At 63.1% G+C, this 57,671-nt stretch carries 48 protein-coding genes and 1 tRNA gene (1 of these 49 running past the window's edge); 26 read left to right on the top strand and 23 right to left on the bottom strand.

Features of this window, described 5'->3' with window-relative positions:
• The 3 genes in view from A3AU_RS0114620 to A3AU_RS0114630 are tightly spaced (each overlapping or abutting the next) and all read right to left on the bottom strand, a layout consistent with a single transcriptional unit that may run on beyond the window.
• Positions 1–332: the start of a carbohydrate kinase family protein gene (locus tag A3AU_RS0114620; protein ID WP_027053503.1), read on the bottom strand. The gene continues 592 nt to the left of window position 1, outside the view; 332 of the gene's 924 nt are visible here — the first part of the coding sequence; it begins with the start codon at positions 330–332; the stop codon falls past the left edge of the window.
• On the bottom strand, positions 329–775 hold the full coding sequence (locus A3AU_RS0114625; protein WP_027053504.1) for an RbsD/FucU family protein: 447 nt from the start codon (positions 773–775) through the stop codon (positions 329–331). The genes A3AU_RS0114620 and A3AU_RS0114625 overlap by 4 nt, the downstream gene beginning before the upstream one ends.
• Positions 776–2,002, bottom strand: a complete 1,227-nt coding sequence (locus A3AU_RS0114630) for an ROK family transcriptional regulator (RefSeq protein ID WP_027053505.1) — start codon at positions 2,000–2,002, stop codon at positions 776–778.
• A 229-nt stretch (positions 2,003–2,231) separates the two neighbouring features.
• Here A3AU_RS0114630 and A3AU_RS0114635 point away from each other — a divergent pair, with 229 nt between their 5' ends.
• From A3AU_RS0114635 to bglA, 10 genes are all read left to right on the top strand, one after another.
• Positions 2,232–3,248, top strand: a complete 1,017-nt coding sequence (locus tag A3AU_RS0114635) for a sugar ABC transporter substrate-binding protein (RefSeq protein ID WP_027053506.1) — start codon at positions 2,232–2,234, stop codon at positions 3,246–3,248.
• A gap of 161 nt (positions 3,249–3,409) precedes the next feature.
• Positions 3,410–4,471: an ABC transporter permease gene (locus A3AU_RS0114640; RefSeq protein WP_027053507.1), complete on the top strand. Its 1,062-nt coding sequence runs from the start codon at positions 3,410–3,412 to the stop codon at positions 4,469–4,471.
• Positions 4,468–5,250 carry an ATP-binding cassette domain-containing protein gene (locus tag A3AU_RS0114645; protein ID WP_027053508.1) on the top strand — a complete coding sequence of 261 codons (783 nt, stop codon included), beginning with the start codon at positions 4,468–4,470 and terminating at the stop codon, positions 5,248–5,250. Before A3AU_RS0114640 ends, A3AU_RS0114645 begins: the two co-directional genes overlap by 4 nt.
• Before the next feature lie 131 nt (positions 5,251–5,381).
• A complete protein-coding gene (locus A3AU_RS0114650; RefSeq protein ID WP_027053509.1) occupies positions 5,382–7,850 on the top strand; it encodes a glycogen/starch/alpha-glucan phosphorylase in 2,469 nt (822 codons plus the stop codon).
• 105 nt (positions 7,851–7,955) lie between these two features.
• Complete coding sequence (glgB, locus tag A3AU_RS0114655; protein ID WP_027053510.1) at positions 7,956–10,169, top strand: 1,4-alpha-glucan branching protein GlgB; 2,214 nt, start codon at positions 7,956–7,958, stop codon at positions 10,167–10,169.
• Positions 10,170–10,221: 52 nt separating this feature from the next.
• Positions 10,222–11,487 carry a glucose-1-phosphate adenylyltransferase gene (gene glgC, locus A3AU_RS0114660; protein ID WP_027053511.1) on the top strand — a complete coding sequence of 422 codons (1,266 nt, stop codon included), beginning with the start codon at positions 10,222–10,224 and terminating at the stop codon, positions 11,485–11,487.
• 70 nt (positions 11,488–11,557) lie between these two features.
• The gene (glgA, locus tag A3AU_RS0114665; protein WP_027053512.1) at positions 11,558–13,003 is read left to right on the top strand and encodes a glycogen synthase GlgA; all 1,446 of its coding nucleotides are present in this window, start codon (positions 11,558–11,560) and stop codon (positions 13,001–13,003) included.
• A gap of 3 nt (positions 13,004–13,006) precedes the next feature.
• The gene (locus A3AU_RS0114670; RefSeq protein ID WP_027053513.1) at positions 13,007–14,635 is read left to right on the top strand and encodes an alpha-D-glucose phosphate-specific phosphoglucomutase; all 1,629 of its coding nucleotides are present in this window, start codon (positions 13,007–13,009) and stop codon (positions 14,633–14,635) included.
• 259 nt (positions 14,636–14,894) lie between these two features.
• Entirely contained in the window at positions 14,895–16,892 is a 1,998-nt protein-coding gene (gene glgX / locus A3AU_RS0114675; protein ID WP_027053514.1) for a glycogen debranching protein GlgX, read from the top strand.
• The gene (gene bglA / locus A3AU_RS0114680) at positions 16,892–18,523 is read left to right on the top strand and encodes a beta-galactosidase BglA (protein WP_027053515.1); all 1,632 of its coding nucleotides are present in this window, start codon (positions 16,892–16,894) and stop codon (positions 18,521–18,523) included. Before glgX ends, bglA begins: the two co-directional genes overlap by 1 nt.
• Before the next feature lie 9 nt (positions 18,524–18,532).
• On the opposite strand, the gene A3AU_RS0114685 is transcribed toward bglA, so the two are convergent.
• Entirely contained in the window at positions 18,533–20,290 is a 1,758-nt protein-coding gene (locus tag A3AU_RS0114685) for a TadG family pilus assembly protein (RefSeq protein WP_027053516.1), read from the bottom strand.
• The gene (locus tag A3AU_RS01000000135450) at positions 20,291–20,737 is read right to left on the bottom strand and encodes a TadE/TadG family type IV pilus assembly protein (RefSeq protein WP_027053517.1); all 447 of its coding nucleotides are present in this window, start codon (positions 20,735–20,737) and stop codon (positions 20,291–20,293) included.
• A 282-nt stretch (positions 20,738–21,019) separates the two neighbouring features.
• On the opposite strand from A3AU_RS01000000135450, the gene A3AU_RS0114695 reads away from it, so the two are divergent.
• From A3AU_RS0114695 to A3AU_RS0114710, 4 genes are all read left to right on the top strand, one after another.
• Positions 21,020–22,612, top strand: coding sequence for a peptide ABC transporter substrate-binding protein (locus A3AU_RS0114695; RefSeq protein WP_027053518.1), 1,593 nt, complete (start codon positions 21,020–21,022; stop codon positions 22,610–22,612).
• Positions 22,613–22,774: 162 nt separating this feature from the next.
• Complete coding sequence (locus tag A3AU_RS0114700) at positions 22,775–23,698, top strand: ABC transporter permease subunit (RefSeq protein ID WP_027053519.1); 924 nt, start codon at positions 22,775–22,777, stop codon at positions 23,696–23,698.
• A 9-nt stretch (positions 23,699–23,707) separates the two neighbouring features.
• Positions 23,708–24,832 carry an ABC transporter permease gene (locus A3AU_RS0114705; RefSeq protein WP_027053520.1) on the top strand — a complete coding sequence of 375 codons (1,125 nt, stop codon included), beginning with the start codon at positions 23,708–23,710 and terminating at the stop codon, positions 24,830–24,832.
• A gap of 33 nt (positions 24,833–24,865) precedes the next feature.
• The gene (locus A3AU_RS0114710; RefSeq protein ID WP_027053521.1) at positions 24,866–26,485 is read left to right on the top strand and encodes an ABC transporter ATP-binding protein; all 1,620 of its coding nucleotides are present in this window, start codon (positions 24,866–24,868) and stop codon (positions 26,483–26,485) included.
• 87 nt (positions 26,486–26,572) lie between these two features.
• Here the strand turns inward: A3AU_RS0114710 and A3AU_RS0114715 are convergent, their stop codons facing one another.
• The 5 genes from A3AU_RS0114715 to A3AU_RS0114740 all read right to left on the bottom strand — a co-directional run bounded on the left by A3AU_RS0114715 (position 26,573) and on the right by A3AU_RS0114740 (position 29,218).
• Positions 26,573–26,992 carry a hypothetical protein gene (locus A3AU_RS0114715; RefSeq protein ID WP_027053522.1) on the bottom strand — a complete coding sequence of 140 codons (420 nt, stop codon included), beginning with the start codon at positions 26,990–26,992 and terminating at the stop codon, positions 26,573–26,575.
• A 2-nt stretch (positions 26,993–26,994) separates the two neighbouring features.
• Positions 26,995–27,144 (bottom strand): hypothetical protein, encoded by a 150-nt coding sequence (locus A3AU_RS0114720; RefSeq protein WP_335335508.1) that lies wholly within the window; start codon positions 27,142–27,144, stop codon positions 26,995–26,997.
• A gap of 749 nt (positions 27,145–27,893) precedes the next feature.
• Positions 27,894–28,178 carry a hypothetical protein gene (locus A3AU_RS0114730; RefSeq protein ID WP_027053524.1) on the bottom strand — a complete coding sequence of 95 codons (285 nt, stop codon included), beginning with the start codon at positions 28,176–28,178 and terminating at the stop codon, positions 27,894–27,896.
• A gap of 430 nt (positions 28,179–28,608) precedes the next feature.
• The gene (locus tag A3AU_RS0114735) at positions 28,609–28,953 is read right to left on the bottom strand and encodes a hypothetical protein (RefSeq protein WP_027053525.1); all 345 of its coding nucleotides are present in this window, start codon (positions 28,951–28,953) and stop codon (positions 28,609–28,611) included.
• 188 nt (positions 28,954–29,141) lie between these two features.
• A tRNA-Pro gene (locus tag A3AU_RS0114740) sits at positions 29,142–29,218 on the bottom strand.
• A 189-nt stretch (positions 29,219–29,407) separates the two neighbouring features.
• On the opposite strand from A3AU_RS0114740, the gene A3AU_RS0114745 reads away from it, so the two are divergent.
• On the top strand, positions 29,408–31,645 hold the full coding sequence (locus tag A3AU_RS0114745) for a mannose-1-phosphate guanylyltransferase/mannose-6-phosphate isomerase (RefSeq protein ID WP_027053526.1): 2,238 nt from the start codon (positions 29,408–29,410) through the stop codon (positions 31,643–31,645).
• 25 nt (positions 31,646–31,670) lie between these two features.
• Here the strand turns inward: A3AU_RS0114745 and A3AU_RS0114750 are convergent, their stop codons facing one another.
• The 6 genes from A3AU_RS0114750 to betI form a co-directional block, all read right to left on the bottom strand.
• Positions 31,671–32,198 (bottom strand): dihydrofolate reductase family protein, encoded by a 528-nt coding sequence (locus A3AU_RS0114750; protein ID WP_209444650.1) that lies wholly within the window; start codon positions 32,196–32,198, stop codon positions 31,671–31,673.
• A gap of 130 nt (positions 32,199–32,328) precedes the next feature.
• Positions 32,329–33,792 carry a betaine-aldehyde dehydrogenase gene (gene betB, locus A3AU_RS0114755; protein WP_027053528.1) on the bottom strand — a complete coding sequence of 488 codons (1,464 nt, stop codon included), beginning with the start codon at positions 33,790–33,792 and terminating at the stop codon, positions 32,329–32,331.
• Between the two features lie 64 nt (positions 33,793–33,856).
• Complete coding sequence (gene betA / locus A3AU_RS0114760) at positions 33,857–35,509, bottom strand: choline dehydrogenase (protein ID WP_027053529.1); 1,653 nt, start codon at positions 35,507–35,509, stop codon at positions 33,857–33,859.
• Complete coding sequence (locus A3AU_RS0114765) at positions 35,502–36,506, bottom strand: threonine/serine dehydratase (RefSeq protein WP_032917389.1); 1,005 nt, start codon at positions 36,504–36,506, stop codon at positions 35,502–35,504. Before A3AU_RS0114765 ends, betA begins: the two co-directional genes overlap by 8 nt.
• Positions 36,503–38,032 carry a choline-sulfatase gene (gene betC / locus A3AU_RS0114770; RefSeq protein WP_027053531.1) on the bottom strand — a complete coding sequence of 510 codons (1,530 nt, stop codon included), beginning with the start codon at positions 38,030–38,032 and terminating at the stop codon, positions 36,503–36,505. The genes A3AU_RS0114765 and betC overlap by 4 nt, the downstream gene beginning before the upstream one ends.
• Positions 38,029–38,619, bottom strand: coding sequence for a choline-binding transcriptional repressor BetI (betI, locus tag A3AU_RS0114775; RefSeq protein WP_027053532.1), 591 nt, complete (start codon positions 38,617–38,619; stop codon positions 38,029–38,031). The genes betC and betI overlap by 4 nt, the downstream gene beginning before the upstream one ends.
• Before the next feature lie 197 nt (positions 38,620–38,816).
• On the opposite strand from betI, the gene A3AU_RS0114780 reads away from it, so the two are divergent.
• Together A3AU_RS0114780 and A3AU_RS0114785 are read left to right on the top strand one after the other, a co-directional pair.
• Entirely contained in the window at positions 38,817–39,983 is a 1,167-nt protein-coding gene (locus A3AU_RS0114780; RefSeq protein WP_027053533.1) for an acetyl-CoA acetyltransferase, read from the top strand.
• Positions 39,984–40,108: 125 nt separating this feature from the next.
• Positions 40,109–41,113: an asparaginase gene (locus A3AU_RS0114785; RefSeq protein WP_027053534.1), complete on the top strand. Its 1,005-nt coding sequence runs from the start codon at positions 40,109–40,111 to the stop codon at positions 41,111–41,113.
• 9 nt (positions 41,114–41,122) lie between these two features.
• Here A3AU_RS0114785 and A3AU_RS0114790 read toward each other — a convergent pair whose 3' ends face one another.
• On the bottom strand, positions 41,123–42,499 hold the full coding sequence (locus tag A3AU_RS0114790; protein WP_027053535.1) for a TIGR03808 family TAT-translocated repetitive protein: 1,377 nt from the start codon (positions 42,497–42,499) through the stop codon (positions 41,123–41,125).
• A 113-nt stretch (positions 42,500–42,612) separates the two neighbouring features.
• Between A3AU_RS0114790 and greA the strand changes: the two genes are divergently transcribed.
• Positions 42,613–43,086, top strand: a complete 474-nt coding sequence (gene greA / locus A3AU_RS0114795) for a transcription elongation factor GreA (protein ID WP_027053536.1) — start codon at positions 42,613–42,615, stop codon at positions 43,084–43,086.
• Here greA and A3AU_RS0114800 read toward each other — a convergent pair.
• The 4 genes from A3AU_RS0114800 to A3AU_RS0114815 form a co-directional block, all read right to left on the bottom strand.
• Complete coding sequence (locus A3AU_RS0114800) at positions 43,083–43,466, bottom strand: type II toxin-antitoxin system death-on-curing family toxin (protein WP_027053537.1); 384 nt, start codon at positions 43,464–43,466, stop codon at positions 43,083–43,085. The genes greA and A3AU_RS0114800 overlap by 4 nt on opposite strands.
• Complete coding sequence (locus A3AU_RS0114805; protein ID WP_027053538.1) at positions 43,463–43,684, bottom strand: AbrB/MazE/SpoVT family DNA-binding domain-containing protein; 222 nt, start codon at positions 43,682–43,684, stop codon at positions 43,463–43,465. The genes A3AU_RS0114800 and A3AU_RS0114805 overlap by 4 nt, the downstream gene beginning before the upstream one ends.
• Positions 43,685–43,766: 82 nt before the next feature.
• Positions 43,767–45,890: a methylmalonyl-CoA mutase gene (scpA, locus tag A3AU_RS0114810; RefSeq protein WP_027053539.1), complete on the bottom strand. Its 2,124-nt coding sequence runs from the start codon at positions 45,888–45,890 to the stop codon at positions 43,767–43,769.
• Entirely contained in the window at positions 45,887–47,329 is a 1,443-nt protein-coding gene (locus A3AU_RS0114815; RefSeq protein WP_027053540.1) for a methylmalonyl-CoA mutase subunit beta, read from the bottom strand. The genes scpA and A3AU_RS0114815 overlap by 4 nt, the downstream gene beginning before the upstream one ends.
• Positions 47,330–47,635: 306 nt before the next feature.
• On the opposite strand from A3AU_RS0114815, the gene A3AU_RS0114820 reads away from it, so the two are divergent.
• Entirely contained in the window at positions 47,636–49,183 is a 1,548-nt protein-coding gene (locus A3AU_RS0114820; RefSeq protein WP_027053541.1) for a helicase HerA-like C-terminal domain-containing protein, read from the top strand.
• A 22-nt stretch (positions 49,184–49,205) separates the two neighbouring features.
• On the opposite strand, the gene A3AU_RS0114825 is transcribed toward A3AU_RS0114820, so the two are convergent.
• A complete protein-coding gene (locus A3AU_RS0114825) occupies positions 49,206–50,243 on the bottom strand; it encodes a LacI family DNA-binding transcriptional regulator (protein ID WP_027053542.1) in 1,038 nt (345 codons plus the stop codon).
• A 286-nt stretch (positions 50,244–50,529) separates the two neighbouring features.
• On the opposite strand from A3AU_RS0114825, the gene A3AU_RS0114830 reads away from it, so the two are divergent.
• From A3AU_RS0114830 to A3AU_RS0114860, 7 genes are all read left to right on the top strand, one after another.
• The gene (locus A3AU_RS0114830) at positions 50,530–51,549 is read left to right on the top strand and encodes a sterol desaturase family protein (RefSeq protein ID WP_027053543.1); all 1,020 of its coding nucleotides are present in this window, start codon (positions 50,530–50,532) and stop codon (positions 51,547–51,549) included.
• Positions 51,550–51,643: 94 nt separating this feature from the next.
• Positions 51,644–52,624 carry a sugar ABC transporter substrate-binding protein gene (locus A3AU_RS0114835; protein WP_027053544.1) on the top strand — a complete coding sequence of 327 codons (981 nt, stop codon included), beginning with the start codon at positions 51,644–51,646 and terminating at the stop codon, positions 52,622–52,624.
• A gap of 176 nt (positions 52,625–52,800) precedes the next feature.
• Positions 52,801–53,802 carry an ABC transporter permease gene (locus A3AU_RS0114840; RefSeq protein WP_032917408.1) on the top strand — a complete coding sequence of 334 codons (1,002 nt, stop codon included), beginning with the start codon at positions 52,801–52,803 and terminating at the stop codon, positions 53,800–53,802.
• Positions 53,802–54,626: an ATP-binding cassette domain-containing protein gene (locus A3AU_RS0114845; protein ID WP_027053546.1), complete on the top strand. Its 825-nt coding sequence runs from the start codon at positions 53,802–53,804 to the stop codon at positions 54,624–54,626. The genes A3AU_RS0114840 and A3AU_RS0114845 overlap by 1 nt, the downstream gene beginning before the upstream one ends.
• Before the next feature lie 105 nt (positions 54,627–54,731).
• Positions 54,732–55,043 (top strand): MocE family 2Fe-2S type ferredoxin, encoded by a 312-nt coding sequence (locus A3AU_RS0114850; protein WP_027053547.1) that lies wholly within the window; start codon positions 54,732–54,734, stop codon positions 55,041–55,043.
• 1 nt (position 55,044) lies between these two features.
• Entirely contained in the window at positions 55,045–55,827 is a 783-nt protein-coding gene (locus A3AU_RS0114855; RefSeq protein ID WP_027053548.1) for a hydroxypyruvate isomerase family protein, read from the top strand.
• A gap of 10 nt (positions 55,828–55,837) precedes the next feature.
• On the top strand, positions 55,838–56,650 hold the full coding sequence (locus A3AU_RS0114860) for a 3-methyl-2-oxobutanoate hydroxymethyltransferase (RefSeq protein WP_027053549.1): 813 nt from the start codon (positions 55,838–55,840) through the stop codon (positions 56,648–56,650).
• 86 nt (positions 56,651–56,736) lie between these two features.
• On the opposite strand, the gene A3AU_RS0114865 is transcribed toward A3AU_RS0114860, so the two are convergent.
• A complete protein-coding gene (locus A3AU_RS0114865) occupies positions 56,737–57,567 on the bottom strand; it encodes a L,D-transpeptidase (RefSeq protein WP_027053550.1) in 831 nt (276 codons plus the stop codon).
• Positions 57,568–57,671 lie beyond the last annotated feature (104 nt).

Consider the following 57,671-nt stretch of genomic DNA (forward strand, 5'->3'; position numbering starts at 1 on the left):
TCGATTGTCAGCATGCGCCCGGCGGTGTTCTCGTCATAGAAGGTGTAGGTCGCCTGGCCGTTGGTGAGCCTCACGAAGGCCAGCGTGGTCGGCCTGGGCGAGGTGTGCGCGTAGGTGGAACTGACCTTGCTCGCGCCCAGCGCATCCCGGAACTGGCCACCGAAAAGATCCGACGACAGGCCCGAAAAGAAACCGGCCGGCGCACCCAGCCGGCCAAGTGCGATCGCTGAGTTGAACACCGCGCCACCGACATAGGGCGCGAAGGCAGGCTCACCTTGCGTCGTCGTGCGCGGCAACATGTCGATCAGGGCTTCGCCGCAGCAGAGGATCATGGCTTCCTGGTTTCCGGCGGATAGATCACGCCCTTGCGGATGATGATGTTGGCGAAGAGCCGCGGTTCGCTTGTCGCGACGATGGCATGCGCCGATTTGACCCGTGCATAGAAGTCGGCGCCGGCCAGTGCAACCACCTTGCGGCCGGGCGCGCGTTTGGCGCAGATCGCCTCGATCTCGTGATGGACCGGATCGGCGAGCGAGGGGTCGCCTTTCACGGACGCACGAAACAGCGCCTCCGGCACAGCGTCATCGACCGGCAGGACGCTCAGTATCGCGTCGAGCATTGGAATGAGCGGATGACCGTCGGCACGGATGAGGCGCTTTGCCTGTTCCTCGGCCGGATAATTTCCGTCGACCAGCGCGATCTCGTCGCCATGGCCCATGGCGCGCAATGTCGCCAGCAAGTCCGGACCGAGCAGTGCCGGGATTCCGATCAGCATTCAGGCGCTCCTGGAAATCGTCGTCGAACTGATCAGGAAGCGTTCGGACAGCGGCAGGCTGGCGCCGCCGAGCGCGCGCGCGTGGATGCCGACTGTCCCCTCACGGACGGAGGGAAGTTTCAGGCCCTCGCCGTCGATTGTCGCGATCGCCGCGATGATGGCATCGACCAACCGGCGGCGCACCGCCAGCGGCATCCAGCCGTCGATCACCGCTGCCTCGAAATCGATGACCGAGGAGGCCGCGACGATGGCATAGGCAAGCGCCTGTGAGGCGCTGGCGATCCAGTCGTCGAGTTCGGAACCGATCTCGCCCCAATCCTCGGGCGAGGTCCACAGATGCGAGGCCTCGACGCCACGCGCATTGAGCGCTTTCTCCAGCATGGCGATGGAGGCGACGTCGATCAACTGGGTCGGCTTGCCGTCCGGCCCGGGCACCGGCATGGAGCCGAGCGCGCCGGCATTGCCGGTTGGGCCGCCGAACAGCCGGCCGTTGAGCACGATGCCGCCGCCGGCGAAGGCGCCGATATAGAAATAGACGAAGTCACGCGCGCCGCCCGCCTGACCGAAGACGAGCTCGGCGCCGCAGGCAGAGGTCGCGTCGTTCTGCAGATAAACCGGAAAATCGCATTGCCCCTGGATATCGGCGCGGATGTCGCGGTGTCGCCATTCGTCCATGACATCGCGTGGCGCACCCGCGGTGTCGGCCCAGTTCCACAGTTCGAACGGCATGGCGATGCCGAGGCCGGCGATGCGCTTGTCCTGCGCCAGCGTCAGCTCGCCGCGCATCTTTTTCATGCCTTCGGTGACGAATTCCACCGTCTCGCGCGGTGCCGGATAACGGTAAGAGTGCTGCAGCATCGCGCGCACATGCCCGAGAAAATCGATCAGCACCAGTTCGGCGCTGCGTCTGCCGATCTTGAGGCCGATGAAGAAAGCGCCTTCGGGATTGAGCGCCATCGGGATGGAAGGCTGGCCGATCTTGCCGCGCAGCGGCGCCTGGCGCAGCAGCAGGCCTTCTTCTTCGAGTTCGCGCATGATGACCGAAACGGTCTGCGCCGAAAGTCCGGTCATGCGGGCGATGTCGGATTTCGCCAGACTGCCATGCTGGCGCACCAGCGAGAGCACCAGCCGCTCGTTGTGGTCGCGCATGCCGCTCTGGTTGGTGCCGCGGTGAATCAGGCTCTCATTCGCTTCGGGCGAACCGTGCCTCGCAGTGGCGGTCTCCACCCTGTTCCTCCCGTCGTTTCCCCTCAATGCTTTTGGGCCAGAATGAGTGAAGGACGCAAGGCTGTCAATAATAAATAAGAGTGATTTAATTATTGACAGAGCCCTCGGTCTGGTGTCTGTTGAACGGGCGTCCATGCTGGGAGAAATTCGTTGGATGCGCCGTAGATGCCGGTTGGCCGGCATCCGGAATGGTTCCACTGGGAGGAAGCTCGTGACCAATACAAAATTGTTGAAATCGACCGTGTTTGCCGCCGCTGCATTGGGCCTGGTGGCGTTTGCCTCGTCCGCATCCGCCGCCGGTGTCGGCGCTTGCCTGATCACCAAGACCGACACCAATCCCTTCTTCGTCAAGATGAAAGAGGGCGCGACCGCCAAGGCCAAGGAACTCGGCGTCGACCTCAAGACCTATGCCGGCAAGATCGACGGTGACAGCGAGAGCCAGGTGGCCGCGATCGAAAGCTGCATCGCCGACGGCGCCAAGGGCATCCTGATCACCGCGTCCGACACCAAGGGCATCGTGCCGACCGTGAAGAAGGCGCGCGACGCCGGCCTGCTGGTGATCGCGCTCGACACGCCGCTCGACCCGATCGACGCCGCCGATGCAACCTTCGCCACCGACAATCTCGAAGCCGGCAAGCTGATTGGCGCCTGGGCCGCCGCGACGCTCGGCGACAAGGCCAAGGACGCCAAGATCGGCTTTCTCGACCTGACCCCCTCGCAGCCGACCGTGGACGTGCTGCGCGACCAGGGCTTCATGATGGGCTACGGCATCGACGTGAAGGATCCCAACAAGATCGGCGACGAGACCGATCCGCGCATCGTCGGCCACGACGTCACCAACGGCAACGAAGAAGGCGGCCGCAAGGCGATGGAGAACCTTCTGCAGAAGGACAACACCATCAATGTCATCCACACCATCAACGAGCCGGCCGCTGTTGGCGCCTACCAGGCGCTCAAGGCCGTCGGCCTTGAAAAGCAGGTGCTGATCGTCTCCGTCGACGGCGGCTGCCCCGGCGTGAAGTCGGTGACAGAGGGTGTCATCGGCGCGACGTCGCAGCAGTACCCGCTGCAGATGGCGGCGCTCGGCATCCAGGCGATCGCCGCCTTTGCCAAGGACGGCACCAAGCCCAAGCCGACCGAAGGCAAGAATTTCTTCGACACCGGCGTCAACCTTGTGACCGACAAGCCGGCCAAAGGCGTGAAGTCCATCGACACCAAGGAAGGCCTCGCCAAGTGCTGGGGCTGATGCCGGTCTGACCGGCAATTTACTGAACTCGAGCGGTCGGGGCTTGATCCCCGGCCGCTTCGGGTGGACGATGGGTCGCGTGACCGCGAACAATCCCGGCAACAGACCGGAAAGGCGTGGACGGGCGTCGGCGCTAGGCTGACACCTCACGGGGAGGAAACATGGCTCAAGCTCAGGAATTCGAGAAGGTTCTCTCGGGCAGCGACACCAACGTTGCAGCATTCGACGAACACAAATCGGCCGTCAGGCGCATCCAGCATTTCCTGCATTCGACGCCGGCGGCGGTGCCGCTGATCGTGCTGGTCCTGTCGATCATCATCTTCGGCATCACCATTGGCGGACGCTTCTTCTCGTCCTACACGCTGACGCTGATCCTGCAGCAGATTGCCATCGTCGGCATTCTAGGTGCTGCGCAGACACTGGTCATCCTGACCGCCGGCATCGACCTGTCGATTGGCGTCATCATGGTGATCTCGGCCGTGATCATGGGCAATTGCGCCGTCAGCTACGGTCTGCCGAGCGTGATCGCCGTGGCGCTCGGGCTTGCCGCCGGTGCTGCCTGCGGGCTGCTCAACGGGGTGTTGGTCGCCTACATGAAGCTGCCGCCCTTTATCGTGACGCTGGGTACCTGGAACATCGTCATGGCCACGAACTTCATCTATTCGGCCAATGAGACGATCCGTGACACCGACGTCGACACTCAGGCGCCGCTGCTGCATCTGTTCGCTCTGAGCTTCAAGGTCGGCACCGCTGTGCTGACGGCTGGTGTCATCGCCATGGTCGCGCTGGTGCTGCTGCTCTGGTACGTTCTCAATCACACCGCATGGGGCCGCCATGTCTACGCCGTCGGCGATGATCAGGAGGCGGCAAAGCTATCGGGCATCCAGACCAAGAAGGTGCTGATGACGGTCTACACCCTTGCCGGGCTGATCGCCGCTTTCGCTGCCTGGGTCTCCATTGGCCGCAACGGTTCGATCTCGCCGTCGGCTGCCGTCACCGACTACAACCTGCAGGCCATCACCGCGACGGTGATCGGCGGTATTTCCCTCTTCGGGGGGCGCGGCTCGATCCTGGGCACGCTGTTCGGCGCGATGATCGTCGGCGTCGTCTCCATGGGCCTCAACATGCTGGGCGCCGATCCGCAATGGAAAGTGCTGCTGACCGGTGTGTTGATCATCGGCGCCGTGGCTGTCGACCAATGGATCAGAAAGGTTTCGGCATGACCCAGGAGCCCATCCTCACCGCGCGTGGTCTGGTCAAGCGCTATGGCCGCGTCACCGCTCTCGACAATGCCGACTTCGACCTCTACCCCGGTGAAATCCTCGCCGTCATCGGCGACAACGGCGCCGGCAAGTCGTCGCTCATCAAGGCGATTTCAGGCGCTGTCGTGCCCGACGAAGGCGAAATCCGGCTTGAAGGCAAAACCGTCTCCTTCAAGTCGCCGATGGAAGCCCGCGAGGCCGGCATAGAGACCGTCTACCAGAACCTCGCGCTCTCGCCGGCACTGTCGATCGCCGACAACATGTTCCTCGGCCGCGAAATCCGCAAACCCGGCTTCCTCGGCCAATGGCTGCGCATGCTCGACCGTCCCGCGATGGAAAAGCGCGCCCGCGACAAGCTCACCGAACTCGGCCTGATGACCATCCAGAACATCGGCCAGGCGGTGGAGACGCTCTCCGGCGGCCAGCGCCAGGGCGTCGCGGTGGCGCGCGCCGCTGCCTTCGGCAGCCGCGTAGTGATCATGGACGAACCGACGGCCGCCCTTGGCGTCAAGGAAAGCCGCCGCGTGCTCGAACTGATCCTCGACGTCAAGAAGCGCGGCCTGCCGATCGTGCTGATCTCGCACAACATGCCGCATGTCTTCGAAGTGGCCGACCGCATCCACATCCATCGCCTCGGCCGTCGTCTCGCCGTCATCGACCCCAAGCAATATACCATGTCCGATGCGGTCGCCTTCATGACCGGCGCGAAGGCGCCTCCGGAGGCGGCGCTCGCCGCCTGACTGTCAAATTGCCGCAGGGTAAGCTGGAGGCCGTACATCTAAATCGATTGAACATATGTTGCGATGCGGTAACATGGGCTGGGCTGAATGGTGAAAGCCGGTATGATCGTGGCAACGGCACGAGAGGCAGCATGACGCGCGCGATGACATCCGAACCCCTTCCGCCACAACTCGAAAATCCAGATCCGAAGACGCTCGCAAGGGAAGTCTTGATGGCCCTCAAATACAGGGTCGGCAAGGACACCACCGTCGCGACGCAATATGATTGGCTGACCGCCTCCATCAAGGTCGTGCGCGACCGCATCGTCGATCACTGGATGCAGGCAACCAAGGAAGCCTACGACCAGCAGGAAAAGCGCGTTTATTACCTTTCGCTGGAATTCCTCATCGGCCGCCTGATGCGCGATGCCTTTTCCAATCTCGGCCTGATGGACAATATGCGCGCGGCGCTGTCGTCGCTCGGCGTCGACCTCGATCTCATCGCGGCGCTCGAACCGGATGCGGCACTCGGCAATGGCGGCCTTGGCCGGCTCGCCGCCTGCTTCATGGAAAGCATGGCGACCGTCGACATTCCCGCGCATGGTTACGGCATCCGCTACGCCAACGGCATGTTCCGCCAGGAGATTCAAGGAGGCTGGCAGGTCGAACTGCCGGAGACCTGGCTCGATCACGGCAACCCCTGGGAATTCGAACGGCGCGAACGCTCCTTCGAGGTCGGCTTCGGTGGCTCGGTGGAATCCATCACCTCGAAGGACGGCCGGCTCGAGCGCCATGTCTGGAAGCCGACCGAACATGTCCTGGCTGTCGCCTACGACACGCCTGTCGTCGGCTGGCGGGCAAACCGCGTCAACACGCTGCGGCTGTGGTCGGGCATGCCGATCGATCCGATCCTGCTCGACAAGTTCAATGCCGGCGACCACATCGGCGCGCTCGCCGAAAGCAACAAGGCCGACGCGCTGTCGCGCGTGCTTTACCCCGCCGATTCCCATATGGCCGGGCAGGAGCTCAGGCTGCGGCAGGAGTATTTCTTCTCCACCGCCTCGCTGCAGGACATCGTGCAGCGGCATCTCAGCCAATATGGCGACCTGAGATCGCTGCCCGACAAGGCGGCGATCCATCTCAACGACACCCATCCGGCGATCGCGGTACCCGAGCTGATGCGGCTGTTGATGGATGTCCACGGCATGGACTTCGATCTCGCCTGGGATGTCACCAAGCGCACCTTTGGTTATACCAACCACACGCTTCTTCCCGAGGCGCTGGAAAGCTGGCCGGTGCCGTTGTTCGAACGGCTTTTGCCGCGCCATATGCAGATCGTCTACGCCATCAACGCACAGGTGCTGCTCGAGGCCCGTGCCACCAACCAGTTCTCGGGCGAGCAGATCAGCCGCATCTCGCTGATCCAGGAAAATGGCGACCGCCGCGTGCGCATGGGCAATCTTGCCTTTGTCGGCTCGCACTCGATCAATGGCGTGTCGGCGCTGCATACCGAGCTTATGAAGGAAACGGTATTCGCCGACCTGCACAAGCTCTATCCCGACCGCATCAACAACAAGACCAACGGCATCACGCCGCGGCGCTGGCTGATCCAGTGCAACCCCGGACTGACCTCGCTTGCCCGCGAGGCGATCGGCGACCGCTTTCTCGACGACATCGACGCCATCAAAGGGCTCGACGGTTTTGCCGATGACAGCGCGTTCCGGGAGAAGTTCGCGGGCGTCAAGCGGCAGAACAAGGCGCGACTGGCCAATCTCGTCGCCGACCGGCTCGGCATCAAGGTCGACCCGTCGGCGCTGTTCGACATCCAGGTCAAGCGCATCCACGAATACAAGCGCCAGCTTCTCAACATCCTCGAGGCGATCGCGCTTTACGACCAGATCCGCTCGCACCCCGAACGCGACTGGATGCCGCGCGTGAAATTCTTCGGCGGCAAGGCGGCGCCCAGCTACCACAACGCCAAGCTGATCATCAAACTCGCCAACGATGTCGCCAAGGTGATCAACGGCGATCCGGCGGTTCGCGGTTTGCTGAAGGTGGTGTTCGTGCCGAATTACAATGTCAGCCTGGCCGAAATCATGATGCCGGCCGCCGACCTGTCCGAGCAGATCTCGACCGCGGGCATGGAGGCGTCGGGCACCGGCAATATGAAGTTCGCGCTCAACGGCGCGTTGACCATCGGCACGCTCGACGGCGCCAATGTCGAGATCAAGGAATGCGTCGGCGACGACAACATCTTCATCTTCGGGCTGACCACGGCCGAGGTCGCCGAGCGGCGTAACAGTGGCTACAATCCGCGCGCCGTAATCGAGGGCTCCCCCGAACTGGCGCAGGCGGTGGCGGCTGTTTCCTCGGGAGTCTTCTCACCCGATGATCCCAATCGCTACCGCGAGTTGATCGACGGCCTCTATAACAGTGACTGGTTCATGGTCGCCGCCGATTTCGACGCCTATGCGGCCGCCCAGCGGGATGTCGACGCTGTCTGGCGCAACAGCCCGGACTGGTATGCCAGGGCAATCCGCAATGTCGCGCGCGTCGGCTGGTTCTCCTCCGATCGCACGATCCGCCAATACGCGAAAGAAATCTGGAACGTGCCTGCCTGATGTGATTGCATGAGGCCACGAACAACGTGGTCCCGGTGATGCGGGTCGAATACCGGCTCACATCACCAGAACAAACACCTGGTGCCCTGGGAGGGACACTGCCTGATGAGGAAGCCGCGCGCGACCGCTGCGACAAGCGGGCCGGACGGACTGGCGCCAGCCAGCGATGTTGCGGCGATTGTCGCCGGCACGCACGGAGATTCGTTTGCTGTCCTCGGGGTCCATGAGGTCGGCAAAAGCCTGTTTGCCCGTTGCTTCGTTCCGCATGCCGAAACTGTCACCGCCTATACGCTGACGGGCATCGAGGCCGGTGCATTGTCGAGGCGCGACGATGCCGGCTTCTTCGAAGGCAAATTGTCGATCAAGAAACGGCAGCCGCTGCGCTACCACGCGCGCAATGCTGGTGGCGACTGGTGGCTGACCGATCCCTATTCGTTCGGCCCTGTGCTCGGGCCGATGGACGATTACTATATCGCCGAGGGGTCGCACCTCAGGCTGTTCGACAAGCTCGGCGCGCATGTCATCGATCACGAGGGCGCCACCGGCGTGCATTTCGCCGTCTGGGCCCCCAATGCAAAACGCGTCTCGGTGGTCGGCGATTTCAACGACTGGGATGGCCGCCGCCACACGATGCGCGATCGCCGCGACACCGGCATATGGGAACTGTTCGTTCCCGACATCGGCGCCGGCCGGCCCTACAAATACGAAATCATCGGGCCCGATGGCGTCAGGCTGCCGCTGAAGGCCGATCCGTTCGCGTTCAAGTCCGAGCTGCGTCCGGCCACGGCCTCGGTCGTCGCCGTGCCGCCGGCCCATCAGTGGGGAGACGAGGCGCATCGTAATTTCTGGCGCAACGCCGATCACCGCCGCGAAGCCATCTCGATCTATGAAGTCCACGCCGGGTCCTGGCAGCTCAGCGACGACGGCTCCTTCCTGTCATGGGACGAACTGGCCGACCGGCTGATCCCCTATGTCGTCGAGACGGGCTTCACCCACATCGAATTCATGCCGATCTCCGAACATCCCTATGACCCGTCCTGGGGTTATCAGACAACCGGCCTTTATGCGCCGTCGGCCCGGTTCGGCGACCCGGACGGTTTTGCGCGTTTCGTCGACGGGGCGCACCGCGCCGGCGTTGGTGTCATTCTCGACTGGGTGCCGGCGCATTTTCCGGTGGACGCGCATGGCCTGGCCCATTTCGACGGCACCGCGCTCTACGAACATGCCGATCCGCGCAAGGGCTTCCATCCCGACTGGAACACCGCGATCTACAATTTCGGCCGCCGCGAGGTGGTGTCGTTCCTTGTCAACAATGCGCTGTTCTGGGCCGAGAAATATCATGTCGACGGTTTGCGCGTCGATGCGGTCGCCTCGATGCTCTACCTCGATTATTCGCGCAAGGCCGGCGAATGGATCCCCAACGAGAAGGGCGGCCGCGAGAACCTCGAGGCCGTCTCCTTCCTGCAGAAGATGAACAAGGAGGTCTATGGTCATCATCCGGGCGTCATGACCATCGCCGAGGAATCGACCTCATGGCCGAAGGTCTCGGCGCCGGTGCATGAAGGCGGGCTGGGCTTCGGCTTCAAGTGGAACATGGGCTTCATGCATGACACGCTGGAGTATTTTGCCAAGGAGCCGATTTTCCGCAAGCACCACCACAACGACCTGACGTTCGGGCTGACCTACGCCTTCTCGGAGAATTTCGTGCTGCCGCTCTCGCATGACGAGGTTGTGCACGGCAAAGGCACGCTGCTGGGCAAGATGGCCGGCGACGATTGGCAGAAATTCGCGACCTTGCGCGCCTATTACGGCTTCATGTGGGGCTATCCCGGCAAGAAGCTCTTGTTCATGGGACAGGAATTCGCCCAGCGTCGCGAATGGAGCGAGGCGCGCGCGCTCGATTGGAACCTGCTCGATTTCCGGCCGCATCGCGGCGTCTGGCAGACGGTGCGCGATCTCAACTATCTCTATCGGTCGCGCCCGGCGCTGCACGGCCGTGACTGCGAGCCGGAAGGGTTTTCCTGGCTGATCGTCGATGACAGCCAGAATTCGGTTTTTGCCTGGGTGCGCAACGCGCCGGGCGGCAGTCCGGTGGCCGTCATCTCCAACTTCACGCCGGTGCCGCGCGACAATTATCGCGTGCCGCTGCCGAAGGCCGGCAAGTGGCGCGAGATCATCAATACCGACGCATCCGAATATGGCGGCTCCGGCATGGGCAATGGCGGCATGGTCGAGGCAAGGGCGGAGGGCAAGAGCATCTCGGCAACTATGCTTTTGCCGCCGCTATCGACGATCATGCTTGAACTCGTTGCCGACTAAGCCCGGCAGGGCCTGGCAACATGACGAGACTGAGTAACTTGGGAGGGTAGAAATGGCAGACTTGAAACGGACCCAGCCGCTGGCGCGCGATGCCATGGCCTACGTACTGGCAGGCGGCCGTGGCAGCCGCCTCAAGGAACTCACCGACCGTCGCGCCAAGCCGGCGGTCTATTTCGGCGGCAAGACGCGCATCATCGACTTCGCGCTCTCCAACGCCCTAAACTCCGGCATCCGCCGTCTCGGTGTCGCCACCCAGTACAAGGCGCACTCGCTGATCCGCCACCTCCAACGCGGCTGGAACTTCCTGCGGCCCGAACGAAACGAGAGTTTCGACATCCTGCCGGCCAGCCAGCGCGTCTCGGAAACGCAATGGTATGAAGGCACCGCCGACGCCGTCTACCAGAACATCGACATCATCGAGGCCTATGGCCCGGAATACATGGTCATCCTCGCCGGCGACCACATCTACAAGATGGACTACGAGCTGATGCTGCGCCAGCATGTCGACGCCAGCGCCGATGTCACCGTCGGCTGTCTCGAAGTGCCGCGAATGGAGGCGACAGGCTTCGGCGTCATGCATGTCGATGCCAAGGACAATATCATCGCCTTCGTCGAAAAGCCGGCCGATCCGCCCGGTATTCCGGGCAACCCTGACTTCGCCTTGGCCTCGATGGGCATTTACGTCTTCAAGACCAAGTTCCTGATGGAGCAATTGCGCCGCGACGCCGCCGAGCCGGGCTCGAGCCGCGATTTCGGCAAGGACATCATCCCCTATATCGTCCAGCATGGTAAGGCGATCGCGCACCGCTTCACCAAGTCCTGCGTGCGCTCGACGATGGAAAATGAAGCCTACTGGCGCGACGTCGGTACGGTCGACGCCTATTGGGAGGCCAATATCGACCTGACCGACGTGACGCCGGAACTCGACCTCTACGACCGCGACTGGCCGATCTGGACCTATGCCGAGTTGAAGCCGCCGGCAAAATTCGTCCATGACGAGGATGGTCGCCGCGGTTCGGCCGTTTCCTCGCTCGTCTCGGGGGATTGCATCGTCTCGGGCGCTTCGCTCAAGAGGAGCCTGATCTTCACCGGCGCGCGCATCAATTCCTATTCGACGCTGGAAGAGGTCGTCATGCTGCCCGACGTTCATGTCGGCCGGAATGCAAAGTTGAAGCGCGTCGTCATCGACCACGGTGTAAGGATACCGGAGGGGCTGGTGGTCGGCGAGGATCCCGAGCTAGACGCCAAGCGCTTCCGCGTTTCGGAAAAAGGCATCTGTCTGGTCACACAGGACATGATCAACAAACTCGGGCTCTAGAGCAATTCCAGGAAAAGTGTGAGAACGGTTTTCTCACGGGAATTGCTCAGAACAGGATCGGGATAGACGCATGCAGGTTCTGTCGGTCACGCCCGAGATCTTTCCGCTGATCAAGACCGGCGGGCTTGCCGACGTGACCGGCGCTCTGCCAATCGCGCTCGCTGCCAAGGGCGTGACCATGCGCACGCTCATTCCAGGCTTTCCCGTTGTGATGGATGCTTTCAAGAAAAAGAAGGCCGTCTACCAATATCCGCTGCTGCAGGGCGGCAAGGCTTCGGTCCACGCCGTGCGGATTGCCGGGCTCGACCTGTTCGTGCTCGACGCGCCGCATTTGTTCGACCGCCCGGGTGGCCCCTACGGTAATGCTTCGGGAGCGGACTGGCCGGACAATTGGCGGCGCTTCGCGGCGCTGAGCCAGGTCGGCGCCGATATCGCCGGCGGTGCCATCTCAGGCTACCAGCCTGACATCGTCCACGCCCATGACTGGCAGTCGGCGATGACGCTTGCCTATATGCGCTATGGCAAGGCGGTCGGCGTCCCGTCGATGATGACCGTCCACAATCTCGCCTTCCAGGGCCAGTTCGGCGCCGGCATCTTCGGCGAACTCGGCCTGCCGGCGGTGGCGATGGCGCTTGACGGCGTTGAATATTATGGCGGCGTCGGCTTCCTCAAGGCCGGCCTGCAGGCCGCCTGGGCGATTACCACGGTCAGCCCGACCTATGCGCAGGAGATACGCTCGCCGGAATTCGGCATGGGCCTCGACGGCCTGATCAACATGCGCTCCAGCGATCTCCATGGCATCGTCAACGGCATCGACACCGCTATCTGGGATCCGGAAACGGACAACCATCTGGTATCGAACTATACGGCCGCGACGCTCAAGGCACGGGCGCCCAACAGGGCCGCCGTGGAGGAGCGCTTCGGCCTCGATCGCGACGACAGCCCGATCGTCTGCGTCATCAGCCGGCTGACCTGGCAGAAGGGCATGGATATTTTGGCGACGGTGATCGACGGTGTCGTCGCGACCGGCGCGCGGCTCGCCATACTGGGCTCGGGCGACGCCGGCCTCGAAGGCGCGCTGCTCGCCGCCGCCGCGCGCCACCGTGGCCGCATCGGCGTGGTCGTCGGCTACGACGAGGGGCTGTCGCACACCATGCAGGGCGGTTGCGACGCCATCATCATCCCGTCGCGCTTCGAACCCTGCGGACTGACGCAGCTTTACGGCCTGCGCTACGGCTGCGTGCCGGTGGTCGCCCGTACCGGCGGCCTCGCCGACACCATCATCGACGCCAACGAAGCGGCGATGGCGGCCGGCGTGGCGACAGGGTTCCAGTTCGCTCCCAACAATGGCGGCGCGATGCTGCACGCCATTGCCCGCCTGGTCGACGCTCACGCCAATCCCTCGGCTTTCGAAACCATCCAGCGCCAGGGCATGAAGACGGATGTGTCGTGGGATCGAAGCGCCGAAAAGTATGTTGAACTCTATCGCCTGCTGCTTTCGAAAAGGGTTGCCTGAAGCATGATACGCACCGTCCCCACCAAACCCTATTCTGACCAGAAGCCCGGCACGTCGGGCCTGCGCAAGAAGGTGCCCGTGTTCCAGCAGGAGCACTATGCCGAGAACTTCATCCAGTCGATCTTCGACGCGCTCGACGGCTTCAAGGGCAAGACGCTGGTGATCGGCGGCGACGGCCGCTTCTACAACCGCGAGGTCATCCAGAAGGCCATCGCCATGGCCGCGGCCAACGGCTTCGGCAAGGTGATGGTCGGGCAGGGCGGCATCCTGTCGACGCCGGCCGCCTCGCATGTCATCCGCAAATACAAGACCTTCGGCGGCATCATCCTGTCGGCCAGCCATAATCCGGGCGGCCCGCACGAGGATTTCGGCATCAAGTACAATGCCGGCAATGGCGGCCCGGCGCCGGAAAAGCTGACCGACGCGATCTTCGCCAAGACCAAGGCGATTTCGAGCTTCAAGACATCAGACATCGATCCGATCGACATCGACACGATCGGCACAGTCAAGGCCGCCGGCATGACCGTCGAGATCATCGATCCGGTCACCGATTATGCCGAGCTGATGGAGAGCCTGTTCGATTTCGACGCGCTGCGCAAACTGTTCAAATCGGGCTTCCGCATGCGCTTCGATGCCATGCACGCGGTGACCGGCCCCTACGCCAAGGAAATCCTCGAAAACCGGCTTGGCGCGCCGAACGGCACCTGCCGCAACTTCAAGCCGCTGCCGGATTTCGGCGGCCATCATCCGGATCCGAACCTCGTCCATGCCAAGCATCTCTACGACGAGATGATGGGGCCCAATGCGCCGGATTTCGGCGCCGCTTCCGACGGCGACGGCGACCGCAATCTGATCATCGGCAAGGGCATTTTCGTCACCCCGTCGGATTCGGTTGCGATGCTTGCCGCCAACGCCAAACTGGCGCCGGGCTACAAGGATGGGCTGAAAGGCATCGCGCGCTCTATGCCGACCAGCGGCGCGGCCAACCGCGTCGCCGAAAAGCTCGGCATCGGCATCTATGAGACGCCGACCGGCTGGAAGTTCTTCGGCAATCTGCTCGATGCCGGCATGGCGACGATTTGCGGCGAGGAGAGCGCCGGCACCGGGTCCAACCACGTGCGCGAGAAGGACGGCTTGTGGGCCGTGCTGTTGTGGCTGAACATCCTCGCCGCGCGCGGCGAAAGCTGCAAGCAGGTCGTCACCGAGCACTGGGCGACTTACGGGCGCAACTACTATTCGCGCCACGATTATGAGGAGGTCGAGAGCGACCGCGCCAATGCGCTGGTCGACGAACTCAGGGCCAAGCTCGGTTCGCTGCCCGGCACCAGCGTGAACGGCCTGAAGATCGCCAATGCCGATGACTTCGCCTATCACGACCCGGTCGACGGCTCGACCAGCGAGCACCAGGGCATCAGAATCCTGTTCGAAGGCGGTTCTCGCGTCGTCTTCCGGCTCTCCGGCACCGGTACGTCGGGCGCGACGCTGCGGGTCTACATCGAGCGTTACGAGCCGGACAAGGCCAGGCACGATCTCGACACGCAGGCGGCACTCGCCGATCTCATCGCCGCCGCCGACGACATTGCGGGGATCAAGCGCCACACCGGCCGCAACAAGCCGAGCGTGATTACTTGAGGGTGGCGACCATCGTTTCGTCATCCACGGGCGGAGCAAGGAGCGTAGCGACGCGGCGCAGACCCGAGGATCCATGCCGTGACATCAAGGCGTTGCCACGGTGCAGAATTCGGCTCCGCTGCGCCCTTCGCTCGAGGTCACGGCATGGATCCCAGGGTCTCCGCGACGGAGCTTCGCTCCTGATTCGCCCTAGGATGACGAAGTGGGGCAGGCCCCGGCTAACCTCTCGCGTTCGCACCTCGTTTCAGGGCCGGCGCCCATGACTCGCCTCGGTGCCACCATCACCCCCGAAGGCATCCGCTTTGCCGCATGGTCCTCGTCGGCTCGCCGCCTCTGGGTCTCGGTCTTCGATGGGCAGGGAGACCGCGAACTCGACCGGATGGAGCTGAAGCCGGAAGGCGAGGGGGTGCATGCGCTCTTTGTCTCCGGCCTTTCGGCGGGCACGCGGTATGGCTTTCGTGCCGACGGCGACTACGCGCCCGAGCGCGGGTTCTGGTTCGATCCCGACAAGCTGCTGAGCGATCCCTACGCCATCGAAGTCGACCGGCCCTATCAGTACCACTGGCGGCTTGCCGCGAAGCGTAACGAAGGCGCCGACACGGCACCGCTGATGCCTAAAACGATCGTGGTGGCACTGCCGGAACCGCCGCCAAGCAAGCCGCCCTTGTTCCAGCCTGGTGGCTTGATCTACGAACTCAACGTTCGCGCCTTCACCAAGCTCCACCCTGATGTGCCGGAAGCCCAGCGCGGCACCATCGCCGCACTGGCCCACCCAGCAACCATCGATCACCTCAAGCGCCTCGGCGTCTCCGCTGTCGAACTGATGCCGGTGACCGCGTCAATCGACGAGCGGCATCTACCGCCGCTGGGCTTGAGCAACGCCTGGGGCTACAATCCCGTGACCTTCATGGCGCTCGACCCACGCCTGGCGCCAGGCGGATTGACGGAATTGCGCGATACGGTAGCGGCCCTGCGCCAGGCCGGCATCGGCACCATTCTCGATCTCGTCTTCAACCACACGGGCGAAAGTGACAGGCTGGGACCAACGCTGTCGCTGCGCGGGCTCGACAATCAGGCCTACTACCGGCACCAGCCGGACGGCAGGCTGGTCAACGACACCGGGACCGGCAACACCGTCGCCTGCGATCATCCGGTGGTGCGGGACATGGTGCTCGACACGCTCCGCCATTTTGTCCGCCATGCCGGCGTCGACGGTTTTCGCTTCGACCTCGCGCCGGTGCTGGGCCGCGTTGACGGCGCGTTCGATCCCGCGGCGCCCTTGCTCGCGGCGATCGCCGGCGATCCTGTGCTTGCCGATCGCGTGCTGGTCGCCGAACCCTGGGATATCGGTCCTGACGGCTATCAGCTCGGCAACTTCCCGGCGCGCTTTCTCGAATGGAACGACCGCTATCGCGACGATGCCAGACGCTTCTGGCGTGGCGATGCCGGCGCGGTTGGAGCACTGGCGACGCGGCTTGCCGGTTCGTCCGATATTTTTGGTAGGGCCGGTCAGCCGGGCAGCCGCGCCGTCAATTTCATCGCCGCCCATGACGGCATGACGCTGGCCGACATCGTCGCCTATGAGCACAAGCACAACGCGGCCAATGGCGAGCAGAACCGCGATGGCCACAATGAGAACCTGTCGTGGAACAATGGCGCCGAGGGCGAGACGGACGACGCTGCAATCACCAAGGCGCGCGTCAACGACCAGCGGGCGCTGCTGGCCACCTTATTTGCGTCGCGCGGCACCATCATGCTGACCGCGGGCGACGAGTTCGGCCGCAGCCAGCAAGGCAACAACAACGCCTATGCGCAGGACAATGCGATTACCTGGCTCGATTGGGCGGGGCGCGACAAGGCGCTGGAGCAATACGCCTCGGCGCTCGCCGATGTTCGCCGCGCGATGCCCATGTTATCGGACACGCGGTTCCTGACCGGCGAACCAGTCGACACGTCCGGCATTCCCGACGTTGCCTGGTTGACCGAGGCGGGCGTGGCACTGTCCGAAGCCGATTGGAACGACCCCGCCCGGCATCGCCTCGTCATGGTTCTGGGCCAGGCGGATGGCCGGCTGGCTGTCATGATCAATGGCGACCGCCGCCAGTCCATCTTCACTTTACCGGTGCGCGAAGGCTTTGAATGGTGTCCCGCGATTGCCACGCAGACGGTCGACCTGACGCGGCCTCTGCCAGGGCGCAGCGTGAGTTTCATGATCGAGCGCCAGTCTGGAGGGGCTCGCGCCGGGAAGGATTCGTGATGGCCGACGACAACACCGGGCAGAAGGCCGAATGGTGGCGCGGCTGCGTCATCTATCAGGTCTATCCGCGCTCCTTCCAGGACACGACCGGCGATGGCAGTGGCGATCTCAAGGGCATAACGGCAAGGCTTGCCCACATCGCCTCGCTTGGCGTCGATGCCGTCTGGCTGTCGCCCTTCTTCAAGTCGCCGATGGCCGACATGGGCTATGACGTATCGGACTATCGCGACGTCGATCCGATGTTCGGTTCGCTTGAAGACTTCGACGCGCTGGTCGCCGAGGCGCACCGGCTGGGCCTGAAAATCGTCATCGACCAGGTGCTGTCGCACTCGTCCGACAAGCATGAATGGTTCGTCGAAAGCCGCGCCAGCCGCGACAATCCCAAGGCCGACTGGTACGTCTGGGCCGATACGAAGCCTGACGGCAACGCGCCCAACAACTGGCTGTCCGTCTTCGGGGGTCCTTCCTGGGAGTGGGATTCGACCCGCCGGCAATATTACATGCACAACTTCCTCGCATCGCAGCCTGACCTGAATTTCCACAATCCGGAGGTCCAGGATGCGCTGCTGGACACGGTGCGCTTCTGGCTCGAGCGTGGCGTCGACGGTTTCCGGCTCGACACCGTCAACTACTATGTCCACGACCGCTGGCTGCGCAGCAATCCGCCCTTGGCGTCGAGCGTCGCCGGCACCAATGGCGAGACCAACACCTACCTCTATCAGGAGCATCTGTTCGACAAGACGCAGCCTGAAAACCTCGCTTTCCTCCGGCGTTTCCGGGCGCTGCTCGACGAGTATGAGGACCGCGCCGCCGTCGGAGAAATCGGGGACGAGGGGCGCTCGCTGCAGACGCTTGCCGCCTATACCTCCGGCGGCGACAAGCTGCAGATGTGCTACACGTTCGACCTGCTCGGTTCGCAATTTTCGGCGGCGCACGTGCGCGGCTGTGTCGAGGCCTTCGAACATGCCGTCGCCGACGGTTGGGTCTGCTGGGCGTTCTCCAATCATGACGTGGTGCGCCATGTCAGCCGCTGGACGCGGCCGGACGGCGCAACCGACGCGGTCGCCAAATTCTCGATCATGCTGCTCGCTTGCCTGCGCGGCTCGATCTGCCTCTATCAGGGTGAGGAACTGGGCTTGGAGGAGGCGGAGCTTGCCTATGAGGATCTGCGCGATCCGGTCGGCATCCGCTTCTGGCCCGGCGTGAAGGGCAGGGATGGTTGCCGCACGCCGATGGCCTGGGAGATCGGCGCCGACAATGCGGGTTTCTCGACGGGCAAGCCCTGGCTGCCGGTCCCGGCCAGCCACCGCGCTCGCGCCGCCGATGCGCAGAACGGCGATGAGCAATCGGTGCTGTCCGCCTACCGCTCGACGCTCGCCTTGCGCAGGCGCCATCCGGCACTGGTCAGCGGTTCGATCCGCTTTCTCGACGCCGAGGGCGACGTGCTCGCCTTCATCCGCGAAGGCGGCGGCGAAAGGCTGCTCTGTGCATTCAATTTCGCTGGAGAGCCGGCGACTTGGCCGCTGCCCGCCGATGTCGGAAGCATGACGTCGATTGCAGGCGCCGCGGCTGTCGAGAATAACGCACTGTCACTGCCCGCGCTTGGCTCTTTCCTTGGCCGGCTCGCCTGACCGAAAAGCCTACTGAACCAGCACCGCCCGTCCGCAGGTCGCCCCGGTGACGCGCACGTCGGCCTGGCCTACACCGACACCCAAAGCCGACAGCACATTGTAGAGCAAGTCGTCGACGGGCGCCGTGACCGTGTTGAGCAGGGCAACCACCGCGGGCTTGACCGTTCCAAGCAGGGCGGTGAGATCGATGCCGAGACCAAGCACATTGACCGAAAGCGACAGGTTGTTGACCAGCGACGTGGTGAGCGACTGCGAGATGTTGCGCGTCGAAACGGTTTTGACCGTCTTGTTGGCGATATCGGTCGCGCTGAAGGTCAGGGTTTGCGGATTGTTGTTGGTGATGGCGGTCGCGGCCGAACCCATCACCTGGATCAGCGGGATCAACAGCAGCTTCACATCGGCGATGTCCGCATCGGTGAAGGTCTGTGGCTGGCTGAAATCGGCGAAGCCGGAGGGATTGTTGCTGTTGGCCAGGTTCAACTGGGCAACACCCGGGTGCGCGGCGATGGAGACGCTGATGCTGGAAGGTCCTGTCGGACAGGTGATGTCGGTCAGCTTGGCCTCGGCATAGGCGACTTCGACATTGAGCGGCAGATTGACGGCTACCAGATTGACGCCGCCTCCGATGCCGGGCGTGCCTATACCGACTGACGCCGTCAGTTTGATCCGTGTCTGGGCGGTCCGCACGACCGTGCCGATGCCGTCGACCGCCAGCCAAGGCGAGGATTGCGCCGGCTCGCCAATGGCGATGTTGAGCTTGGTGGACAGCAATCCCGGAATGGTGGCGCCGAGATCGACGGCGGCCTGGTTGGTGCCGTTGGCAAGTACAGCGGCGGCGGTCAGCATTCCCATGGCGCTTGCGTCGACGCCGAGGCCGGCCGGCTGTTGCCCGATGCCCAGGCTGCCGACGGAGCCAAGGTCGATAAGACTGCTGAGCGGAATCTTGACCGTGCTGGTCGACTTGGAGGCGATGGTCTGCAGGGCGACCTTGGCCGTATTGCCGAGGCCAGGCACGTTTGCCATGGCGGTGGCGATCTGGCCGACGGTCGCCTTCGAGGCCAGCACGTCCGAATAGGTACCGGCCGTGATGCTCAGCTGTGTGGCCAGCGCACTGATGAAGGAAAGCGCGCTGACATCGGCCGAGATCAGCCCGTTATAGTCCATGACGCTGAGCGAGATATTGCCGCCGAGAAGCCCGCTCAGCAAAGCGTTGAGGATGCCGCCATTGACGCTGAGCAGTCTCGACCCGACCGAGAATGTCGCCTGCGGCGTCATGCTGGCCGTGGCTTGGGTGCCGATGACCGGAGTGGGGATGAGCGAGCTGGCAAAATAGCGGGCGGGGATTTTCGCCAACGTGACACGCACCGCATTGTAAGGTGTCACGCCCGCCTGGAAGCGCTGCGTGACATTGGTGGTCGTTGAGGCATAGCGGCCTTGCGTGACCGTCACCACCGTTTTCCCGACGGCCGGGGCAATGGTCTGGCCCGAGGCTTGAACGACGACACCTGGCATGCCGTTGTCGGTGAGCGTGGTGACGACCGCTGTGTTGACATTGGTCATGTTCGACGCGGCGGTGATCGCCGACAGATCGACCATCGCCTGGGCTTGCCGGCGCTCGGTGTAGATGGAGGCCTCGTCGATGGCCACCGCGGCCAGCGCCAGCGCGACCGGTGCGATAAGGGCCGTCATGACGGCGAAGTTCGCCTTCTTGTCAGCCAGCAGGCGCCGGGCAATCCGGCCGACCTCCGTTCGCACGCGCGGCAACATTCAGATACCTCCGACCCTGATCGTTGACTGGCGCGTGATCGTGGTCCCCGGCATCGCTATGCCCGGGAAGAGATTCCAGATCGGCAGGTTGCGCGCATCGTATGAGATGGACACCACGAACTGGCTTCCATCGGCCACGCTGTCATTGGCCTGGTAGGTCAGTTTGGTGGCATCCACGAAGGGGTATCCGCTGGCGTTGTTGGTGAGGTAGCTGGCCACGAGTGTCTGCCGCTCGCTCTGGTTCAGTCCGGCGATCGCTGTGCGGGCGGCGTCCGCCGCGATCTGCTGGATCGAGCTGGCAGCACCAAAATAGATGCCGTATGCAACCATTCCGAGCAGAAGAAGGATGAAGATCGGCGATAGCAGAGCGAATTCGACCGCCGAGGTTCCCGAATTGTCTGTTCGGAAAGCGCGCCTTCGGATCCTGGAAGTGAGGTTCTGAACCATGCTGCCAGCATGCCAAAGTTCGCATGCAGAAAGCGAAAACTCCGGGCGCAACCTGAGGATGTGTGCAGTTGAAATGTCGCTCTAATTTAGCTGTTGCTTCTTCAACTGTAAGGATTGACTTAGGGTCAATCAGTACTCGGTTGAAAAGAGCTTACCTCCTGTCTAGTCTCCTGCCACCAGCTGCCGGAGGGAACCGGCGGCGCGCTCAAAGGAACCAGGCATCGGTTCCGGGGCGTCAACACTCAAAGGCGCGCCGATGGCAGCGCCGACAGGGAGAACTTCATGCTGAAAAACATGCTGAAGGCGACGGTATTCGCCACCACCATGGCCGTAGCCGCCGGCGCATTCTACACGCCGGCTTTTGCCGAGAGCGTCTACAACAGGGGCACCTCCGCCGAATCGGAATCGGTCGACCCGCACAAGACCTCGACGGTCTATGAGGCCAATGTGCTGCGCGACCTGTTCCAAGGCCTTGTCATGCAAGACGCGAAGGCCAACCTCATTCCGGGCGCCGCCGAAAGCTGGACGGTATCGGATGACGGCACCGTCTACACCTTCAAGCTGCGCAAGGACGGCATGTGGTCGGATGGCAGCCCGGTGACCGCGGACGACTTCGTCTATGCCTTCCATCGCCTGGAGGATCCTGCGACTGGCGCCGAATACGCCTCGATGCTCTACCCGGTGAAGGGTGCGGAAGACGTAAACACAAAGAAGGGCAAGCCCGAGGACATGGGTGTCAAGGCAATTGACGCCAGCACCCTGGAGGTGACGCTGAAGGCGCCGACGCCCTACTTCCTGGAGATGCTGACCCACCAGGCGACGTATCCGGTCAGCAAGGCTTCGATCGAAAAGCTCGGCGCCGACTGGATCAAACCCGGCAAACTTGTTTCGAACGGCGCCTATACGCTGGCCGAATGGGTTCCCAACGACCACATGAAACTGGTCAAGAACCCGAAATTCTGGGACGCCGCGACCGTCAAGTTCGACGTCGTCAACTACATCCCGACCGAAGACCGCTCATCCGCGATGAAGCGCTTCGAAGCTGGCGAGCTCGACAGCTATGACGATCTGCCGACCGAACAGCTCGCCGATCTCAAGACCAAGTTCGGCGACCAGATCCACGTCGGCCCGTATCTCGGCACCTATTATTACGCGATCAAGACCGACAAGGCGCCGTGGAACAACCCCGAACTGCGCACCGCTATCTCGATGGCGATCGACCGCGACTTCATCGCCGAAAAGGTCTGGCAGAACTCGATGCTGCCCGGCTATTCCATGGTGCCTCCCGGCATCGAGGGCTACACACCGGCAATGGCCAAATATGCCGACATGCCGCAGATCGACCGCGAGGACGCCGCCAAGAAAATCCTCGAGAAGCTTGGTTACACGCCCGAACATCCGCTGAAGATGGAGATCCGCTACAACACTTCGGAAAACCACAAGAACACGGCAGTGGCGATCCAGGAACAATTGAAGCCGCTTGGCGTCGACGTCACGCTGCTCAACACCGACACCAAGACCCACTACTCCTTCCTTGAGCAGAAGGGCGATTATGACGTGGCGCGTGCCGCCTGGATTGCCGACTACAAGGATCCGGAAACTTTCCTCGGCATCACGCGCAAGGCCAGCGGCAACAACTATTCGAACTACAACAGCCCCGCATACGAAGCGGCCATGGACAAGGCTGCCGCCGCCGGCGGTAAGCCTGAAGAGCGCATGAAGGACCTTTCCGAGGCCGAGCGCATCCTCATCGACGATGTCGGCCAGATCCCGCTTCTCTACTACAGCTACCACGACATCGTTTCCTCGAAGCTGCATGGCTTCGTCGACAACGTGATGGACATCCATCCGTCGCGTTTCGTCAGCAAGGACTGATCCCTGGCCAAGCCGCCGCGCACCGAGTGCGCGGCGGCGCTGGTTTGCCATCGCATCGGCCGGGAAGCGCAATCGATTTTCGGAAAATCCGGTGCGAAGATTTGAAGGCTGGAGCATGTCGGTCCAACCGGACGGACGTGCTCCGGATCAAGCGGGGCACCGATGCTGCGATACGTATTCCGGCGGCTTTTGACCGCCATCCCGACGCTGTTCGTCATCGTGACGATGGCGTTCTTCCTGATGCGCGTCGCGCCAGGCGGCCCATTCAACCAGGAGCGGGGGCTAAGCCCCGAGATCAAGGCCAACCTTGAAGCCCAGTTCGGTCTCAATGATCCGCTCTGGCTGCAATATGTCCATTATCTCGGCAATCTCCTGCGCGGTAATTTCGGCCCGAGCTACAACATGCCGGACTTTACCGTCACCGAACTGTTCGCCAAGGGTCTGCCCATTTCCGTCCAGCTCGGTGCCTCGGCCCTGATCCTGGCGCTGCTGATCGGTTCAGTGCTCGGCACTATTGCCGCGCTCAACCAGAACAAGCTTGGCGACTATACGGTGATTGCGCTGGCGACGGCGGGCAGCACCATCCCGACCTTCGTCATCGCGCCGGTGATCCAGCTCCTGTTCGGGCTGACCTGGAAGCTGCTGCCGATCGGCGGCTGGGGCGATGGCGCCTTCATCAACAAGGTTGGCCCGGTGCTGACGCTTGCCTTGCCGCAGATAGCCATCGTTGCCCGTCTCATGCGCGGCTCGATGATCGAGAGCTTACGCTCCCATCATATCCGGACGGCGCGCGCGCTCGGCCTTTCAGACTGGTCGGTGGTGGTCAAGCACGCGCTGCGCGGGGCCGTCCTGCCGATCGTCTCGTTCACCGGCCCTGCCGCAGCAGCCCTTTTGACCGGTTCCGTCATCGTCGAGACGATTTTCTCCATTCCAGGCGTCGGCCGCTATTTCGTCGATGCCGCGCTCAACCGCGACTACACGCTGGTGATGGGGACGGTGGTGGTGATCGCCATCTTCACCATCGTCTTCAACCTGATCGTCGACGTCATGTACGCGGTCGTCGACCCCAGAGTTCGCTATGATTGAGGGTGCGCTATGACTGACATCACAGCCGCCGCGGCTCCCGCCATCGTTGGCCGCTCGCTCTGGGGCGATGCCTGGGCGCGTCTCAAGGCCAACCGCGCCGCCATGTTCAGCCTTTACTACCTCGCCTTTGTCGCCGTCATTAGCGTGTTCGGGCCTTGGTTCGTGCCGCATCAATACACCACCATCTATGCCGACTATGTCCGCATGCCGCCAAGCCTGTCGGCCTATCCTAAGCCCGACATGATCCAAGGCGCGCTCACGGACGCCATCAAGCGCATGCGGGTCGACCTCAAGGAGTGGCATCAGGAAGGCAGCCGCGTCACGGTCACGGTCACTTCGACCAAGCCGATCGACGATCGCAACATCCGCTACCTCGACCGTTCCGATGCCTTTGACGACACCAAGATCGAGAGCAAATCACCCGACGGGCTCGAGGTGACGATGAGCACATCGGTCAAGCAGCAATATTTCCTCTTCGGCACCGACAACACCGGCCGCGATCTTCTCTCGCGCACTCTGATGGCCGGGCGGATCTCGCTTGCCATTGGCCTGCTCGCCGGTGTCGTGGCGGTGGTGATCGGGGTGATCTATGGCGCTGCCGCCGGCTTTTCCGGCGGCAAGGTCGACGAGGTGATGATGCGCATCGTCGACGTGCTCTATTCCTTGCCGTTCATCTTCTTCGTCATCATGCTGGTGGTGTTCTTCGGCCGCAACTTCGTGTTGATGTTCCTGGCCGTGGGCGCGGTGCTGTGGCTCGACATGGCGCGCATCGTGCGCGGCCAGGCGCTGTCGATCCGCCGCCAGGAATATGTCCAGGCGGCGGAAGCCATGGGCGTCGGCCAGCGGGGCATCCTGCTGCGCCACGTCATCCCCAACCTGCTCGGCCCGGTGGTGATCTACATGACGCTGCTGGTACCGCAGGTCATCATCCTGGAAAGTTTCCTGTCGTTCCTCGGCCTCGGCGTGCAGGAGCCGATGACCAGCTGGGGCGTGCTGATCTCGGTCGGCGCCAAGAACATCGGCACCGCCAACTGGCTGCTTCTGTTCCCTGCTTTCTTCCTCGTCTCGACGCTGTTCGCCCTGAATTTCGTCGGCGACGGCCTGCGCGACGCGCTTGATCCAAGAGATCGATAAAGATGGGGATCGATAAAGATGGGAACCGCTGACATGGCCACTCCCGAAACGATCCTCAACGTCAAGGATCTGCGCGTCCGCTTCCGCACGCTCGACGGCGCGGTCGAGGCGGTGAAGGGCATCAACATCCACGTCAATGCGGGCGAGACCGTTGCCGTCGTCGGCGAGTCCGGTTCTGGCAAGAGCCAGACGATGATGGCGGCGATGAGCCTGCTGGCCTCGAACGGCGAGGCGACGGGCCATGTCGACTATCGCGGCCGCAACTTGCTGACACTGAGCAAATCCGACCTGAACAAGGTGCGTGGCGCCAAGATCAGCATGATTTTCCAGGAGCCGATGACGTCGCTCGATCCGCTCTATTCGATCGGCAATCAGCTGATCGAACCGATCCGCCGGCATCGCGGACTGAATGCCGCCGAGGCACGCGAAGAGGCGCTCAAGCTTTTAAGGCTCGTGCATATTCCGGACCCCGAGCGGCGGATGAAATCCTATCCGCACGAAATGTCCGGCGGCCAGCGTCAGCGCGTCATGATCGCCATGGCGCTCGCCAACGACCCCGACATCCTGATCGCCGACGAGCCGACGACGGCGCTCGATGTGACCATCCAGGCGCAGATCCTGATGCTGCTCGCCGAACTGCAGCGCAAGCTCGGCATGGCCATCGTCTTCATCACCCACGACCTCGGCATCGTCCGGCGCTTCGCCGACCGGGTCTATGTCATGCGCCAGGGCGAGGTCGTCGAGGAGGGCGAGGCCGAAGCGATCTTCGCCAACCCGCGGCATGCCTACACCAAGATGCTGCTGGCGGCCGAGCCGACCGGGACCAAGGCGCCGCCGCCCGCCAATGCCCCCGTGGTGCTCGAAGGCAAGAATGTCGAAGTTACCTTCAGGATCGGCGGTGGGTTTCTGGCCGGCGAGCCGCTGATGCTGCGTGCCGTCGATGACATTTCGATCCGGCTGCAGCGTAACCAGACCATCGGCATCGTCGGCGAATCCGGTTCGGGCAAATCGACGCTCGGCCGTGCCTTGCTGAGGCTGTTGCCGAGCGATGGCTTGATCCGTTTTGGTGATCGCGACATTTCCACTGCCGACCGGCAGGCGATGCGGCCGCTGCGGCGCCAGATGCAACTCGTCTTCCAGGATCCGTTCGGCTCGCTGTCGCCGCGTATGACCGTCGGCCAGGTCATCACCGAAGGGCTGCTGGTGCATGAGCCGAACCTTTCAGCCAAACAGCGCGATCAGCGAGCGGTCGAGGCCTTGCGCGAAGTCGGCCTCGATCCCAACGCCCGCAACCGCTATCCGCATGAATTCTCGGGCGGGCAACGCCAGCGCATCGCCATTGCCCGCGCCATGATCCTGAAACCCAAAATGGTCGTGCTGGATGAGCCGACCTCCGCACTCGACCGTTCTGTGCAGAAACAGATCGTCGAACTGTTGCGCAAACTGCAGGCGGACCACGAACTGTCCTACCTCTTCATCAGCCACGACCTCGCCGTGGTGCGCGCCATGGCCGACTACATCATCGTCATGAAGCAAGGCAAGATCGTCGAAGAGGGGCCGACGGAGGCGATCTTCAGCAATCCGCAAGCGCCCTACACACAGACGTTGATGAATGCCGCGATCGATGTGACGCGGTTCCGGCTGAGCGCGTGAAACGTCGCTTGCGGCGTCCGTTTGCTCTGCCCGCCGATCTCGCGGATTCGCGCCTGGGCCGGCCTTTCGTCGGCCGCTGGCCAATGGTCATGCTGCTTCGGCGATGAATGCGCGGGGAGCGCAACCGCCGAGCACTGCTTGAGCAATGTCAGTCTCGTGTTCATCGACATGCGCCGTCACCAAGACGATCCGCTCGGCGACGCTGCGGTCATCCAGCTTCGTGGCGGCGGTGATGCAGGCGCCGAGGAAGCCGCCGGCACCGCCGCCGCAGGCCGCCCAGATCAGTGCTGTTGCCGATAGTCCGCCGTAAACGATCATGGCGCTCAGGCAGGCCAACACCGCACCGACAGCACCAAGGATGACACCCGGGGATCTTAGAATGCCGACCTCGTCCTGGTAGGGCCCGATAACAGCAATCTGCACGCGAGGAACACCAACGGCCACTAGGTCTCCAGCAACCCGTGCCGCTTCGGCATGCGAATCAAAAAGCTTGCTGATTGTTCGCATGATCAGGAATTGCTCTCGTCCAACTGTTTGTCGGCAACGAATGACGCGGCGATCAGATCGTCCCCATCAATGCCGCCCTGACCGTCCTGCATGATGGCCGCGACTTTTTGGAAGGTCTTGATTTCGCTCTCGCTGATGCGAGCCTTCTGCATCCTGGTCTTGAGGTCAGCTACGCGCGTCCCTAGGGCATGGGATCTTGCGGTCTCACGATTCGACATAATGATACTCGTCCATTTCCGCGTTATTTGACTGTCCTCGGGGACTGTTCTCGCGTCCAATCAACCGAACTAGGACGGGATCGAAACGTTCCATCGACTGGACTTCGGTCGGGCAGAATTTGGGACCTAAGTCTGATCGCAAAAAAGCAATGGTCTTGCCACCGGCGGCATGCGGAACAGCCGGTGTTTGTCACCGTTGTCGGCTACAAGTTTCGTGGGAGGAAGCCGATGGAAAAGAGTGTTGGCCAGGCGCGTTGGTTGCTCGCGCCGGTCTTCGCGGTCGCCATAACCTTGATGGCGATTGGAATAGTCCTCGGCTAGCACCCAGGAGAACCCATAACGCAGATTTATAATTGGCGCAGCCACGTCCCTTCCTGCGCCGATAGGGTTCGTTCGCCGCTTTTGAACGGCGAGCGAACCCTCTGCTTTTGACGGGCACCCAAGCAGGTAAGTCCACGCTACAAGTAATGGTGTGTCAGGATTGGCCGACCGATCGGAATTTCACGACAGCCGACGAGGTGGCACGGATTTAGCAATCGAACGCGTTGCGAAATCTCCAAGAGATTGCAGATCCGGCCAAGGGCTTCAAAGCGTCTCTCCGAACGCATCTGTGGGGAGATCACTTCGGACAAGATGGCCAAGGCGGCCCGGCTCCAGTAAGGAGCCGGGCCGGCGGCCGCTGATCAGTAGCCGCCGTTGTCGATCACCACTGGATGGCGGTGATGGTGTGCGGAGACGGAACTCGTGACCACGACTGTATCGCGGCGGTGATGATGACGGCGGCCGTGATCGTAGAAAGCAATCGTGCCGTGATGACGGTGATGCAGGCGCTGTCCCTCCTCGTTGATGATCCTGACTTGGTGGTGGTGACGATGGTGGGTCCTGATAACCACATCGGCCTCAGCCGCCGAAGCCACGGCCGGCAATCCCAGGGAAAGCGCCAAGGCGCACATGATCATTGTTTTCATTGCAATTTCTCCACTGCCTTATTTAGCCCTTCCTTGGATAAACTGCCGCCGGTGCCATTGGTTCCGGGTTCTCCCAAAGATGTAGCCAAGAGCCAGACGTCTGGTTGATCTTGTCGGACGACGGAACATTAGGTGTGCCTAACAGTTCTATTCCCACAGCCGGCACGCGTCTGCTGTCCGCTGCAGATCAGCGAGCAAAGCTGGTCGGCCCGCGTCCTCCGCCAGAGGCGCGTGCTTCCTCAGGCAACAGGGAGAGAGATCATGAACAACATTATCTGGCTCGTTGGAGCGGTGGTCATCGTGATAGCGATACTGAGCTTTTTCGGCCTCCGATAGTGGCGGCCGGATCTAGCCAGTCGACGCTCCAACGTTCAGTTGAAAAACCGGCACGATGGCGGAGACTTTGTCGATCACCGTGGCGTCCGTTAGCTCAGCCCGCTGACCCCCGACATTTGCGCGCTCGCGCGGCGGCGATGGCATCCTGCTGCTGCTTAAGTCTATCGATCCTGGCGGTTTCACGATTGGCGACCGCTGTCTTTACGCGCGAGCCGCCAAGCAGCCAGCGCGGCACGCTGGTGTTGGCGACCTTGCCGCGGGTGATGGCGGTCTGCGAGATTTCGCCGGCACTTTCGCCCAGCGCACTGTTGAGCTCGGTACAACTCATGCTGTCGTACTTGGCCGGATTGATCGTCCGGCCGAGCGATGAGCAGCCGGTAGCGGCAAGCAACACAACCGCGAGAACGGGTGTCGAGGCTCTTGTCGAGGTCCAATTCATGTCCGCACCAGGCTCGCCCGTTTCACTGGCTGCATCATAGCCATTGAACCACCTGGATCAATTCCGGGAAGATGTGACGATCGCGATGTCCAAGTGACGCAAGAACGGAGGGGTGTTCGCCGTCCGCCAACCACAGGCCAAAATCTCTTGGGTATCGGGAGAAACAGAAGCTAAGTGTCTGTTTTTTCTGGTCGGAGTGGCAGGATTTGAACCTGCGACCCCCTCGTCCCGAACGAGGTGCGCTACCAGACTGCGCTACACTCCGTGACCAGTCGGCGGGCTTATAGCCGCCACACTTCATTCCTGCAAGCGGCAATGGCAGCCCTTCTGTCGCATTTCGTCGCCTTTTCCCGCAAGTATGGATGGTATCGCAGTGCACGGCCAATCGGATTAACACCGCTTAAGGCTTGTGTGCTAGCAACCGGGCACCAAGAGGCTTCCGAGCGAGACCGAAATGACCCAGCGAATTGTCAGTTTTGTCATGAGCGGCGGTGTCGGCTCGCGGCTTTGGCCGCTGTCGCGTGAGGACAATCCCAAGCAGTTCCACGATCTGTCCGGCGACGGCTCCATGCTGGCCAAGACCTTGCGCCGGCTGACGGCAAGGTCGGGCGGTGAAACACCGATCTTCCTGATCGCCTCGGAGCGCCATGCCGACCGTGTCCATGCCGACCTTGCCGGCCTCGATCTCGCCGGTGGTGGTCCGCTGTTCGAACCGATCGGCCGCAATACCGCCGCCGCCGTCGCGCTGGCGACCCTGCGCACTTTGTCCGAATTCGGCGATAGCCTGGTGCTGGTGGTGCCGTCGGACCATGAGATCGCCACCGCGCGCCAATTCTGGCAGAGCGTCGAGGCCGGTGCCGAGGCGGCGCGCGCCGGCCAGTTGGTGGTGTTCGGCATCAAACCGACACAGCCCGAGACAGGCTATGGCTATATCGAGGTCGCATCCGAAAGCGGCGGCACCTTCGACGTGTCGCGCTTTTTCGAAAAGCCGGATCTTGCCACCGCGCAAAGCTATCTCCAGGCCGGAAATTTCTATTGGAACACCGGTATTTTCCTGTTTCGGGCCGGCGCCATGCGCGACGCCTTCGCGGCTTTCCAGCCCGACATCTGGCGGGCCACCGAGGCCGCCTACAAGGCTGCGACATCGGACCTCTCCGGCCTCTACATGCCGCTGGAACTCTACGCCGCCATCCCGTCGAACTCGATCGACTACGCCATCATGGAGCAGGCAAAAGACATCGCCATGGTGCCGGCCAGCTTCCGCTGGAACGATCTCGGCTCCTGGCAGTCGCTGCTCGATGTCGGCCCCGCCGATGATCAGGGCAATGTCATTGTCGGCGATGTCGTCGCCATCGATTGCGAAAACTCCTACATCCGCAGCGACGGTCGCCTGCTGTCGGCGATCGGCATGAAGGACGTCGCCATCGTCTCAACCGCCGACGCCACTTTCGTCGCACCGGTCAGCCACAGCCAACACGTCAAGAAGATTGTCGAGCAGCTCGAAAAGTCGGGCCGGCTGGAAACCAGGTTCACGCCGGCGCATGACCGCGTCATCGAAAGCGGCGCCTGGCGGCGGCGCGTGCGTCATTGGCTGTTCCAGGAGACCTTGCCGCTATGGTCGACATCAGGCGTCGACGAACGCCATGGCGGTTTTTATGAGGCGTTGGGTTTCGATGCCTCGCCGCTGATGAAGCCCAAGCGCATGCGCACACAGGCGAGACAGGTCTATGCCTTCGCCGTCGCCCGGGCGCACGGCTGGGATGGTCCGGCCGATCGGCTGATCAGCCATGGCATCGAGTTCATGGCCAGGCAGGGCCGCACCAATAATGGCGGCTGGGTACGCACGCTGAATGTCGACGGCTCGGTCGCCGACGCAACCGAGGATGCCTACGATCACTCCTGCGTGCTGTTGGCGCTGGCGCATGCGCATATGTCGGGCAATCCGGATGCCTCGCGGCTCGGCGAGGAGACCTTCGCCTTTCTCGATGCGCATCTCGAGGATCATCGCATGACCGGCTTCCTCGAAACATCGGACGGGGAGGGCGAGCGGCACTCCAACCCGCACATGCATTTGCTCGAAGCTTTCCTGGCCTGGCACCAGGCAACCGGTGAGCGTACCCATCTGCGCCGCGCGGCGCGCATCATCGATCTCTTCCGCAGCCATTTCTTCGACTGGGAGAGCTGGACGCTGGGCGAATATTTCGATGACGAATGGAAGCCGTCAGCCGGCGAGAAGGGGACTTGGACCGAGCCCGGCCATCACTTCGAATGGGCTTCGCTTCTGGTCGATTTCGCCGGCCGCAGCGGTCAGGCCGAACTGAGCGGTTTCGCCAGGAAACTCTATGCCTCGGCCGTCGCCAATGGCCTCAACCGCGCCACCGGCCTTGCCTATGGCGCCGTCTCCCGGCAGGGGCTGCCGCTGGACCTGATCTCGCGCAGCTGGCCACAGGCCGAAGCGGTCAAGGCGGCAATTGCGCTGGATGGCTCGGGCGGACCTGATCTCAAGCCGGAGATCGAGGAACGCGTCGGCCGACTGTTCCGCTGGCACATCGACCCGGCGCCGCTCGGCCTGTGGATCGACCGCATCGACGAACGCGGCCGCTCGCTGGCGTCGGACGTGCCCGCCAGCATCTTCTACCATCTGGTCTGCGCGCTGACGCAGTATCTGGATGGGACGACGGAGAAAAGGTGAGACGATGCCTGCGCGATAAGCTGGTTCAGCCGGGGGCGTAGACGCGAAGCATGGTGCCATTGTCGTAAGCGGCTGTCACGAGGACGTTCAGCGTGAGTGCGGCCGCCAAACCGCTGAATAGGGGTTTGCCACCGCCATAGGCGACTGGCCGAGTCAGGATGACGTACTCATCTATCAGCCCTGCCTTCGACAATGCCTGAGCGAAACCTGCGCCACCCCATGCGATGATTTCGCCGCCGCGCTGTTTTTTCAATCTAGAGATTTCCTCGTGTAGATCACCTTTCGCAATAGTGGAATCTGGCCACGTCGCCTCCTTCAGGGTTTTCGAAAAGACGACCTTAGGGATGTCATTCATAGGCTCGGCATACGCATCGTCCGATTTTTGCCAGTACGGCCCCATTTCCTCGTAGCTGACGCGCCCCATGATGTGTGTTCCAGCGCGACGTATGCGATCCAGTTTCCAGCGCTTGAGTTCTGCCGGTTCAGGAGAACCGCCCGTCGGCATTCCTTCCGGCCCCACCACATATCCGTCGATCGACATGGTCATGATCAAGACAACTTTTCGCATGGTGGTCCTCAGTTCGACTACCTCCGCCGTAGTCGACTAGCGATAAGTAAGTCGGCCCAGCGCCCCCTGGCGCGCTCGCTAGCCGTAGCCATGGAGAAAGAGTCCGTTTGCCCAGTCAGTAAGGCGATGCCACATCCCCGGTCTCGACATAGATCGACTTCAGCTGCGAATAGAGCGCCAGCGCGGCAAGTGAGTTCTCGCGCCCGATGCCTGACTGTTTGAAGCCGCCGAAGGGGATTTCCACCGGCGTCAGATTGTAGGCATTGATCCAGCAGGTACCAGCCTGCAGTTCGGCAATGACACGGTGGGCGCGCGGCAGGTCGCGGGTGAAGACGCCGGCGGCGAGGCCGAATTCGGTGTCGTTGGCGCGGTCGATCACCTCGTCCTCGCCGTCGAATTTCAGCACGCTCATGACGGGCCCAAAAATCTCCTCGCGCGCAATGCGCATGGTATCGGTGACGCCGGTGAACACCGTCGGCTCGACGAAGAAGCCGCCGTCAAACCCCTGCAGCGAGGGCACGTTGCCGCCGCAGGCCAGAACAGCGCCGTCCTGCTTGCCGACCTCGATATAGCCAACCACTTTCTCGTGCTGCGCCTTCGACACCAGCGGTCCCATCTGCGTCTCGGGGTCGAGCGGATCCCCGATGCGGATCTTCTTCGTCCGCTCTACCAGCCGTTCGACGAAGCGGTCGTGGATGCGACTCTGCACGAAGACACGCGTGCCGTTGGAGCAGATCTGGCCGGTGGAGTAGAAATTTCCGAGCATGGCGCCGCCGATGGCGTTCTCGATATCGGCGTCGTCGAAGACGATCAGCGGCGACTTGCCGCCGAGCTCCATGGTGGCGTGCTTCATCTTCGAGCCGGCAAGCGACAGCACCTTGCGCCCGGTCGGCACCGAGCCGGTGACCGAGACCTTGGCGACGACATCATGTCCGACAAGGCCTGCGCCGACATCGCCATAGCCTTGCACGACGTTGAACAACCCGTCCGGCAGGCCGGCCTCGCTATAGATCTCGGCCAGCGCCAGGGCCGACAGCGGCGTGTTTTCCGACGGCTTGAACACCATTGCATTGCCCATGGCGAGCGCCGGGGCGGATTTCCAGCCTGCAATCTGGATGGGATAGTTCCAGGCGCCGATACCGACGCAGACGCCGAGCGCCTCGCGCCGCGTGTACGCGAAGGGCCCGCCGAGATCGACCGCTTCGCCATTGTAGGCGGCGACGGCGCCGCCGAAATATTCAAGGCAGTCCGCGGCGGAAGGTGCATCCGACACCAGCGTTTCCTGGATCGCCTTGCCGGTGTCGAGCGTCTCGATGCGGGCGAGGTCGGCGTTGCGGGCACGCAGAATGTCGGCGGCGCGGCGCAGGATGCGCCCGCGCTCGACCGGCTTCAGCCGCGCCCAGGCGGGCTGTGCGGCGCGGGCGGCCTCGATGGCGAGTTCGAGCACATTCGGCGTCGCCGAACGCAACATGGCGATGGTCTCGCCGGTTGCCGGGTAGATAACCGGCAGCGGCGCGCCTTGTTCGTCGTCGATGTAGCGTCCGTTGACATAGTGCGATGCCGTGGGCTGGGCGCGCATGGGAGGTCTCCAAATGATCTGCGCCCCCAAAATGGGCGGTTCACTCTGTCAGGCGGATCATGTCCTATCTGTCCGACGCCTGCCAGCGCGGATTGATCCATGGTTCCTGGTTGGACGGCGCCAGCGGTGTGCGGCCAAGAATGTGGTCGGACGCCTTCTCCCCAGTCATGATCGATGGCGCATTGAGATTGCCATTGGTGACGCGCGGGAAGATCGAGGAATCGGCGACCCGCAGGCCATCGACGCCGATGACCCGGCATTCCTGATCGACGACACTCATGATGTCGTCGGCGCGGCCCATCTTGCAGGTGCCGCAGGGATGATAAGCGCTTTCGGCATGATCGCGAATGAAGACATCGAGATCGTCGTCCGACTGGACGTGGCTGCCCGGCGAGATCTCCTTGCCGCGATAGGCGTCGAACGCCGACTGGCCGAAGATTTCGCGGGTCAGCCGGATGCAGTGGCGGAACTCGGTCCAGTCGTCCGGATGCGACATGTAGTTGAAGCGGATCACCGGCTTAGCCTGCGGGTCCGGCGAGCGCAGCGTCACCGAGCCGCGTGATTTCGACCGCATCGGTCCGACATGCGCCTGGAAGCCGTGCGACTTCGCGGCTGCCTTGCCGTCATAGCGCACCGCGGCCGGGATGAAATGGTACTGGATATCGGGATAGTCGACACCGGCGCGCGAGCGCACGAAGGCCGCCGCCTCGAAATGATTGGTGGCGCCGAGACCCGACTTGAAGAACAGCCACTGCGCGCCGATGAGCGCCTTCGAGAACGGGTTCAGCACCGAATTCAACGTGATCGGCTTGGTCGATTCCTGCTGAATGTAGAGTTCCATATGGTCTTGCAAATTGCGGCCGACGCCGGGCCGGTCGGCGACGACGGCGATGCCGTTTTCGCGCAAATGCTCGGCTGGCCCGATGCCGGACAGCATCAGGATTTTGGGCGAATTGATAGACGACGCGGCGACGATCACTTCACGTCGCGCCTTAACGACCTGAATCTGTTTGTTAGCTTCGATTTCGACGCCGACGGCGCGATGATTCTCGATGATCACCCGGCGGGCGAAACCCTTGACCAGGCTGACATTCCTGCGTTTGAGAGCCGGCTTCAGATAGGCGCTCGCTGCCGACCAGCGGCGGCCGCCATGGATGGTCTGCTCCATCGGCCCAAAGCCTTCCTGCTTGGAGCCGTTGTAGTCGTCGGTCAGCTCGAAGCCGGCCTGGCGGCCCGCCTCGACGAAGGCGCCGTAGAGCGGATTCTTGCGCGAGCCGCGCTGCACATGCAGCGGGCCACCATGTCCGCGCCAGCCATCCTCGCCACCGTCATTGTCTTCCATGCGCTTGAAATAGGGGAGGACGTCGGCGAAGCCCCAGCCTGTCGCGCCTTGCTCGGCCCAATGGTCGAAGTCGCGCGCATGGCCGCGCACATAAACCATGCCGTTGATCGAGGACGAGCCGCCGATCACCTTGCCGCGCGGCGTCGCCAGCACGCGGCCGCCGAGATGCGGCTCCGGCTCGCTGGCAAAGCCCCAGTCGTAGAGGCTCATGTTGAGCGGAATCGACAGCGCCGACGGCATCTGGATCAGCGGTCCCATGTCGCTGCGCCCGAACTCGATGACGATGACCGAATGCTTGCCGTCCTCCGACAGGCGATAGGCCATGGCCGAGCCGGCCGAGCCGGAGCCGATGATGACGAAATCCGCTTCAAGCATGGTTCATATGCGCCATAAAATCGGCGAGCGAGACATTGCCGCCAGTTGCAACCACAAGGACGGTCTTGCCCTTCACGTCCACCTTGCCACCGAGCAGCGCCGCCAGCGACGCAGCCCCTGACGGCTCCAGCACCAGCTTCATCCGCTCGAAGGCTATCTTCATTGCCCGCCGCACCGATTGATCGTCGACGGTGATGCCGCGAACACCGGCGGTCTTGACCGCGGCGAACGGGGCGTCTCCCGGCCGTCGCGACATCAACCCGTCGCAGATCGATTTCGGGCCGATCGGCATCGTCTCGATGCTTCCATGTGCCAGCGACGAACCCATGCCGTTGAAACCCTCCGGCTCGACGCCGATGATCTCGGTGGCGGGCGACAGGTAGTGGAAGGCAAGCGAAACGCCGCCGATCAGCCCGCCGCCACCGACCGAGCAGAACAGCAGGTCCGCGTGGGCGTCCTTGGCCTCGAGCTGGTCGAGCGCTTCGAGCCCGGCCCCCGCCTGGCCGGCGACGATCTCGGGATCGTCGAAGGGATGCAGCAGGGCCAGACCTTCCGTCTCGGCAATCTCGCGCGCCTTGGCGGCGGCGACCTCTTCGCGCGCGCGCTCGCCATGGTCGGTCAGCACGACGCGCGCGCCATAGCCGGCGGTCGCGTCACGCTTGGCGGCCGGCGCATCGATCGGCATGACGATGGTGACCGGAATGCCGAGCGCCTGGCCGGCGGCGGCCAGCCCTTGCGCGAAATTGCCGGAGGAGTAGGCGACGACGCCCTTCCTGGCCTCGTCGGCCGAAAGCCGCTTCAGCCGCCAATAAGCGCCGCGTATCTTGAACGACCCTGCCCATTGCAGCGATTCCGGCTTGATGAAGACGCGCGCCGCACCGGTCTCTCGGGCGAGTGCAGCCGATTCCAGCAAAGGCGTTATCTGCGTCGCCCGGGAGGTGACGGCATAGGCCTGTTTGAGATGATCGAGGGAGGGGACGAGAAGGTCTGCCATCATTCGCCTCGCGGAAAGCGTTTCTGCTCTTCGAGCACGTTGAGATCCATGTGGTTGCGCATGTAGCGCTCCGAGGCCTTCTGCAGCGGCTGGAACTCCCAGGGGTAGTGCGTGCCGTTTCGCAACGCCGGATAGACCACCCAGCGCCGTGCCTGGCTGGCCCGCACGGCGGCGTCGAAGGTGGCCATGTCCCAGCGTGCGCGGACTTTTTCCAGGAAAGCCGCCACCAGATCCGCATGGGCCGGATCGGCGGCGAGGTTGTTCAACTCGTGCGGATCGGATTCGACATCATAGAGTTGCGGCGGATCGATCTCGCAGTGGATGAACTTGTAGCGGCTGTCGCGGATCGCCACCAACGGCGCGTTGGAGCCTTCGGCCGCATATTCCATTAGCACCGGTGCGGTGCGTTCCTTGCCTTCGAGTAGCGGCAGCAGCGACTGACCATCGGTCCATGGCGCGATGGCGCTCATGTCGATGCCGGCCAGGTCGCACAGCGTGGGCGTCACATCGAGGTTGGAGACCGGTGCGGTAATCAACCCGGCCGGCACGCCCTTGCCGGCGATCATCAGCGGCACCCGCGCCGAGCCCTCGAAGAAGCACATCTTGAACCACAGGCCGCGCTCGCCGAGCATGTCGCCATGGTCCGAGCAGAACAGGATGATCGTGTCGTCGAGCATGCGCGTGCGCTCGAGCACCGACAGCAATTCGCCGACCTTGTCGTCGAGATAGGACATGTTGGCGAAATAGCCGCGTCGCGAGCGGCGAACCTGCTCGGCCGCGATGTCGAAACTGTCGTAGTCTGAAGCCTTGTAGAGCCGCTGCGAATGCGGGTCCTGCTTGTCGTAGGGGATGAAGCCAATCTCAGGCTCCAGAGCGGGACAGTCCTGATAGAGGTCCCAATATTGCCGACGGGCCACATAGGGGTCGTGCGGATGGGTAAAGGAGACGGTCAGGCACCAGGGCCGATGCGCGGCATCGTCGGAGACGCGGGCGAAGTCGTAGAGCTTCTGCACGGCATGGAAGGCGACCTCGTCGTCATATTCCATCTGGTTTGAGATTTCGGCGACGCCGGCACCGGTCACCGAGCCCAGATTGTGATACCACCAGTCGATGCGTTCGCCGGGTTTGCGGTAGTCCGGCGTCCAGCCGAAATCGGCGGGATAGATATCGGTGGTCAGCCGCTCCTCGAAGCCGTGCAATTGGTCGGGTCCGACGAAATGCATCTTGCCCGACAGCACGGTTTGGTAGCCGTCGGCGCGCAGATGATGGGCAAAGGTGGGGATCGACGAGGCGAATTCGGCGGCGTTGTCATAGACCTCGGTGCGCGAAGGCAACTGGCCGCTCATGAACGAGGCCCGGCCCGGCGCGCACAGCGGCGAGGCGGTGTAGTTGTTCCTGAAACGTGCCGACCGCGCCGCGAGCGCTTTGAGGTTTGGCGTATGCAGGAAATCCGCCGGCCCATCGGGAAAAAAAGTCCCGTTGAGCTGATCGACCATGACGATCAGGAAATTGGGTCGCTTGGTTGTCACTGTTGATGCCGTCCGCCGAGTTTGGTTTCGAGATAATCTTCGACCAGCGCGATCGCCGTCGCGGCGTCGGGTACGCCGTCCTTCAGCGCCCGTCTGATATAGAGCCCGTCGATCATCGCCGCCGTCGCTTCGGCGGCCCGGTCGGCCTCGGCCCTGGGCAGGATGCCGGTCAGGCCGCTCATCAGGTTCGAATGTAGCCGCCGCGCATAGACCCTGAGCAGCCGGCGAAGCGCCGATGACTTCTGCGCCTCGACATAGAAGGCGAGCCATGCGGCGATGGTTTCGGGCTGGAACTGGATGTCGGAGAAGTTGACGGCGACCACGGCCGAGACGCGTTGGCGCGGCGACGTGGCGGATTGCAGGGCGCGGCGCATGTCTGTGGTCAGCTCGGCCAGTATGTGCCGCATCGTTGCCAACAGCAGCTCGTCCTTGGCGCCGAAATAGTGATGGGCAAGCGCCGAGGACACGCCGGCGCGCCCAGCGATCTCGGACATGGTCACGTCAAGCGAGCCGCGTTCGCCGATCGCCGAGATCGTCGCGTCGATAAGCGCTTTGCGGCGCAGTGGCTCCATTCCGATTTTAGGCATGCCGTTCCCGATTTTTGCGGGGAGATTATTTTTTATTGACGGGTCAATCAACAAAAAATCGACATAGCCCGACCTGTACCAAACGATTGTCTTGTTCCGGCCCTTCACGGCTCGGGCAAGAATGTTTATATTTGAACAATAACGCCGAAGTGCGCCCAGAGCCTCATGGAAGGCTGGTGCCAAGGATGGAGACCGCCATGACCGCATGCATCGTCGGCTGGGCGCATTCGCGCTTCGGCAAGCTCGAAGGCGAGACGCTCGAAAACCTGATCGTCAAGGTCGCGACGGACGCGCTTGACCATGCCGGCATCGGTCCGGACGAGGTCGATGAGATCGTTCTTGGCCATTTCAACGCCGGCTTTTCGGCGCAGGATTTTACCGCCAGCCTGGTGCTGCAGGCCGACGACCGGCTGCGTTTCAAGCCGGCGACGCGCGTTGAGAACGCCTGCGCCACGGGATCGGCGGCGGTTCGGCAAGGCATCCGCGCGATCGACGCCAACGCGGCCCGCATCGTGCTGGTGGTCGGCGCCGAGCAGATGACGACGACGCCCGGGCCGGAGATCGGCAAGAACCTGCTGAAAGCGTCCTATCTGCCTGAGGACGGCGAGACGCCGGCCGGCTTTGCCGGTGTCTTCGGCAAGATCGCACAGGCCTATTTCCAGCGTTATGGCGATCAGTCGGATGCGCTGGCCATGATCGCCGCCAAGAACCACAAGAACGGCGTCGACAATCCCTATGCGCAGATGCGCAAGGATTTCGGCTACGAATTCTGCCGCCAGGAGAGCGAGAAGAACCCGTTCGTTGCCGGGCCGCTCAAGCGCACGGACTGCTCGCTGGTCTCGGATGGTGCAGCGGCCCTTATCCTTGCCGATACCGGGACGGCGTTGAAGATGCGCCGTGCGGTTGCCTTCCGCGCCAACGAGCATGTGCAGGATTTCCTGCCGATGTCGAAGCGCGACATCCTGGCCTTCGAAGGCTGCGAGCAGGCCTGGACCCGGGCGCTGAAGAACGCCGGCGTCACGCTCGACGATCTCTCCTTTGTCGAAACGCATGACTGCTTCACCATCGCCGAGCTGATCGAATATGAGGCGATGGGTCTGGCCAAGCCGGGCGAGGGCGCCAAATTGGCGTTGGACGGCACGACGGCCAAGGACGGCCGCCTGCCGGTCAATCCCTCCGGTGGGCTAAAGGCCAAGGGCCATCCGATCGGCGCCACCGGCGTCTCCATGCATGTCTTGACGGCCATGCAGCTTGTCGGCGAAGCCGGCGGCATCCAGGTGCCGGGCGCAAAACTCGGCGGCATCTTCAACATGGGCGGCGCGGCCGTCGCCAACTACGTTTCCATTCTCGACCGGATCAGATAAACCGCCCAGCATTACAGCGCCGCGCGCCTTTTGGGGCGCGCAGAGGACGCTGTAACACTTTAATTTTGCGCATGATCCATTTCGAAAATCGGTTCCGATTTTCGAGGTCATGCGCTGGAGGTGACATGGCAAATCCCGTTTTGATCGAAGTTCTGCGCGGCGCGATCGTGGAGAGCGCCCATCGCGGTGCCGTCGCGGTCTTCGATGCCGATGGCAAGCCGGTCTGGGAGATCGGTGACACTTCGAGGCCTGTTTTTCCACGCTCGGCGGTCAAGGCGATCCAGGCTTTGCCTCTCGTCGAAACGGGTGCCGCCGATGCCTATGGCTTCGGCAACCGCGAACTGGCGCTGGCCTGCGCGTCGCATTCCGGTGAGCCGGCACATGTCGAACTGGCGCGGTCCATGCTGGCCAAGGCGGGATTGGACGGTTCGGCGCTGGAGTGCGGCACGCATTGGCCCTCGAACCACGACGCCGAGATCGCCCTCGCGCGTGCCGGCGGCTCGCCAAATGCGCTGCACAATAATTGCTCTGGCAAGCATTCCGGCTTCCTCTGCACCTGTGTCCACACGGGCATCGCGCACCACGGCTACGTCAAGGCCGGGCACGCCTTGCAGGAGATGGTGCGCGACGCCATGCAATCGGTTACCGGTGCTGTCCATGGCGCGGATGAGCGGGCGACCGATGGTTGCTCGATCCCGACCTATGCCGTGCCGCTCAGGAGTTTCGCACTTGGCTTCGCCCGCATGGCCACGGCGAATGGTTTTGGTCCCGAACGTGCCAAGGCGGCGAAGCGTTTGTTTGCGGCCTGCATGGCCGAGCCCTTCTTCGTCGCCGGCACTGGCCGTGCCGATGTCGCTTTGATGGAAGCAGCGCCCGGCCGGATCTTTGCGAAAGGCGGGGCCGAAGGTGTCCACTGCAGCGCGATACCTGAACTCGGCCTCGGCATCGCGATCAAATGCGATGATGGCGCCGGCCGCGCCGGCGAGGCCATGGCAGCCGCCGTGCTTGCCCGGCTGCTGCATGCGGACGAGGCCCTGGCGGCAAAGCTGCATAAATTGGCGAACGCGCCGATCGAAAGTCGGATCCGCGCCAAGGTCGGGTCGCTGAGGCCGACCCCAGCCTTGAACTGAAGTCGGCAATCAGCTGACGCGGTTGCGCTCGACGGTCAGATGCGCAAAGCCGCTGCTGCTCGACTGGGTGAGGTCTGCCGTCGCTGGCTCGGCCCAGCGCTGGCCGATGACGGCGCCATTCAGCGCGCCGTCGATGACATTGTCCGAGATGACGGCCGTGCCGGCACCCTCGACCACGCTGACGACGATGCCGGTGCCAGCCTTGCGGATGATGTTGCCCGTGGCGACGACATTGCGCAGATAAGGCCCCCAGCCGATCGACATGCCGTAGAGCGGCGCGTTCTCGACGACGTTGTTGGAAGCGATGGTGTCGGCCTCGACGGCGATGCCGACGCCGAAGCCGGGCGGATCGGCGGTGTAGGGACCGCTGGTCGACAGATTGCGCACGATGTTGCCGGAGCAGACACCCATGCGGCCACCTTCGTTGAAGTTGACGATCGAAATGCCGTTGGCCGCGCCGTCGACGATGTTGTTGCCGATCACGGCGCCCTCGAACGCGAATTCGGAATAGACCGCGGTCTCGCCCGAGCGCGAGCAGGTGTTGCCCGAAATCTGCAGATTGCTGGAACTGTTGGCGCGGATCGCCGAGAAGGCGCAATCCGAGACGACATTGCCCGAGATGATGACGTTACCAGCGCGGAAGGCGTTGATGCCATTGCCGTTCTGGCCGGTCCCGCCGCTGCGCGCGCCGATGCGTTCGACACGGTTGCCGGTCACCATGGTGCCGTCTTCGGCCGCCTGCCAGCGATGCACGAGGATGCCGCCATTGGCACAGTCGGAGACGGTGTTGCCCGTGATCGCCAGTCCAGCCGCCTCGACCGAATAGATGCCTGCGTCCGCCGCGCCGGATATGTCGGAGCGTTCGATGCGGCCCGCCGCGTGTTCCAGCGCCAGTCCATTCTTGCCGCTGCCGGTTATCTGGCAATTGTCGACGACCAGATGGCCAACCCGGCGCAGATCGAGCAGCCCTTGCGCATAGTCGCCCATCGAACGGTTCGCGCCGTCGAAGACCAGCCCGCTGAGTTCGATGTGGTCGGCCTGTTCGGCCATGAACAGGTGGCCGTCGCCGCCATAGACGATCCGCGTGGCGCCCGGGACGCCGGAAAGACGCAAGCGGCTGGGCAAGGAAAGGTTGGACACCACATAGGTGCCCGCCGGCAGGAACACCGGTATGTTACGGTCGTTCGCGTCGCGCAGCAGCTTGGCGAAGGCCTTGCTCTGGTCGTCGAAGGTGCCAGGCTGCACGCCAAGTTCGGTGGCGTTGATCGAGCCGCGCATCGAGGCTTTTTCGATCCCGGTCAGGCTGGCGGCAGCCGCTCTGCCGAGCGCGAGGCCAATGACGGCAAAGCCGGCGGTTCCGGTCAGTAGTGTTCGTCTGTTCAACATCGGCACAGAATCCCAGTGTCGCCCCCGGCGTCGCAGGAATCGTGCCAGACGTTTGCACCTGTTCTGCGCGACCATGGCTTGTCGACCAGCCGCTCAAGGCCTAGGTTCAGGGGATGAGCAGAGCTTTTACCCGCGAAGAAGACAGCGAAAACGCCATTGCCGGCGTCGGCGAGCGGCCGATCAGCACGCACCGCAATCTGGTGACGGAGCGCGGCCTGGCGCAGATCGAGGACAATCTGACCGATTTGCGCGACGTTCTGGCGAAAGCGGAGAGGAAAGCCGACCGCGAGCGCATCGCGGTGGTGTCTCGCGATCTGCGCTACTGGACGGCGCGGCGCGAAAACGCCGAGCTTTCCGTACCGGAGCCCGGCAGCGACGTTGTCCGCTTCGGCATGGGCGTCACGCTGGAAGGCGATGACGGCAAGAAGGTGCACTGGAAGATAGTCGGCGAGGACGAGGCCGATCCCACCAAAGGCAGTATTTCGCATGTTTCGCCGATGGCGGTGGCCCTGTTCGGCAAGAAGGTCGGCGACGTGGCTGCCGTCAATGGCAAGGAATGGGAAATCGTCAAGCTCTCGGACAGTTAGTCCTCAACGACATGGTCGCGGAAGAACGCGGCGGCACCCGCTTCATCGATCTCGCCTGAAGCGACGGCCATGACGAACTCATAGAGCGTGCCGTTGTCGGCTGTCAGGACATAGCCGTTCACGATCAGAAACGCGCCGGCGGCCACGATGGCAGTCCGCTTGTTGCCGTCGACAAAGGCATGGTTCCTGGCAATGCCAAACGCATAGGCGGCTGCAAGATCCTCGACCTTAGGATCTCCATAATTGGCCTTGTTCTCGGCACGAGCGAGCGCAGATTCGAGAGCGTTTTCATCTCTTAACCCTTGCGCTCCGCCATGTCTGCGCAACTGCTCGGCATGCATTGCTTCAACCGCGCGCCGGGTCAGGAACTCCCATCTCATTCGGCGAGCTTCTGAAGTGCGACCTTGTATTTGTCCATGACCTTGCGGGCAGCTTCCATCTGCCGCTCGAAACTGTCGTCCACCGGCTCGAGGGTAATGCCCTTGTCCGTCTCGACGATCTGAAGTTGATCACCCGCCTTCATGTTCAGGCGGTCAAGCAGATCCTTAGGCAGGATCACGCCTTCGGAATTGCCGATCTTGCGAATGGTAGTGTTCATGGCGCTGCATCCCTGTTGCAACGCTAATTATAACGCAACGTCTTGGGTGTAGCAATGGCCGTGGTAACGGCCATTATAACGGTCACCCAACCGCCAGCAGTCGGTCCATCAACCGGTCCGCCGCTTCCGGAATTACAGTACCTGGCGGAAAGATTTCCGCCGCGCCGGCTTGCAGCACCGCCTCATAGTCCTGAGGCGGGATGACGCCCCCAGCCACGATCAGCATATCGCCCCGGCCGAGTTTTTTCAGCGCGTCGCGCAATTCGGGGATCAGCGTCAGGTGCCCAGCCGCCAGCGACGAGGCGCCGATGATATGGACGTCGTGCTGGACCGCCAGTTTCGCGATCTCTTCCGGTGTCTGGAACATCGCGCCGACAGTAACGTCGAAGCCGAGATCGGCGAAGGCGGTGGCAATCACCTTCTGCCCGCGGTCGTGGCCGTCCTGTCCCATCTTGGCAACGAGGATGCGCGGTTTGCCGCCGTTTTTCTTCTCGAAGGCGCCGAGCTTGTCCTGCAGCCCGTCGACAACGGGACTGTCGCCAAGCGCCTTGCGGTAGACGCCGGAAATGGTCTGCACCGTGGCGATGTGGCGGCCAAAGGCTCGTTCGAGCGCGAACGAAATCTCGCCGACTGTCGCATTGGCGCGCGCGGCGCGGATGGCGAATTCCAGGAGGTTCTCGTTGCCTTGCGCGGCGCGGGTCAGCGCATCGAGCGCGCTTTCGACCGCGGCGACCTCGCGCGTGCCTTTCAGCCGCTGCAGCTTCGACAATTGCCGGGCCCTGACCTCGGAATTGTCTATTTTCAGCACGTCGACCTCGATGTCGTTCTCCGGACGGTGCGCATTGACCCCGACCAGCATCTGCTCGCCGGAATCGATGCGCGCCTGCGTGCGTGCCGCCGCTTCCTCGATGCGCAGCTTTGGAATGCCCTGTTCGGTCGCCGCCGCCATGCCACCGAGAGCCTCGACTTCCTCGATATGGGTCAGCGCCCGCGTCGCCAGGTCATGCGTGAGCCGTTCGAGGTACGCCGACCCGCCCCACGGATCGATGATGCGCGTGGTGCCGGATTCCTTCTGCAGGATGAGCTGCGTGTTGCGGGCAATGCGTGCCGAATGGTCGGTGGGCAGCGCCATCGCCTCGTCGAAGGAGTTGGTGTGCAGCGACTGGGTGTGCCCTTGAGTCGCGGCCATCGCCTCGATCATGGTGCGGATGATGTTGTTGTAGGGATCCTGTGCCGTCAGCGACCAGCCGGACGTCTGGCAATGGGTGCGCAGCGACAGCGAGCGCTCGTCCTTCGGCGCGAAATTCTTCTTCATCAGCGTCGCCCACAGCAGGCGCGCGGCCCTGAGCTTGGCCACTTCCATGAAGAAGTTCATGCCGATCGCCCAGAAGAAGGACAGGCGCGGCGCGAAGCGGTCGATGTCGAGTCCTGCCGCGACACCGGCGCGGGCATATTCGATACCGTCGGCAATCGTGTAGGCGAGCTCCAGGTCGGCGGTCGCGCCGGCTTCCTGCATGTGATAGCCGGAGATCGATATCGAATTGAACTTCGGCATGTTCTTCGACGTGTAGGAGAATATGTCCGAAACGATCCGCATCGAGGGTTTGGGCGGGTAGATGTAGGTGTTGCGGACCATGAACTCCTTCAGAATGTCGTTCTGAATGGTTCCGGCCAGATCCTTCTGCGCCACGCCCTGTTCTTCCGCCGCGACGATATAGAGCGCCATGATCGGCAGCACGGCGCCGTTCATCGTCATCGACACCGTCATGTCGCCGAGCGGAATGCCGTCGAACAATTGCCGCATGTCGAGGATGGAATCGATGGCGACGCCCGCCATGCCGACATCGCCGGCGACGCGCGGATGGTCGCTGTCATAGCCGCGATGCGTGGCGAGATCGAAGGCGACCGATAGGCCTTTCTGGCCGGCGGCGAGATTGCGCCGGTAAAAGGCGTTGGATTCCTCGGCCGTGGAGAAACCGGCATATTGCCGGATCGTCCAGGGCTGCTGGACATACATGGTCGGGTAGGGGCCGCGCACGAAGGGCGGCAGGCCCGGATAGGTATCGAGATGCGGCAGGCCCTTGAGGTCGCCCTGATTGTAGAGATGCCTGACGACAAGACCTTCCGGTGTCGTCCGCTGGCCCTTGATCTCGACCGGTGCGCGGCGCGGCGGCACCCAGCCGATCTGACTGAAATCCGGGATCAAGAGACGGCCCCGACGGATTGATCGATGCGGGCCGCAAACAGCGGTTCGCACAGGACGACGCCTTCGGCGAAAGCGGGCCGCGGCACGGCGTCCAGCGTCTCGACCGGACGCTCGCTCCTCTGTGGATAGAGCGTGGTGCCGATGATCGCCCGCTCGCCGGTCTTGAAGGCGGCGTCGCGACGGGCGGCGGCGGCGCGAACGCGTGCCTGGATATGTCCGTCCCGCAGGCTGGACAATATGCCTCCCTCGGCCTCGATCATCTGCAGCTCCGCCCACGCGGCTTCGCAAAGGTCCGCCGTCAGCGCCTCGACCGCGCCCGAACCATAGGCGGGATCGGCGACATGATCGACATGGCTTTCATTGGCCATGATCAGCTGCGCGTTGCGCGCGACGCGGCGGGCAAAAGGCGCCGGCAGGCCGTGCGCGATCGTATGCGGCAGGATTGAGATCGAATCTGCTCCCCCCGCCGCGGCGGCGAAGCAGCCGATCGTCGTGCGCAGGATGTTGGTCTCCGGGTCCAATGCCGTCATCATCCGAAATGATGTCTCGGCATGGATGTTGGCCGTGGAATAGGGGATCGAGCAGGCCTCCTGCACGCGTGCCCACAGCCGGCGCAGCGCCCGCACCTTGGCCATCGACAGGAACTGGTCCTGATCGACGCTGAGCGCGAAGCCGATATGGGGTGCGGCATAGACGAGCGGCTGCCGCGCTTTCTCGAACATCCTGAGATACGAGACCGCCGAAGCCAGCATGATGCCGAGCTCCTGCGCCTCCGTGGCGCCGGCATTGTGGAAGACGCGCCCGTCGGCTTCCAGCAGCACGCCGGGAACGCCCATCGAGAAGAAATGCGCCAGCGATTGCGGCATCGATTCCTGCAGCGCCTCGATCGACATGCGCAACCTGCCGGTGCCGGCAAGGATCGCGGCTGGATCGATGCCGAACGACAGGTTGAGCTTTGCCGGATCGGAGCGGCGTTTGCTCAGGAACGCCACCAGCCAGTCGGCCATGGGCCGGCTCCACGGGTGGGTGTCGATGCGGATCTGGACCCGATTGAGAGGGACGCCATCCAGCACTGTCTCCAGCGCTTGCGCGGTTCTGGGCAGGCCGTAGCCGAACGCGTTGGGAGCGCCTTCGAAGACGAGCGACAGTCCCGTCGCGCCCTGCGCTATATCATCCAGGACCTGAGCCTTGGCGCGATCGACATCAGGATCGTCGACGCGCTGGCTGACGATCCACGGCGAGCGGGGATTCGTGCGCACGATCGGTTCGGCAGCGGTCGCACGGTCGTAGAGCGGCTCGATGCGGATGTTGTCGTCGGTGTGCGAAACCAGCTTTTCCTCGAAGGACGCGCCGGCCAGCGCCTTTTCCGCCAAGGCCAGCCAACGCTGGCGCTCCGCGTTCACAGGTTCAGCATCCTTGGTCAAGGCTCCGGCGCCCATCCATCTTCCTCGTTCATGTGGCCGCACCAGCCCGGCGGCTCAGTCTACGGTCCCCGGTCGGTTATCGCAATGCACGACCAGGGTTCGAATGCGTTCCACCAGATATAGGTCGCTTGGTTGGACGAACCATGAACGATTGCCAAACACCAGCAAAATCCGCAAGTTCCAAAATCCGATTTCGGCGACTGACCCGATTTGGACGATAGGCCCCGGTTGGACAATTATCATTGTCGCTGCGCAACAGCCTCACTATACCTTCGGGCAAAGGCTGGCTTTTGACACATCAATATTGCGGAGACCCTGGTTATGGCTGACGACACCAGTATTTTCATCGGCGCCAGCCGCAAGCCCGACGACAGCTATCAGCGTGCCGAGCAGCTTCTGTTGCAATACGGGAATCGCCATGGCCTGGTGACCGGCGCCACCGGCACCGGCAAGACCGTCAGCCTGCAGATCCTGGCCGAAGGTTTTTCGAATGCCGGCGTGCCGGTGTTCTGCGCCGACATCAAGGGCGACCTGTCCGGCATCGCCATGATGGGCACGGCGCAGGATTTCCTGGTCAAGCGGGCCGCGCAGGTCAAGCTCGATCCCTACGACTTCCAGGAATTCCCCGTCATCTTCTGGGACCTGTTCGGCGAGCAGGGCCATCCCATCCGGGCGACCATCTCGGAGATGGGACCGCTGCTGCTGTCACGGCTGATGAACCTGACGGACGCGCAGGAAGGCATCATGAACATTGCCTTCCGCATTGCCGACGAAGAGGGCCTGCTGCTTCTCGACCTCAAGGACCTGCAGGCGCTGCTTGCCAACATCGCCGAGCGCGCCGAAGAGATCAGCGCGCGCTACGGCAATGTCACCAAGCCATCGGTGGGTGCCATCCAGCGCACGCTGCTGGTGCTGGAACAGCAGGGCGCGGCCAACTTCTTCGGCGAGCCGGCATTGCGCATCTCCGACATCATGCGCACCACGCGTGACGGTCGGGGCGCCGTCAGCGTGCTCGCCGCCGACAAGCTGATGATGAATCCGCGCCTCTACGCGACCTTCCTGCTCTGGCTGATGTCGGAGCTGTTCGAGGAACTGCCGGAAGTCGGCGATCCTGACAAACCGAAGCTGGTGTTCTTCTTCGATGAGGCACATCTGCTCTTCGACGAGGCGCCGAAAGTGCTGATCGACCGCGTCGAACAGGTGGTCCGCCTGATCCGCTCGAAAGGCGTCGGTGTCTATTTCGTCACGCAGAACCCCTTGGATATTCCCGAGAAGGTCCTGGCCCAGCTCGGCAATCGCGTCCAGCACGCGCTGCGCGCCTATACGCCCCGTGAGCAGCAGGCGGTTCGGACGGCTGCCGAAACGTTCCGCCCCAATCCCGATTTCGATTGCGCCACCACCATCACCCAGCTTGCCACCGGCGAGGCGCTGGTCTCGACGCTGGAAGCCAAGGGCGTTCCGTCCATGGTGCAGCGCACGCTGATCCGTCCGCCGTCCTCGCGGCTTGGACCCATAACTCCCGCCGAGCGGCAAAAGCTGATCGCGGAAAGCCCGGTCGCCGGCCAGTACGACGAGGTCATCGACCGCGAATCGGCCTTCGAGATGCTGCAGAAGAAAGCCAAGGACGCTCAGGACGCCGACCAGCAGGCGCAACAGGCAGGCACCGGTGGCTCGCGCTGGACCATTCCTGGCTTCGGCAATGACGATCCCGCACCGCAGTCGGGCGGCCGCCGCGCGCCGGCGCCGCGCCCCTCCAACCGCCAGACGGTGGCGGAAGCGGCGATCAAGTCGGTCGTTCGTTCTGTCGGCTCGTCGGTCGGCCGGGCGATCGTGCGCGGAATTTTGGGAAGCCTGTCGCGGGGGCGTTAAGCCAAGCCAGGGCCGCAGCTCACTAGATGTTCTCGCGGGTGTAGATCTCGAAGGGCAGAATGCTTGTAAAATTGCCGCCTTCGTTCCGTGCCGCCACCGCGCGGACCATGCCGGCCAAGGTCTCTTGCGCCATGCGGGCAAGCGGGTGCGAGATGATGAAGGTCAGCGTGCCGTCGAGTAGCGCCGGGCGGGTCGACTCCATCAATTCATAGCCAACGACGACGAGGCTTCCGGCTCTGCCGGTGGAGCGCAGCGCCGCAATGGTGCCGGTGATACCGCCGCCGGCGACATAAAGGCCGGACAGATCCGGGTTGTCGTTCAGCAGCTTTTCAGTCATCTCCTGCGCGATGGCGCTGGATTCGAAGGTCAGCAGCGGCTCCAGCAGTGTGAAATCAGGGGCGTGCTCGCGGAAATAGGAGCGGAAGCCGCTCTCATTCATCTCCTGGCAGCGGTACCGGTGATTGCCGACGAGGATGCCGAGCTTGCCGGGCGCCTTGCAGACATGCTCGAACACCCAGGCCGCCGTGCGGCCGACCTTCCAGCCGTCCAGCCCGATGTAATGAACCTGACCCGCCGCCGAGATCTGCGAGATCAGCGCAAAGACCGGCACGTTGCGGGCCTGCAACGCGTCGACCGCCTGGGTGACCAGCGGATGGACGGCGGTGACAACGCCGACGACATCGCATTCGGCACCGAGCGTCAGCAGGCGCGCTCCGACATTCTGCGGCGACAAATCGTCGAGAAACTCGATGCGCAGCTCTATCTCGCAGTCGGGCATGGTCGGCGCCACCGCGCGCAGCGCCTCGGCGATGTTTCGGTAGAAGGCGCGGCCGGGCTGGTGCAGCAGGAAACCGAACCGGTAATGCGGCCGGGCCGCCGCTATGCGGCTGCGCAACGCGCCCATGCCGTAGAAGCCGATCTGCTCGGCCGCCAGCCTGACGCGCTCTCGCGTGCCTTGGCGGACAGCGCCAGCACCGCTCAGCACCCGGTTGACGGTGGCCACCGAAACATTCGCCTCGGCGGCGACATCCCTGATCGTCGGCCGCTTGCTCTGATCCATTTCGTCTCATCCGCTTGTAGCAATTGATACGAAAATATCATTCATCGCGCCAAATTGATATGAATGACACAATCCATTTGGAACAAACATTCTATTCTTGATTCATTTTGGATCAAGATGTTTATCTCGTCAAAAGTAAGCAAGGCGGACGCACCGCCAGCCCAGGGACAGCAGCAGCATAGCGCAGACGGGTTTTCGCCCACCGCTCAAAGGCGGTGTGAGGCAGCGTGCGCGTGCGGCCGATCCCAAGGCACAGCGGGTGCGGCATTGCGGGTGGAGGAATTGCATGGACGATCTCAAATACGGCGTGCGCGACAAGCGCGGCGACTGGAAGCCGAACGGGCGCATCGAGGGCGCGCCGCTATGGAACTGGCCGCCCAGGCTGCCGAAGATCCTGGCATGGCTGCCCGGCTACATCTGGCCGTGGAACGCCTTCCACATGGCCACGGCGCTGATCTACTGGTTCTATATCGTGCCTGGCGTCGAGACGATGAAGATGATCAGCTGGGGCTGGGCGCTGTGGCTCTATGCCGTCAACGCGGCGGCGATCCTCGTCTTCTACGGCATCTTCGAGCTGCGCTATTACATCAGGCGCATCCAGGCGACGCGGTTCAAATACAACCACAAATTCCCCGGCGATGCGCCGTCCGACGTGTTCTGGTTCCAGAGCCAGAACCTCGACAATTTCCTGCGCTCGTTCTTCATCACCATCCCGTTGTGGACGGTCGTCGAAGTCGTTTTCCTCTGGTGCTTTGCCAATGGCTACGTGCCGTGGGTCGGCTGGTCGGATCATCCGGTCTATCTCGCGGCCCTGGTGCTGGTCGCGCCGGCCATCCACGAGGTGCATTTCTTCTTCATCCACCGCCTGATCCATTGGGGGCCGCTCTATCGCTGGATACATTCGGTCCACCACAATTCGATCAATCCCTCGCCCTGGTCGTCGCTGTCGATGCATCCGGTGGAAGGGTTTCTCTACCACGCGGTTGCCTTCTGGCACCTCATCATCCCGTCCAATCCGATCGTCGCGCTGTTCCAACTGCATGTCGCAGGCTTCGGCGCCGTCAATGGCCATCTCGGCTTTGACAAGCTGGAAGTGACCGAGGACACGGCCGTCAACAGCCACGCCTACACGCACTACCTGCACCACAAATATTTCGAGGTGAACTATGGCGGCGACGGGCTGATCCCGCTCGATCGGTGGTTCGGCACCTGGCACGACGGCACCCGAGAGGGCGAAGCCATGATGGACGCCCGCTTCCAGAAAAGGAGGGAACGCATGAACGCCAAGGCCGCGGCGAACCATTGATCACATGACACGGCGCGCAATCGGGAGAGGTGCGCGCCTGCGGATGAATTCAATTTTCTAAACCCATCTGACGACGGCAACCGGGAGGAATGAAATGAAAACGATCACGAAACTGCTAACGGCGATCATGCTTACGGGCGTGGCGGCGATATTCGCCACGTCGGCAATGGCTGACGGCGCGAAGATCTTCGTCATCGGCGGCAAGGCGGACGACCCGTTCTGGTCGAAGGTCAAGAAGGGCGCCGACGATGCCGGCAAGGTCGCCGAACTGACCGGCGGCTCGGTGACCTGGCTCGGTCCGCAGAACTACGACAATCTCGGCCCGGACGCGGCCAAGCTGATCCGTACCGCGCTCAGTCAGAAGCCGAGCGCCATTGTCGGCCCCGACTGGGTGCCGGAGGCCATGGACGACGCCTTCAAGGAGGTCGTTGCGGCCGGCGTGCCGCTCATCATCTACAATTCCGGTGGCATGGATGCAGCCAAGCGGCTCGGCGCCATGAATTATGTCGGCAATGAAGAATACGCGGCCGGCCTGGGTGGCGGCGCCTATTACGGCAGCCATGGCGCCAAGAACGTGCTGTGCGTCAACACCTTGCCGGGTGCTACCAACACCGAGGACCGCTGCAAGGGCATAGCCGACGCCATTGCCAAGAGCGGCGGCAAATCCAGCCAATTGCCGCTGCCTTCGTCCAGCTTCGGCAACCCGACAGCCGTCGCCGAGGCGATCAAGGCCGCCGTGCTGAAGGACAACACCGTCGACGGCGTCATCACCATTAGTGCAGGCGACGCCAACAGTGCCGCCAACGCCATCAGCCAGGCCAATGCCGGCGACAAGGTCAAGCTCGCTTCCTTCGACATGGACGAGACCGGGCTGCAGCGTATCAAGGCCGGCACGCAGATGTTCGCGGTCGACCAGCAGCCCTATCTGCAGGGCTATCTCGCGGTGTCGTTGCTGAATGGCTTCGTCAACTACGGGCTCGACCTGCCGACCAAGCCGGTACTGACCGGACCGGGGATCGTCGACGCCGCCAATGTCGACGCGACGATGGCAGGTGCGGCGGCCGGCGCTCGTTAGCTTCTACAGACAGAGTGTCCGGCCCATCCGCGCGGGCCGGACATCATCTGCCACGCGCCGCCGACGACTGGCCGCGCCAGGCTCCGATCGTTCAAGCCAGGGACATTTCGATGACCTCCCAAGCCCATCACCAACTCGCTGCGGCAGCCACCGCGCCGCCCGCCCCGCCCTCTTCGATGCCCTCGATCGGCAGCCTCGTGCGCCGGCCCGAGGTCGGCTCGCTGATCGGCATGATCGCCGTTCTGGTGTTCTTCTCGATCTTCGGCGGCGCCAATTTCATGTCGGCCGGCGGTGCCGCCAGCTGGCTCAACGTCGCCTCGGAACTCGGCATCATCGCGCTTCCCATCGGACTCTTGATGATCGCTGGGCATCTCGATCTCTCGGTCGGCTCGATGGTCCCCGCCAGTTCGATGACCATTGCCATCCTGTCGGGCCATTACGGCCTGCCGATCATCGTCGGCATCGTCGCCGCGCTTGGCCTTGGGCTCGCCGTCGGCTTCATCAACGGCGTGCTGGTGATCCGCACCAAGGTGCCGTCCTTCGTCGTTACGCTCGCTACGCTGTTCGCACTCGCCGGCCTGACGCTCGGCCTCTCGGTCATCCTGTCGGGCAGCACCAGCGTCGCGCTGAAGAGCGGACGGACCGCCAAGCTCCTGTTCGGTGACTATCTCGGCGGCAAGTTCGAGGTGACGCTGTTCTGGTGGATCGCCGCTATCCTGATCGTCGGCTTCATCCTGAATTTCTCGCGCTTCGGCAACTGGATCCTGGCCATGGGCGGTGACGCCGTCAGCGCCCGCAATGCCGGCATTCCGACCAACCGGGTGACCATCGCGCTGTTCATGAGCAGCGGCCTGTGCGCCTCCTTCGTCGGCATGTCGCAGGCGATCCTCTACAACAGTGCCCAGGTGGCCGCCGGGCAGTCCTTCATCTTCAACTCGATCATCGCGGTGGTCATCGGCGGCGTGCTGCTCACAGGCGGCTATGGTTCGGTGGTCGGCATCGTTTTGGGCACGCTGACCTTCGCCATCGTCAACCAGGGCATTTTCTACACCGGCTTCGATGCCAACTGGGCAAGCCTGATCATCGGCGTCCTGCTGTTGGCGGCCGTGCTGATGAACAACACGTTCCGCACCATGGCGCTGACCTACGCGCCGCGCACCAAACCGAGGGCACGCTGATGAACACGCCCATGCTCAGGCTGACCGCAATCAACAAGTCGTTCGGCCCGATCGACGTGCTCCACGACATCTCGCTCGAGGTCAACCGAGGCGAGGTGCTGTGCCTGCTCGGCGACAATGGCGCCGGCAAGTCGACGCTGATCAAGATCCTCTCCGGTGTCCACAAGCCGACGTCGGGCAAAATGGAAATGGACGGCAGATCAGTCGCCTTCGACAGCCCCCGCGACGCCAGCGACCATGGCATCGCCACCGTTCACCAGTTCGGCGGGACGTTCCCGCTGATGAGCATCGGCCGCTCCTTCTTCGTCGGCGCCGAGCCGACGCGGCGTTGGGGGCCGCTGACCATCTACGATCGCAAGCGGGCCAACGAGATCGCTGTCACCGAGATGCGGCAGCTCGGGATCACCCGCATCGACGATGGCGACCGCCTCGTCGGCGGGCTGTCGGGTGGCGAACGCCAGGCGCTGGCGATCGCGCGCGCCGTGCATTTCGGCGCCAGCGTGCTGATCCTCGACGAGCCGACTGCCGCGCTTGGCGTCAAAGAGGCGGCGCATGTGCTGCGCATCGTGCTGCAGGCGCGCCGCAAGGGCATCGCGGTGATCTTCATCACCCACAATGTCGTCCACGCGTTGACCGTCGGCGACCACTTCGCCGTGCTCATCCGGGGCGCCAAGGCCGCGGACTTCCGCAAGGGTGAGAAAAGCCGTGAGGCGATCACCGACCTGATGGCCGGCGGCGAGCAGATGGCCGAGCTTGAAGCCGAGATCGAGAGCTTTTCCGCGGCCGATGACGGGCATGCGCCGGAGGGCGCGATCCATGCGTGACCAGTGAAGAGGCCCATCTCCTCCTCCGGGCATCTTCCCGTACGGCCGCCGGAAATTCCGCCGACCGCCTTTTTCAACCAACCAAAGACAGACGGCAGAGTGACAATGGCAAGATGGATCAACGCGTGCGCGACCGATGATATCGACGACGAGGACGTCATCCGCTTCGACTACGAGGGCCCGACATTCGCCATCTACCGCGGCCCCGACGGTTCATTCTTCTGCACCGACGGGCTGTGCACCCATGAGAAGGTTCATCTCTGTGACGGGTTGGTTATGGAGTACAAGATCGAATGCCCGAAACACAGCGGCGTGTTCGATTACCGGACCGGCGAAGCGCTGCGTGCGCCGGTCTGCGTGAACCTGAAGACCTACACCACGAAGGTCGAGGACGGCCGCGTGTACATTGAGGTCTGACATGTCCGATACGTTTACGCTTGCGGCTTGCGTCGAAATGCTTTGGCGCGACAAGCCGATGGAATGGCGCGTCAAACGCCTCGCCGAAATGGGTTTTGAGGTCGGTCTGTGGAACTGGCCGGATCATGACCTTGCGATGCTGGAAAGATCCGGAGCGACCTTCTCGATCATGAACGGTTACCTCAGGGGCCGGCTGGCCGATGACGAGGGTGCCGCCGAATTGTTGCAGACCGCGAAGGAAACGGCGGCCGTCGGCAAGCGCCTCGGCGTCGCGCGGCTCAATCTTCATGGCACCGGACTGGGCGAGGGCGGCCTGCCGGTCACGCCGTGCGAGACCGTCACCGGCTCGATGTGGCTCAAGGCCCGCGAGACACTGAACCGCATTGCCGACCTTGCCGAGGCCGAGGGAGTGACCTTCACACTGGAGAATCTGAACCTGCCGGTCGACCATCCCGGCGTGCCGTTTGGACGCGCGGAAGACACACTAGCGCTGGTCTCGAGCGTCAACCGACCGGGCCTGCGCCTCAACCTCGATCTCTACCATGCGCAGATCGGCGAAGGGAATTTGATCGAACTATGCCGCGCCTGCCTGCCATGGATCGGCGAGGTCCAGGTGGCCGACGTTCCCGGACGCACGGAGCCCGGCAGCGGCGAGATCAATTACCGGGGCATTGCCCGTGCGCTGAAGGATATGGGCTATCGCGGGCCGGTTGGCATGGAGGCGTTCGCCTCCGGCGATCCCGAGGCGGCGCTGCTGGCCTTCCGCGAAGCTTTTACCCTCTGAGGAACGAAAAATGGTCACCAAGAACAGCCGCTTTACCGTCGCCGACATCCGCTCCATGAAAAGCCGCGGACAGAAGATCTCCATGCTGTACGTCACTTCGCTCGAAGAGGCGGCAGCGGCGGACGCGGCCGGCGTCAACATGCTGTCGATCGAGGGTCGATTCTTCTCGCCCGAGATGCGCGAGGCGGCCGGCCGGTGCCTCGTGCAGGTCGGGCTTCCCTACGGCCCTGCCGGCAATCTGGTCACAGCAGAGGACTATCTGAAAACCGCCTACAACTTCATGCGCATCGGCGGCGATTGCTTGTACTGCGCCGCCTCGCTCGATATCCAGAAGACGCTCTGCGACAACGCCGTGCCGGTCATTGCCCATGTCGGCCTGATCCCCTCGCAATGCACCTGGACCGGCGGCTTCAAGGCCGTCGGTCGAACGGCCGAGAGCGCGCGTATGGTGTGGGATCACGTCAAGCGCCTTGAAAGCATCGGCTGCTTCGGCGCCGAGCTGGAAGTTGTGCCCGATCGGGTCGCCGAACTGATCACCAAGAATACACCGATGATCATGCTTGGCATGGGCGCGGGGCCGCATGCCGACGCGCAATATTTGTTCAGCGAGGACGTGCTCGGTCACACGGCCGGGCACAGACCGCGCCACGCCAAGACCTACCGCAACTTCTCTGCCGAATATGGGCGGCTGCAGCGTGAACGCATCGCCGCCTATCGCGAGTTCATCGCCGACATCCAGACCGGGGCCTATCCCGAGCCGCAGCATGTGGTCGCGATCGCCGACGACGAGCTCGCGGCTTTCAGCGCTGCACTTGGCCTCTGACGGATCTCGCCCCGGAAATCGGTCAGGCTTTCGGGACCGGCATGCAAGGCAGGAGCGACGGCCGGCCGCCGCTCCTTCAATCCAGCTCAGAAGATGGCGTTGGTCACCGCCTTGACCGGGCCGAGCAGGACCGATCCGTCTGGCACGCCGGCATCGATCGGGATGGCCTTATGGTTCGCCGTCGCTGCCGCGGCCATCGGCTGGCTGGCGTCGCTGGTGACGATGACGGGGGTTTTCGACGGTACGCGGTCGTAGAGGTCGATGATGTCCTGGTTCATCAGGCGCACGCAGCCCGACGACACCGATTTGCCAATCGAGCGCCATTCCGGGGAGCCGTGCAGGCGGTAGAGCGTGTCCACATTGCCCTGGAAGAGATAGAGCGCACGCGCGCCGAGCGGGTTCTTCAGCCCGCCGGGCATGCCGCCATTGTCGGCGCTGTACTGCTTCAGTTCCGGCTGCCGGGCCACCATTTCATCCGGCGGCGTCCATTTCGGCCATTTCTGCTTCCACTGGACGACGGCGTCGCCCGACCATTCGAAGCCGGCGCGGCCGAGACCGACGCCATAGCGGATCGCCTGGCCGCCGGGACGAACCAGATAGAGGAAATGACCTGTCGTATCGACGACGATGGTTCCCGGCTTCTGCCCGGTCGGATCGGGGACGATCTGGCGCAGGAACTGCGGATCGATCCTGTCGACGGGGATGGCCGGCAGATCGAAGCCACCATCGCTGACGGCCGCGTACATCGACGCGTAATCGGCAAGCGGCGGCTCGACATAGGTCGGCGGCGGCGGCTCGACCGGCCCCGGCCCGGTGGTGGCGCATGCGGAAACCGCGATCGATGCGGCGCCCAATGCTGCGGCGTTGAGGAAGCCGCGACGGCTCAGGCGAAAGGATTCGATTTCGGTTATGGACATGATTGCCTTCTTTAAGACTCAAATCGCAACAAAGCGTCAATACGCCGATCGCCGTTGCAGGTGTCTGACAACACCCGGCGCGATAGGCGGTTCCGATTCTGGCC

It is taken from the genome of Mesorhizobium erdmanii USDA 3471, from assembly GCF_000472705.1.
GTDB lineage: Bacteria > Pseudomonadota > Alphaproteobacteria > Rhizobiales > Rhizobiaceae > Mesorhizobium > Mesorhizobium erdmanii.

What these genes read in the sequence shown, in the direction of transcription:
- A3AU_RS0114865 (WP_027053550.1), bottom strand. Translation starts at nt 57,567, where the DNA reads ATGTCCATAACCGAAATCGAATCCTTTCGCCTGAGCCGTCGCGGCTTC.
- A3AU_RS0114850 (WP_027053547.1), top strand. Translation starts at nt 54,732, where the DNA reads ATGGCAAGATGGATCAACGCGTGCGCGACCGATGATATCGACGACGAG.
- A3AU_RS0114705 (WP_027053520.1), top strand. Translation starts at nt 23,708, where the DNA reads ATGACTGACATCACAGCCGCCGCGGCTCCCGCCATCGTTGGCCGCTCG.
- A3AU_RS0114735 (WP_027053525.1), bottom strand. Translation starts at nt 28,953, where the DNA reads ATGAATTGGACCTCGACAAGAGCCTCGACACCCGTTCTCGCGGTTGTG.
- betB (WP_027053528.1), bottom strand. Translation starts at nt 33,792, where the DNA reads ATGCGCGCCCAGCCCACGGCATCGCACTATGTCAACGGACGCTACATC.
- A3AU_RS0114645 (WP_027053508.1), top strand. Translation starts at nt 4,468, where the DNA reads ATGACCCAGGAGCCCATCCTCACCGCGCGTGGTCTGGTCAAGCGCTAT.
- A3AU_RS0114765 (WP_032917389.1), bottom strand. Translation starts at nt 36,506, where the DNA reads ATGATGGCAGACCTTCTCGTCCCCTCCCTCGATCATCTCAAACAGGCC.
- glgA (WP_027053512.1), top strand. Translation starts at nt 11,558, where the DNA reads ATGCAGGTTCTGTCGGTCACGCCCGAGATCTTTCCGCTGATCAAGACC.
- betA (WP_027053529.1), bottom strand. Translation starts at nt 35,509, where the DNA reads ATGCTTGAAGCGGATTTCGTCATCATCGGCTCCGGCTCGGCCGGCTCG.
- bglA (WP_027053515.1), top strand. Translation starts at nt 16,892, where the DNA reads ATGGCCGACGACAACACCGGGCAGAAGGCCGAATGGTGGCGCGGCTGC.
- A3AU_RS0114670 (WP_027053513.1), top strand. Translation starts at nt 13,007, where the DNA reads ATGATACGCACCGTCCCCACCAAACCCTATTCTGACCAGAAGCCCGGC.
- glgB (WP_027053510.1), top strand. Translation starts at nt 7,956, where the DNA reads ATGAGGAAGCCGCGCGCGACCGCTGCGACAAGCGGGCCGGACGGACTG.
- A3AU_RS0114855 (WP_027053548.1), top strand. Translation starts at nt 55,045, where the DNA reads ATGTCCGATACGTTTACGCTTGCGGCTTGCGTCGAAATGCTTTGGCGC.
- glgC (WP_027053511.1), top strand. Translation starts at nt 10,222, where the DNA reads ATGGCAGACTTGAAACGGACCCAGCCGCTGGCGCGCGATGCCATGGCC.
- glgX (WP_027053514.1), top strand. Translation starts at nt 14,895, where the DNA reads ATGACTCGCCTCGGTGCCACCATCACCCCCGAAGGCATCCGCTTTGCC.
- A3AU_RS0114685 (WP_027053516.1), bottom strand. Translation starts at nt 20,290, where the DNA reads ATGTTGCCGCGCGTGCGAACGGAGGTCGGCCGGATTGCCCGGCGCCTG.
- A3AU_RS0114745 (WP_027053526.1), top strand. Translation starts at nt 29,408, where the DNA reads ATGACCCAGCGAATTGTCAGTTTTGTCATGAGCGGCGGTGTCGGCTCG.
- A3AU_RS0114780 (WP_027053533.1), top strand. Translation starts at nt 38,817, where the DNA reads ATGACCGCATGCATCGTCGGCTGGGCGCATTCGCGCTTCGGCAAGCTC.
- A3AU_RS0114845 (WP_027053546.1), top strand. Translation starts at nt 53,802, where the DNA reads ATGAACACGCCCATGCTCAGGCTGACCGCAATCAACAAGTCGTTCGGC.
- A3AU_RS0114695 (WP_027053518.1), top strand. Translation starts at nt 21,020, where the DNA reads ATGCTGAAAAACATGCTGAAGGCGACGGTATTCGCCACCACCATGGCC.
- A3AU_RS0114720 (WP_335335508.1), bottom strand. Translation starts at nt 27,144, where the DNA reads ATGCAGAAGGCTCGCATCAGCGAGAGCGAAATCAAGACCTTCCAAAAA.
- A3AU_RS0114860 (WP_027053549.1), top strand. Translation starts at nt 55,838, where the DNA reads ATGGTCACCAAGAACAGCCGCTTTACCGTCGCCGACATCCGCTCCATG.
- A3AU_RS0114840 (WP_032917408.1), top strand. Translation starts at nt 52,801, where the DNA reads ATGCCCTCGATCGGCAGCCTCGTGCGCCGGCCCGAGGTCGGCTCGCTG.
- A3AU_RS0114815 (WP_027053540.1), bottom strand. Translation starts at nt 47,329, where the DNA reads ATGGGCGCCGGAGCCTTGACCAAGGATGCTGAACCTGTGAACGCGGAG.
- A3AU_RS0114835 (WP_027053544.1), top strand. Translation starts at nt 51,644, where the DNA reads ATGAAAACGATCACGAAACTGCTAACGGCGATCATGCTTACGGGCGTG.
- A3AU_RS0114700 (WP_027053519.1), top strand. Translation starts at nt 22,775, where the DNA reads ATGCTGCGATACGTATTCCGGCGGCTTTTGACCGCCATCCCGACGCTG.
- A3AU_RS0114715 (WP_027053522.1), bottom strand. Translation starts at nt 26,992, where the DNA reads ATGCGAACAATCAGCAAGCTTTTTGATTCGCATGCCGAAGCGGCACGG.
- A3AU_RS0114805 (WP_027053538.1), bottom strand. Translation starts at nt 43,684, where the DNA reads ATGAACACTACCATTCGCAAGATCGGCAATTCCGAAGGCGTGATCCTG.
- betI (WP_027053532.1), bottom strand. Translation starts at nt 38,619, where the DNA reads ATGCCTAAAATCGGAATGGAGCCACTGCGCCGCAAAGCGCTTATCGAC.
- A3AU_RS0114790 (WP_027053535.1), bottom strand. Translation starts at nt 42,499, where the DNA reads ATGTTGAACAGACGAACACTACTGACCGGAACCGCCGGCTTTGCCGTC.
- A3AU_RS0114650 (WP_027053509.1), top strand. Translation starts at nt 5,382, where the DNA reads ATGACGCGCGCGATGACATCCGAACCCCTTCCGCCACAACTCGAAAAT.
- A3AU_RS0114730 (WP_027053524.1), bottom strand. Translation starts at nt 28,178, where the DNA reads ATGAAAACAATGATCATGTGCGCCTTGGCGCTTTCCCTGGGATTGCCG.
- A3AU_RS0114825 (WP_027053542.1), bottom strand. Translation starts at nt 50,243, where the DNA reads ATGGATCAGAGCAAGCGGCCGACGATCAGGGATGTCGCCGCCGAGGCG.
- A3AU_RS0114800 (WP_027053537.1), bottom strand. Translation starts at nt 43,466, where the DNA reads ATGAGATGGGAGTTCCTGACCCGGCGCGCGGTTGAAGCAATGCATGCC.
- A3AU_RS0114625 (WP_027053504.1), bottom strand. Translation starts at nt 775, where the DNA reads ATGCTGATCGGAATCCCGGCACTGCTCGGTCCGGACTTGCTGGCGACA.
- A3AU_RS0114640 (WP_027053507.1), top strand. Translation starts at nt 3,410, where the DNA reads ATGGCTCAAGCTCAGGAATTCGAGAAGGTTCTCTCGGGCAGCGACACC.
- greA (WP_027053536.1), top strand. Translation starts at nt 42,613, where the DNA reads ATGAGCAGAGCTTTTACCCGCGAAGAAGACAGCGAAAACGCCATTGCC.
- A3AU_RS01000000135450 (WP_027053517.1), bottom strand. Translation starts at nt 20,737, where the DNA reads ATGGTTCAGAACCTCACTTCCAGGATCCGAAGGCGCGCTTTCCGAACA.
- A3AU_RS0114710 (WP_027053521.1), top strand. Translation starts at nt 24,866, where the DNA reads ATGGCCACTCCCGAAACGATCCTCAACGTCAAGGATCTGCGCGTCCGC.
- A3AU_RS0114785 (WP_027053534.1), top strand. Translation starts at nt 40,109, where the DNA reads ATGGCAAATCCCGTTTTGATCGAAGTTCTGCGCGGCGCGATCGTGGAG.
- A3AU_RS0114820 (WP_027053541.1), top strand. Translation starts at nt 47,636, where the DNA reads ATGGCTGACGACACCAGTATTTTCATCGGCGCCAGCCGCAAGCCCGAC.
- A3AU_RS0114830 (WP_027053543.1), top strand. Translation starts at nt 50,530, where the DNA reads ATGGACGATCTCAAATACGGCGTGCGCGACAAGCGCGGCGACTGGAAG.